Genomic DNA, 57,216 nt, shown 5'->3' on the forward strand with positions numbered 1-57,216 from the left:
GCGCAGCGAGGCTGCGATCGACCCCGCAGGGGGCGCAGGGATCCTGAAGTCGCTGGAGGACCTTCGGTCCTGTCGCAGCCTCGCTGCGCTCGGCAGCGGCTACAGGGATGAGCGTGTTCGTTGGTGCTGCCGAAATTCCCCCGGCGTCATCCCGGTCCGGCCCTTGAACGTGCGGTGAAACGAGCGTGGTTCGGTAAAGCCCAGGTAATAGGAAATGTCCTGGATCGGCAGGTCGCTGTGCAGCAGGTAATGCTCGGCCAGTTCCTGGCGCAGGTCGTCGAGGATCTGCTGGTAGGAGGTGCCGGCCTGTTGCAGTTGGCGCTGCAGGGTGCGCGGCGACATCGCCAGCAGATCGGCCACCTGTTCCTTGCGCGGCAAACCTTCCTTGAGCAACTGGCGCAGGGCGTTTTTCACCTGCAGCGCCAACGGTGCTTCCTCCAGCGACGCCATCAGGCTCATGGCGTGTTCTTCCAGGGTTCGCAGCAGTTGGGCATCGGCCTGGCGCAACGGCAGTTGCAGGTAACTCAGCGGCGCCAGCAAGGCCGAGCAGCTCTGTTCGAACAGCACCGGGCAAGCAAAAAACGCTTCGTATTGTTCCAGCGTGGTGCCGACCGGCAGCGGGTGTTCGAACCACACGGCGCTCGGTGAGAGCTGGGTGTCGGCGATCCAGCGGGCGTAGAGCAGCCAGGAGGCGAGCACGTTTTCCACCAGCTGGCGGCGGGTGTCGGAGGTCGGCAGGCGGCAGTTCCAGATCAGGCGGACCTGGTCCTCGATCATCTCGATGCGACTCACCCCCATGTCGCCCACCAGTTTTTCGAACGGCATGATCCGGCTCATGGCTTCGCCCAGTGTGGCGCAGTTCATGGTGATGTAGCCGAGCACGCTCCAGGAATTGGGCAGCACATAGCGGGCGGCGTTGAGGCCGAACAGCGGGTCGCCGGAGTGTTGGCAGAAATACCCCAGCAGGCGTTCGTGGGCCTCGACGGGCAGGCGAAGGCTGTTGTCGTTCAGTTGTTCGGCGGCAAGGCCCGCGGCGTGCAGCGCGGGGGCGGTGGGCAGGCCGAGGTGTTCGGCGTGGCGCAGGTATTTGAGCAGCGGTGGGACCGAGGTGTAACCAAGGGGCTGCATGGTGGGGTTCCTGGCGGTGGGCGCGCTTTTTGAGGGTAAAGGTAAATGCCTATGATCCCGGGTGCAACGCTGGTCTTGTAGGAGCGAGGCTTGCCCGCGATGACGGTGGTGGCCTCGCAGGGAATGTTGGGCGGTGTACACGGTAACTCAAGACTGTGGGGTGCCGGCCGATCTGCGAGAGGTAGGAAAATTTACGGGGGGCCTGAAAAGTGCTCCCCAACAACCCCAGGAACGGAATCCAAAGATGAATACGACACCTGTATGGCCGGAGGTTTTTCTCGGGGCTTTTGATGCGATCAGCGAGCGCCTGGGGCAAGTCCTGCAACTGAGCGATTGCCGGGAGCACTGGATTCAGGCGGAGCTCAGCCTGTATGCCTGGCAGCATGGTTATCCGGATATCTGGACCAGCGGTAAGGCCGGTGGACGCACGAAAGTCGACTTGTACACGGAAGATCTCGACATGGCGGCCGAGGTGAAATGCCTGGGGGATGTGTCTTTTGCCAAGTGCCTGATGGGCAAGGGGATGGGCGAGACCCGATCCGTTCTTCGAGAGGATGGGGATGGGCGACTCTGGTTTCCGCAGGTTGACCGGGGTGAGTCTTTGGTCTGGTCGGTGTTTGCGGATCTGCGTCGGCTGCAACGGATGGAGATGGCTCGGAACAAGTTTCTCATTCTGGTGATTGCCAAGGACTACGTGGCTGAGACGGAGATGGGGGAGGTGCTGCGGCGGCTTCGTTTGTCGGAAGAGGAGTGGTCCTTGGAGTTGAAGAGCGCCACGGTGCGGATCTGGCGGATCGAGTAGCGCGGGCTTCTGTAGGAGCGAGGCTTGCCCGCGATTGCGGTTCTGGCCTCGCCGGGGATGTTGGACGGTGTACATATCCGTTTCTGCGGTAACGGCTGCTTATGGTTCCGCCCTTACGGCCATCCCTTTCAAGGTCTTTTCGTTTTGGCAGCCTTGATGACCCTGTCTGTTGAAACGTGGGCATGTACCGCCGTCCCTTGAACCCATGTCCTGGGCTTGGGTACCTTGGGGCCTCGTTGGCTTTTGGCGACTTGCTTGGGTTGAATGTTCTTGGCTAATTCCAACAAGCGCTGGGCCAGTTTTTCCATTGAGACGATCGGTAGATATTCGACGGGCAGAGCGATCTGCATGCCCTCATATCCAGCTCTGACCTGGATCGCCAAGTGATAGATCGAAGCCTCCCAGCCCTCAGGCTGAGTCTCTCGATGAGCGTGTTCGACGCTGCGCTTGAGCAAGGCCAGTACGTTGTACGCCAGCACGGCAGTGGTGAATCCAAGCAAGGCAGCTCGTGGACTGCCGAGGGATTCAATTTCACTTTCCAGAATGGCTTCCAGTCGCTGGAACATCCCTTCAATACTCCAACGACGGCGATAGAAGTCCGCGATCTGCGGTGCGCTGATGCTCTCGGGCAGGTTGCTCCAGAACATCAAACTGCGGTCACCTGAGTCGTTTGGTGAATGGAGCGTCAACTCGATGCGTCGCCACTGATGCCCCCCTCTTACCTCAATGCTTTGTTCACGCACCGTACCTGTTGCAACAGGCAAAGATGCTTGCCACTCGCCCTCTTGAATCAGGCGCGGGTGCTTGGCCTGCTGGCGAATGACAAATGACGTTTTCACTTGTTCACAGGCCTCCATTACAGGAAGCGTGCAGTAGAGCCGATCAGCGATCCAAACCTGGTTCGTCTTGGCATCGGACAGTAGCGGCAACACGCAGACTCGCTCGCTTGCGTAGGCGTCTTCGCAGGGTTGCAGGTCAATGACCTGATCCAGGTCGGGATCGTAGACCACGACCGAGAATCCGGGACGAGCCGCTCCGCGCTCGTGCCGTAGTGCTCCAAGGCGCTTTTCGGTGGACGCCAGGTGGCTGCCGTCTACCACCCGAACCTGCCAATCGGGCAGCATGGCTGAGCCCCCCAACTCCTTGATCGTCGGAGTCAGGCGCTGCGCGCAACCTGTGACCAAGGCGCGCAACAGAGCCGGTTCGGTACGGCTGACCTTGTCGTAAAGGGCCGCCAGGCTAACCGGAAGATCCTCCAGCTGCTTGGCCGCGGCATGTAATGACGGCTTCAAGCCCAATGAAACAAGGGACATGAGCTTAACGATGGTTGAGAACAGCAATTCGCGGGAGTACTGCCGTTGCCGGTGTTCTTCGAAAACCTGATCGACCCACTCCGGCGCAATGGCTTGCTCCAAGGCAAGTTTGGCCATCACGCTGGCAGGTGCTTTTTTCTCGAATCGCGCTAGTACATCGGCCCACATCGTTCGGGTCTTCCTGACTGAATTTCAGCGGATTTTACCCAAGACCTTGAAAGGGATGGCCGTAAGGGCGGAACCCTAAGTCGCCGTTACCAAAAAAATGGATATGCGCACGAACCAAAAAACTTGATCACGATCAATGGCAACCCAACCCACACTCCGTAACCTCACTGCATCTTGTGTTTTAAGAATCAAAAACATCTATATGTAGTATGCGGAGGTCAAATGCACAGCACGCTGATCAGGGTGGGCAACAACCGCCTGCACAAACGCGATGGCAGCCTGGTTGCCTTCGATGCGGACAAGATCCGCCAGGCGTTGATCGCCGCCGGCAAAGCCAGCGGCGAGTACGCCGACGTCGAGGCCGAGGGTTTGCTCAAGGCGGTGCTGGCCCACCTTGAGGGGCATGCGCGGTTGCATGTGGAGCAGATCCAGGACCGGGTCGAGCGGGTACTGATGGACGCCGGGTTCTTCCTCGCCATGCGCGCCTACATCGTCTACCGCGAACAGCATGGGCGCCTGCGTCGCGACCGCAAGACCCTGGTCGAGGTGGCGGCCTCGATGAACGAATACCTCGACCGCGAGGACTGGCGGGTGCAGGCCAACGCCAACCAGGGGTATTCCCTGGGCGGGCTGGTGCTCAACGTGTCCGGCAAGGTCACCGCCAACTACTGGCTGGACGAGGTCTACAGCCAGGAGATCGGCCGCGCCCACCGCGAGGCGGACCTGCATATCCACGACCTCGACATGCTCGCCGGCTACTGTGCCGGCTGGTCGCTGCGCACGCTGTTGCATGAAGGCCTCAATGGCGTGCCGGGGCGGGTCGAGGCCGGGCCGCCCCGGCACCTGAGCAGCGCCCTGGGGCAGATGGTGAATTTCCTCGGCACCTTGCAGAACGAATGGGCCGGGGCCCAGGCCTTCAGTTCCTTCGACACCTATCTGGCGCCTTATGTGCGCAAGGACCGCCTGAGCTACCCGCAGGTGCGCCAGGCGATCCAGGAGTTCATCTACAACCTCAACGTGCCGTCGCGCTGGGGCACCCAGACGCCCTTTACCAACCTGACCTTCGACTGGGTCTGCCCGGAAGATCTGCGCGAGCAGGTCCCGGTGATCGGCGGCGAGGAAATGCCCTTTGCCTACGGCGAGCTGCAAACGGAAATGGACCTGCTCAACCGCGCCTATATCGAAGTGATGCAGGCCGGCGACGCCAAGGGCCGGGTGTTCACCTTTCCGATCCCGACCTACAACATCACCCATGACTTTCCCTGGGACAGCGAGAACGCCGACCGCCTGTTCGAGATGACCGCCCGCTACGGGTTGCCGTATTTCCAGAACTTCCTCAATTCGGACATGCAGCCCAACCAGGTGCGCTCCATGTGCTGCCGCTTGCAACTGGACGTGCGCGAGCTGCTCAAGCGCGGCGGCGGGCTGTTCGGCTCGGCGGAGCAGACCGGTTCCCTGGGCGTGGTGACGATCAACTGCGCGCGCCTGGGCCATGTGTTCAAGGGCAATACCAGCGGCCTGCTGCAACGCCTGGACGCGCTGATGGAGCTGGCGATGGAGAGCCTGGAGGTCAAGCGCAAGGTGATCCAGCACCATATGGACGCCGGCCTGTATCCCTACACCCAGCGTTACCTGGGCACGCTGCGCAATCACTTCTCGACCATCGGCCTCAACGGCCTGCACGAAATGCTGCGCAATTTCAGCGGCGACGAGCAGGGCATGCACACCGAGCAGGGCCGCCAGTTCGCCCTCAGGCTGCTGGACCATGTGCGTGCGACCCTGGTGCGCTTCCAGGAAGAAACCGGCCACCTCTACAACCTCGAGGCGACCCCGGCCGAAGGCACCACCTATCGCTTCGCCAAGGAAGACCTCAAGCGTTACCCCGGCATTCTCCAGGCCGGCAGCCGCGAGGCGCCGTACTACACCAACTCCTCGCAGTTGCCGGTGGGCCACACCGACGATCCGTTCGAGGCCCTGGAGCTGCAGGACGAACTGCAATGCAAATACACCGGCGGCACCGTGCTGCACCTGTACATGGCCGAGCGGATTTCCTCGACCGCGGCTTGCAAGCAGCTGGTGCGCAAGGCCCTGGGACGCTTCCGCCTGCCGTACCTGACGGTGACCCCGACCTTTTCCATCTGCCCGGTGCATGGCTACCTCGACGGCGAACACGAGTTCTGCCCCAAGTGCGACGAAGCCCTGCTGCAGGCCCAGGCCTCGGGCGCTGTGCACTGACCTGTCTTCCCCCAACCGCAAGGAGTTCCACCATGAACCCACAGCACACACTGCCCCAGGCGCAACGCCAGCGCTGCGAAGTCTGGACCCGGGTGATGGGTTATCACCGTCCGGTCTCGGCGTTCAACCCGGGTAAACAGTCCGAGCACCGCGAGCGCGTGCACTTCACCGAACAGGCGACCGCGGCAGGGCGCCAATGAGCCGAAAGATGCGGGTCGGGGGCATGGTGCCCCTGACCACTCTCGACTACCCGGGCCTGCTCGCCTGCGTGCTGTTCTGCCAGGGCTGCGCCTGGCGTTGCCGCTACTGCCACAACCCGCAACTGATCCCGCCGCGCGGCAGCGAGGAGCTGGACTGGTGCCGGGTCCTGAGCTTCCTGCAACGCCGCCAGGACCTGCTGGACGCGGTGGTGTTCAGTGGCGGCGAGCCGACCCTGCAGGACGGTTTGCCGGGGGCGATGGAGGAAGTGCGCGCCATGGGTTTTCGCATCGGCCTGCACAGCGCTGGCATCAAGCCGGCGGCCTTTGCCCGGGCGGTGGCCGGCGCCGACTGGGTCGGCTTCGACGTCAAGGCCCTGGCCGAAGACGCGCCGATGCTCACCGGCGTCCCGGGCAGCGGCAAGGCCAACTGGCGCAGCCTGGAGCTGCTGCTGGACAGCGGCGTCGACTACGAATGCCGCACCACCGTGCACTGGCACCTGTTGCAGCCGGCGCGCCTGCTGCTGCTCGGCCAGCGCCTGCAAGCCCTGGGGGTCAAGCGCTTCGCCGTGCAGATGGTGCGCACCGCGCGCATGCTCGACCCGCAATTGCCCTGCACGCCGCAACAGGTGCTGGTGCCCGACCTGTGGCAGCACCTGCGCGAGATGTTTCCGGTGTTTGTGTTGAGGGGGTAGGGCAGGGCGCGTGGCTAGCCGTCCAGAACCGATGTCGATTCGACTGTTGCATTAACCTTGGCGCCCTCCGGGCATCAAGGTTGCTCAACATCGCGGTCGGTGTTCGATGCCTCCGTACCCCTCAGTTGGCCCCACCGTGCGGTACGAGCAAATCTGCTTTGCCCGACCGGATTTCAGAAACCTCCCACATACACCCCCCAGCGCAAATTGCTAGCTTCGCTGCAACAAAAACCCAGCAGTCTTTCCAAAGACTTGCCAGGGGCACTGCTGTTCAGCTTGAGGAAAAGCAACATGTTTGCGCCTGCCCATACTGCGCATTTCACGCTCTCGATCCCCTCTGTTCGCCATGACTTCAGGGTGCTGGCTTTCGACGGCACCGAAGCCCTCAGCACCCTTTATGGGATCCGCGTTGAACTGGTCAGCGAGAACCCTGACTTCGACCTGGAGAGCCTGCTCAATCAGCCGGCCTTTCTCCGGTTTGGTCTCAATGGCGAAGGCCTTCATGGGCAGATCGAAGATCTGTATGTGGGAGAGGTGGGCAAGCGCCTGACGCGCTATCACCTGACCCTGGTGCCGGTATTGCACTACCTGCAGTTCAGCTTCAACCAGCGGATCTTCCAGCACTTGACGGTGCCGCAAGTTGTCGCCCAGGTGCTGGGTGGCCATGGCATCCAGCCCGACGCCTATACCTTCAATGTCAGTACCAGTCCGGAGCGCGAATACTGCACCCAGTACGGGGAAAGCGATTTCGAGTTCGTCCAGCGCTTGTGCGCCGAGGACGGCATCGCCTGGCACCATCAGCATTCGGCCGAGGGCCATCTGCTGGTGTTCAGCGATGACCAGACTTTTTTCCCCCTGTTGGGGGATGTGCCGTACCAACAGGATACGGGCACGGTAGCGGACCATCCGGTGGTCAATCGGTTCTCTCAGCGCTTCAGTACCCGTACCAGCACCGTAACGCGTCGCGACTACGATCTGAAACGACCCAGCCTGCTGCTCGAAAACCAGTTCACCGCGGAGTTTCAGCCGGCGCTCGAGGACTATCGCTACCCCGCACCTATCACCACGCTGGAGCGCGGCAAGGTGTTGGCCAGGCAGGCCCTGGAGCGGCACCGCGTCGACTATCAGTTGGCTGAAGGCCAAAGCGATCAGCCGATGCTGCGTAGCGGGCACTTCTTCAGCCTGACCGGACACCCGCGCAAGCGCTGCAATGACCTGTGGTTGCTGTTGAGCGTCACGCATTGCGGCCGACAACCGCAGTCGCTGGAAGAATCCGTCACCCGTGATATTCGACCCGAAGACGGCTTCACCCAGGGTTACCGCAACAGCTTCACCGCGATTCCGTGGGACGTGTTTTTCCGTCCTCCGCTGCTGACACGCAGGCCACTGCTGGGCTGCCAGACCGCCCGGGTCACCGGCCCGGCCGGCGAGGAAATATTCTGCGATGAGTTTGGTCGGGTGAAGGTCGAGCTGCACTGGGACCGCCTGGAGCTGGGTAGCGACAAGAGCAGCTGTTGGCTACGGGTAGCGTCAAGCTGGGCGGGGGAAAACTTCGGCGCGGTGACCGTTCCGCGGATTGGAATGGAAGTGGTGGTGAGCTTCCTCGAAGGCAACCCTGACAGTCCGTTGATTACCGGCGTTGTGGCCAACAAGAGCACACCCGTGCCGTACCCTCTGCCGGCGAACAAAAGCAGAACCGTATTGCGCAGTCGCAGCACGCCAGACAGTGGCGGCTACAACGAACTGTCGATCGAGGACCGTGCCGGACAGGAAAAAGTCTACCTGCGCGCGCAACGTGATCTCGAGCAACTGATCCTCAACGACAGCGACACCACGATCGGCAACGACCGGCGCGAGCAGATCACCCGGAACAGCCACAGCCTGATCGGCAATGATCGCTTTGATCAGGTGGACAGCAACAGCTCCAGCCTGGTCAAGGGTGACGAACTGCACACTACCCAAGGCGTGCGGAACACCCAGATCGGTGGCAATGAGCTGCTCTCCATCTCGGGCAATGGCAGCATCACCGTAGGCGGAACCTGGGTCGTGCAGGCGGGGCCACAGGCCCGCGTCACTGCCACTGATGTGGTGGTTGATGCGAGCACAAGCCTGACGCTTAAAGCGGGTGGGCAGCACATTGTCATTACCCCTGGGGGGATCTTCAGCAGCGTGCCTATCGTCCTGGGCGGAGCGCCTGTGGCAGGCATTGCGCCACAGCAGGCCCTACAGGCACTGGCCGAGGAGCCGCAGACCATCGTTGCCAATTCGTTGGCGCTCGTTGCTGCCGCCAAGCAGCGTGCTGCGGACTTCTGCCCACTCTGCGAAGCCTGCCGCGACGGGCAGTGCGCTATTGGAGAAGTTGCATGAGTACGCCCGAACAATGGATGCGCGTCCAGGGTGAGCTCGGCCAGCGCCTCTACCTGATACTGGACTCCGTTGGTCAACTGGAGGAGCGCAATGCGCTGCTCAACGAGTGGGACAACGACCAGTACCGCAATCTGTATATCGGTACGCCCGCCAGCTCGCTGGCGGCGGTGGCGCCATACCTGTTTCAACTCGATACCCTTGATCATCCGATCATCCAGGCACTGCTCAAGTCGCCTGAGCGGCACTGGGGGTGGCTGGCCAGCAGTGCAAGCGGCGATCTGGATCTGTTGACCCAGCATTGGCGCGCTCGCCTGGTGACGGGCGAGCGGCCGAATCAGGCCCTCTATCGTTTTCATGATAATCGCGTCCTGGGGCGAGCCTTGGCACACCTGCGCCCTGAACAACGCAGCGAATTCCTCGGGCCGATAGCCAGCGTGTGTTACTGGCAGGATGGACAATGGGCTGCCGCCTACAATCCCGCACCGGGCGAGTACTCGGTACCGCCCGACCCGGCGTGGCTTGCTATCCCCTCGGCCCCGGACACGGCGGCAGGCATTCAGATCGACAACGCCCGGCGCTACCTGATGGTTGAACAGATAGAGCGGCTGGCCAAGCTGGCCGAGCAACAGAGTGCGGATGCCTGGTTGCAGGCTCAGTTAGAGTTGGCCCGCGCATGGGGCTGGCAGGCGCCTGATCAGGTCAGGTTTCTGCTCGTGCAATGTTTGCAGGCTCCAGGCCATGTCCTGCCCAGTTTCTGGTTACCCCAGGACAACGAAACACCGATGGCGCACTTTGCGCGCGTTTATCAGGAAGCACAGTTCTGGCAAGGAGACGCCGTCGTATGAAACGCACCATTCAAAACCTGATGCTCTGCAGCGGGCTGGCACTGATGCAAGGCTGCGTCGCCAAGCCCAACAGCTTTACCTTTACAGCCGACTTGCCACCGGATTTTGCCTATGTCGCAGCGGTGTTCTATGTGCCTGCCAAAGGACAGACCTGCACGGTGGCCAGGGCAGACAACCTGGCGCCGCAGTTCAACCCTGAGTGGCGGACCGAATACAAGCCGGACGCGCAAATCGAGATACGCCGAACCCGCAATGGTTGCCCGTTGGTGGTAGACCGCGTCGAGCTGGATATCAAAGCGGTGTACGGCAAGAGCTGGAGCACGGTTGGTGTCGATACCGCCAGGATTACGGTGCGCGAAGAACTGCCCGAAGCGGCCAAAGGCACATTCAACGCCGTTGGGGAAAGTGAATTCTCTGGCCAGTGCCAATGGCTGTTTCGCACGATTGGTCCTAATCGCTATATCACCAAGATCCTCGATTGCAAAAAGATGGATACGTCCGGCGAGCTACTGAAGAACCGACCTTTCGCGGCTTACACCCTGGATCAACTACCGGGTAAGACCGTGAGGCTGAAGATCAAGCTGGCCGCTGAGGAAAGGCCGGCTATCGGTGACACCTGGGTCAAGGTGCCGGGTGGTTGGAAGCGCTGCATGGGTGATGATTTTGCTGACCAATACGCGTTTTGCTACGGCAACTACAAGGATTTCAGCACCTTCAGAATGCCGGATGGCCGTAGTTGCAGCATTTATCCGGGATGTACTGAAGCCAAGGAGGTGACCCCATGAGCCTTAAGCCAATGGAGGAATGGGAACTGCCTTTCTTCGATACTCGCATGCATGCTTGCCCTGAGCAGACTCACTCGACCAGTTTTCAGTTGGTGGATGAACGGGGAGATGGCAAACCCTATGCTGGCTTGGCCTATGAGGTCACCGATTATGAGGGCGCTACCTACCTGGGCGTCCTAGATGAAACCGGATCTGGAAAGGTCAATCGACACTATTGCGGGCCGGTGGTGCTTGAGTTGGATCAGGCCTATCAAGGGAATGAGAAGAGCTATACGTTTTTAAAAGAGAGGCCGCACTACCCGCTCCCTATCACCGAACTGCAAGTTCGTGCCGAAAAGACCCGCTTTTTGAACCCAAGCGGCGCCCGTACTCAGTCCAACCCCGCGCAAGAGCAGGCCGACTTCTTCTGTCAGGTTGAGGTGAGCGAACTGGTGGGGCATCGTGCCCACCTACCGCCCCTGGCACCCCGAAACTTTCCACCCCAGCACCATGTGCACTCGTTGATGCGCCAGCCGGAATCGGAGGGTTCTAAATCTCCCCGGACTCGAGGCATCGCGCTGTTGCCGAACAAGCATCATGTGCTGGAGGTTCGTCCGCTGCGGGCGTTGAGCCCCTTATTCTCCACGGACAAGGAGTTCTGCTCGCTCAATCTGTACCAACTGGCATTGATGGCGACCCTGAGCTACAGCCCGTTTGGCCAAGTCCCTGACACACAGCCGGTGGTGAGCGATAGCGTGAGTTTCCCGACTCAGCCCAGCGTCGGTAACTGGTTTGGCGATGGGCTGGCCAGGTTCGATGAGCTTTGGCGGGTCGAAGCGAGCCAGGCACCCAAGGAAACCTACTACCCCCTATATGCAGACGTGGCGTATTCCAAGCGTCTGGAAGTCATCCCTTTCGACCCTGAACTGTACCCAGAGGTGAACAGTCCTGATTTGGGGACGGAGCAGGAGCATCCCGCCAAGCTCCACTTTTTTGATGATGCGGGCAAGCAGGGTGGTACCGACTCTCAGGTGTTTATCACCCATAACGATGAGCTGGTTTTGCTGGCGATACGGGGGACCGCCGGGGGGGCTGACATGCTGCGTGATATAGACGCTGCACAGGTACCTTTCGAGGAGGGCGTGGGCAAGGTACATAACGGCTTCTATGGTTCTGCAAAGGCCGTTCGGACCTTCGTCGCAACTTACCTGGATAAATTCTACAGCGGGCAAAAGCTGGTGATTACCGGTCACAGCCTGGGCGGTGCCGTGGCCTTGCTGGTCGCGGAGATGCTGCGGCGTGAGGAACGCTATGCAGCGGACATCCTGCTCTACACCTACGGCAGCCCACGCGCAGGCGACAAGACCTTTGTGGACAACGCCTCGACTTTGATGCACTACCGCATGGTCAACCAGAACGACCCGGTGCCGAGTGTCCCGGCTCCCTGGATGAAGACCTCCTGGGGCATGACTGGCCTGGGTGCCATTCTTACATTCGTCAACGTCCCCGCAGGATTGGCGGTGTTGGCCTTGAGCCCGGTGAACATGACCGGCGAGCCTTATACGCACCACGGCGAGCTACGCCACTTCATGCCGCTCTCGCTAAAGGGCGGTGACCGGTCTGCGATCCTCTGGACGCCGGGTTGTGAAACCGTCACCGAGCATGCAGGGGCGGTATGTGCCAAAGCGCTGAAGGCGGAAGGCGGTTTACCCGATCGTGGTGGACTGATACGCCAAATACTGGACAACGCCGATCACAAAATGGTGGCCAGCTACATCCCCCACTGCTGGGCTTCCTTACGTCGCTGGCAAGAGGCGCTGAAGCAGAAACGCGCCTCGGTGACGGGTACAGAGCTTTTCGAGGTAGACAAGGCCCTGGAGGAAATCACCAGGCAAATGATGAAGGAGATCTCCAATTCCACCCCAGCGGGAACGTTCAAGGCATCCCAGCTACAAGACGAAATCGCCAAGGTACGGGAGACCCGGCTTCGTCTGCTGGAATTAAGCAAAGACCCTGTCACTGAGGCGAAGGTCTACGGCTTGATCGCCAACCAGCCCGAGGTACTGGTAATGAGCTTGGAACGCTGGTTAGCGCACCCCTTCAATCGCACGCCTGAACAATTCGCGATGGCACCGCCGGATGCCGACAGCAATGATCGTGCGATTGCCGCCTTGGTGGGCGGCCACGTCCCGGGTGCTGCCTTCGATCTGAATATTGATGCGATTGGCTGACGCCGATCACAAGACACGGGTCAGCCATCGTCCGGATCAATCCGCCTCCTGCCCAGCGGCGATAACAATCTTCTGGTCCCCCAGCCAGCGCCGGGCGCCGCAGCCGTTGCGCGAGTAGATGTCCTCGGGGTTGTTGAGCCCGCAGTGTTCCAGCGACATGCAGCCGCAGCCTATGCATTCCTCCAGGTTCATGTTCAGCCGTTCCAGTTCGGCGATGCGTTGCTGCACCCGGGTTTTCCAGGTGGCGGTCAGGCGTCGCCAGTCCGCGCCCGCCGGTGCCGTGTTGATGGGCAGGCCGGTCAGTTGCTGGATGATTTCGTCGAGGGAGAAACCGATGCGCTGGGCGAACACGATGTAGGCGATCCGCCTGAGGACCGAGCGCGGGTAGCGGCGGTGGCCGCTGCCGACGCGGAGCGAGTGGAGCAGCCCGCGGGACTCGTAGAAACGCAGCGCCGAGGCCATGACGCCGCTGCGCCGGGCGACTTCGGTGATGGTCAGCAGCGGCTCGCTTGATTTGTTCATGGGGCCTCCGAAGGGGCTTTACTTAAAGTTAGCTTTAACTTTTATATTCCGCCTGCCTATAAATCAACAGTGCAGTGACAGCGGAGTCCACTTTCATGAATCGAATTCGCCGGGTGCTCGGTCGAAGCAGTTCTTCAACCCATCGACTCGGAGCGCTGTGCCTCCTGTTGGCGCTGGGCGGTTGTAACGAGAAGACCGAGCCGGTCGCCGCCGCGGCGCCGGTGGTCGAGGTGACGACCGTGAGCGTGCAGGCGGTGCGTGAGTGGGACCTGTTCAATGGCCGCATCAGCGCGATCGATGCCGTCGACCTGCGGCCGCGGGTCAGCGGTTATGTCGACCGGGTGGCGTTCCGCGAGGGCGACGAGGTGGAAAAGGGCCAGACCCTGTTCGTCATCGACCCGCGCCCGTACCGCGAGGCGCTGGCCAGTGCCCAGGCCCGGCTGGCCCGGGCTCGCGCCACGGTGCGCCTGGCCACCGAGCAGGACCGCCGCGGCCAGGCGCTGGTCAAGCAGTCGGCGCTGTCGCGGGAGGAGGGCGACATTCGCAGCGCCTCCCTGGCCCAGGGCGTGGCGGATGTCAACGCGGCCGTCGCCGAGGTGGCCACGGCCCAGCTCAACCTCGACTTCACCCAGGTCCGCGCACCGTTTTCCGGGCGCGTCGGGCGGGCCATGCTGACCCTCGGCAACCTGGCCCAGGCCGACCAGAGCATATTGACCAGCATCGTTTCCCAGGACCCGATGTACGTCTATTTCGACGCCGACGAGCAGAGCCTGCTGCGCTACACCGAGCTGCTGGGCAAGGGCCAGCGCCCGGGGGTGAGCAATACCGTGCGGGTGGGTCTTGCCAACGATGTCGGGACCTTCCCCCTGACCGGCACCGTGGACTTCCTGGATAACCAGGTCGACCCGGCCACCGGCACCATCCGCGTGCGCGCGGTGCTGCCCAACCCCGAGCGCCGGCTGACCGCGGGCCTGTTCGCCCGGGTGCGCCTTGAAGGCGGCAGCGAGACCCGCGCCGTGCTGATCGACGACCGTGCGGTGCAAACCGACCAGGACCGCAAATACGTGTACGTCATCGGCCCGCAAAACCAGGCCCTGCGCAAGGACGTCACCCTCGGCCGCCAGCTGGATGGCCTGCGGGTGATCAGCGCCGGGCTGGCGGCCGGCGACCGGGTGGTGCTGAACGGGGCGCAGAAGATCTTTTACCCGGGCATGGCGGTGGAGCCCAAGGAAATCGCCGCGCCGACGCAGCAGGCCTCGACCGCCGCGCCCCAGACGCCAGTGGCGAAATAAGGGAGAGCGGCCATGGATTTTTCCAAGTTCTTCATCGACCGACCGATCTTCGCCATCGTCCTGTCGATCATCATTTTCGCCCTCGGCCTGATCGCCATCCCGGTGCTGCCGTCGGGGGAATACCCCGAGGTGGTGCCGACCAGCGTGGTGGTGCGCGCCACCTACCCGGGGGCGAACCCCAAGGAGATCGCCGAGTCGGTCGCCGTGCCCCTGGAAGAGGCGATCAACGGCGTCGAAGGGATCATGTACATGAAGTCGGTCGCCGGCTCCAACGGCAGCCTGGCGGTGAGCATCACCTTCGTCCCCGGTGTCGATCCGGACACCGCCGCGGTGCGCGTGCAGAACCGCGTGAGCCAGGCGCTGTTGCGGCTGCCGGAGGAGGTGCGGCAGTATGGCGTGACCACCCAGAAACAATCGCCGACGCCGCTGATGTACGTCAGCCTGCTGTCCCCGGACAACAGCTACGACTCGCTGTACCTGCGCAACTACCTGACCCTGCACGTCAAGGACGAGCTGTCGCGGCTGTCCGGGATCGGCGATGTCGGGGTCTACGGTTCCGGCGACTACGCGATGCGCATCTGGATGGACCCCAACAGCCTGTCCGCCCGCGGCCTCACCGCGGCCGACGTGGTCAATGCGATCCGCGAGCAGAACGTGCAGGTCTCGGCCGGCCAGTTGGGCGCCGAGCCTTCGCCGCAAGGCGCCGATTTCCTGGTGTCGATCAGCGTGCGCGGGCGTCTGCGCAGCGAGCAGGAGTTTGCCGATATCGTCCTCAAGAGCGGGGCGGACGGGCAGTTGGTGAAGCTGTCGGACGTGGCCCGGGTCGAACTCGGCGCGGGCGACTACACCCTGCGCGCGCGCCTGGATGACCGTAACCAGGCAACGGTGGGGATTTTCCTCTCGCCGGGGGCCAACGCCTTGCAGGTCGCCGAGGCGGTCTACGGCAAGCTCGACGAGTTGTCCCAGCGTTTCCCCGAAGGCGTGGCCTACAAGGCGGTGTGGGACCCGACGGTGTTCGTCCGCGAATCCATCAGCGCGGTGCAGCACACCCTGATGGAGGCGGTGGTGCTGGTGGTGCTGGTGGTGATCCTGTTCCTGCAGACCTGGCGCGCCTCGATCATCCCGCTGATCGCGGTGCCGGTGTCGGTGATCGGCACCTTCGCCTGGCTGTATTTGCTGGGCTATTCGATCAACACCCTGACCCTGTTCGGCCTGGTGCTGGCCATCGGCATCGTGGTCGACGATGCGATTGTGGTGGTGGAGAACGTCGAGCGTTTCATCGAGAAGGGCTATGACCCGCGGGAGGCGGCGCACCGGGCGATGAAGGAAGTGTCCGGGCCGATCATCGCCATCGCCCTGGTGCTCTGCGCGGTGTTCATTCCCATGGCCTTTCTCTCCGGCGTCACCGGCCAGTTCTACAAGCAGTTCGCGGTGACCATCGCGATTTCCACGGTGATCTCGGCGATCAACTCCCTGACCCTGTCGCCGGCCCTGGCGGCCAAGCTGTTCAGGCCCCACGGCGCGCCGCAGGACTGGCTGGAGCGCGGCATCCAGAAGGTCTTCGGGGGCTTTTTCCGCGCCTTCAACCGGATGTTCAAACGCCGCTCCGACGGTTATCACGGCCTGGTGTCCTACTCCCTGGGGCGGCGCGGCTCGGTGTTCTTCCTCTACGCCTTGCTGCTGGTCGGCACGGCCTGGCTGTTCAACCTGGTGCCGGGCGGTTTTATCCCGACCCAGGACAAGCTCTACCTGTTCGCCGGCGCCAAGCTGCCGGAAGGCGCGTCGCTGGCCCGCACCGATGCGGTGACCAGCGAGCTGATCGAGAAGGCACTCTCGGTGGAGGGGGTGGATACCGTGCCGGCCTTCAGCGGCCTGAATGCCTTGCAATCGGTCAACACGCCGAATGTCATGGCCGCCTACGTGATCCTCAAGCCGTTCGACCAGCGTCAGCGCGGCGCGGTGGAGATCAGTGCCGAACTCAACGCCAAGCTGTCCCAGGTCCACGAAGGGTTTGCCTATGCGCTGTTGCCGCCGCCGATCCAGGGGCTGGGCAACGGTTCGGGCTATTCGCTGTACCTCGAAGACCGCGCCGGCCTCGGCTACGGCGCCTTGCAGAATGCCTTGAGCGCCTTCCAGGCCGCGGTGGCGCAGACCCCGGGCATGACTTACCCGGTCAGCTCCTACCAGGCCAACATCCCGCAGCTGGAGGTGCAGGTGGACCGGGTCAAGGTCAAGGCGCAAGGGGTGTCGTTGAGCGATGTGTTCAATACCTTGCAGACCTACCTGGGCTCGGTCTACGTCAATGACTTCAACCTGTTCGGCCGGGTCTACCGGGTCATGGCCCAGGCCGACAGTTCCTACCGGCAGACCGCCGAGGACATCGCCAACCTGCGGGTGCGCAACGACCGGGGCGAGATGGTGCCGCTCGGCGCGATGATCACCGTGACGCCCAGCTACGGCCCCGATCCGGTGGTGCGCTACAACGGCTACCCGGCCGCCGACCTGATCGGCGACTCCGATCCCAAGCAGCTGTCGTCGGGCCAGGTGATCGCCAAGCTGGAAGAAATCGCCGCCCGGGTATTGCCCCGCGGCATCACCCTGGAATGGACCGACCTGAGCTACCAGCAGGTCACCCAAAGCCACGCCGCGGCGGTGGTGTTCCCGCTGGCGGTGATGCTGGTGTTCCTGGTCCTCGCGGCCCTGTACGAGAGCTGGACGCTGCCCCTGGCGGTGATCCTGATCGTGCCGGTGTGCATGCTCGCGGCCTTGTCGGGGGTGTGGCTCAGCGGTGGCGACAACAACGTCTTCGTCCAGGTGGGGCTGGTGGTGCTGATGGGCCTGGCCTGCAAGAACGCGATCCTGATCGTCGAGTTCGCCCGGGAGCTGGAGCTCCAGGGCAAGGGCATCATCGAGGCGGCGCTGGAGGCCTGCCGCCTGCGCCTGCGGCCGATCGTCATGACCTCGGTGGCGTTTATCGCCGGTTCCGTACCGCTGCTGATCGGCAGCGGCGCGGGCAGCGAGATTCGCCGCGCCACCGGGGTCGCGGTGTTCTCCGGCATGCTCGGGGTGACCCTGTTCGGCCTGTTCCTGACCCCGGTGTTCTACGTCGCCTTGCGCAAGCTGGCGGTGCGCTACGCGCCGGCGGTCACGGCGTAGCAGGCAGCCCGGGGTGCAGAGGCGGGCGCCCCGGGCCTGTCATTCTTGACCCCGATCAAGGGCATTTCCCCGCGGGCGTCGTAGCCTGGGAGCCACTCCCACCCGTATCCGGGGAACGCCATGGCCAAGAATTTTCCCATCAGCCCCAAGCACCCCGAACGCATCTGCTGGGGTTGCGACCGCTACTGCGCGGCCAATGCCCTGGCCTGCGGCAATGGCTCGGACCGCACCATGCACCCCGCCGAGATGCTCGGCGACGACTGGTACCTGCACGGCGACTGGGGCATCGAGCCGCCGATCGTGTCGGACAAGGCGCTGGACGAGGGGCGGTCCTGAGCCGGGAGCGCGGTTTTTCCCAGAATCCCTGGTCAAGGGATTGCCCCTACAGCGTCACAACGCTGTTCTTGGTTGAACCTGTGAAGCCGTATTGGTTTGCGCTGTTTGAAGCCGGTGCGTGAACTACAGCGGTAACGCCGTAGCCCTCAATCCCTGGTCAACCCCGGTGTCTGGGGCGGCACGTCGCCGCGCAGGTCCGGGTGGTCGCGTTCGCGAAAGCGGCGCAGTCCTTCCTGGGTTTCCGGCTGATGGATGGAGCGGTTGAAGCACTCGGCTTCGATGCGCAGGCCCTCGGCCAGGGGCTGGCCGTAGCCGCGGATGAGTGCTTCCTTGTCCGAGCGCATGGCGGGCTGGGGCAGGGTGCAGAGCAGGTGCGCCAGTTCCAGCGCGCGCTCCAGCGAGCGGCCCTTGGCGACGACCTCGTTGACCAGACCGATAGCCAGCGCCTCGCTGGCGCAGATGACCTTGCCGGTGAGGATCAACTCCAGCGCCCGGCCCATGCCGACGATGCGTGGCAGGCGCTGGGTGCCGCCATCGCCCAGGCCGATGTTCCAGCGGCGGCAGGTCACGCCGAAGGTGGCGTGTTCCTCGGCGATGCGCATATCGGCGAAGCAGGCCCACTCCAGGCCGCCGGCGTAGGCCACGCCGTTCACCGCGGCGATCACCGGTTTGTAGATATCCGTCCAGCGGCTCGGACCGATGATCCCGGGGCGCTCGCCGCGGTTGTGCGCGGCGATCTCGTCCGCGGTGGTGGGCACCAGATCGAGCGCCGCCTTGAGGTCGCCGCCGGCACAGAAGGCCTGGTCGCCGGCGCCGGTGATGATGGCCACGAGGGCGTGCGGATCGTCGCGAAAACGGCTCCAGGCCTCGATCAGTTCCAGGTGGGTGGTGGGGCCGATGCAATTGCGTTTCTGCGGCCGGTTGAAGCGGATGATCCTGATCGGTCCCTGGGTTTCGTAGTCGATTTCGGTGAAGACCATGGCCGCCGCACCTCCTGTGGTTGGCGAGGGATATCCATTGCCGGGCCAGGCTTTCGGGCGCGGGCAAGGCACAACCTGCGAGTGTAGCTCCCGGGTTTTTCCGGCCTTCCCGGTCGCTCGATGGTTACCGATCGGAAGTCTGCAGCCCGCCTTTCACCAGGGCGGATGGAAGGACCTCGGTCCTGGCCAGGCGCCGGAGCAGCGGGGTGGTCATCAGGGTGGTGGCGATGGCCACCATCAGCAACAGGAAGAACGCGCTCTGGGAGATCAGCCCCATGTCCAGGCCCACGGAGAGCACGATGATCTCGATCAGGCCACGGGTGTTCATCAACACCGCGACGCTGCGCGAGACCTCCACGGACAGGCCGGCCAGGCGTCCGGCGAGGTAGCAGCCGGCGGTTTTGCCCAGCACCGCGGCGGCGAAGAAGGCCAGCAGCCACAGCCAGCTGTCGAGCGGTGCCAGGGCGCCGAGGTCCATCTTCAGTCCGGTGGCGGCGAAGTAGAAGGGCACCAGCCCGATGTTGACGAAGCCTTCCATATGGCGGTGCCAGTGCTGGCGCTGCTCGCGCAGCAGCCAGCCGGCGATCAGCCCGCCCAGGGCGCTGTGCAGGCCGATCAGGGTGGTGATCCAGCCGAACAGCAGGGCTGTCGCCAGCATCAGCGCCATGCTCATGTCGGCGGCGGGGGCCGCGCCGCGGGTCGCGAGCAGCCGTGTCAGGGCGTGCAGCAGCGGGCGCAGGCCCCAGCGGGCGAGGACCAGGAACAGGGTGATGAAGGTCAGTTGGCGCAACACTCCGAACAGCGAGCTGTCGCTACTGGACAGGGCGACGATGAGGGTCAGCAGCACCCAGCCAATGATGTCGGTGATGGCGGCGGCCGCGATGCCCACCGTCCCGGCCAGCGAGTGCTCCAGCCCCAGGTCGCTGATGATTCGCACCAGCACCGGCAGGGCGGTGATCGACAGCGCGATGCCACAGAACAGCACGTAGCCGAGCCGGGGCTGGGCGGGCGCCAGGGCGCCGTGGGAGAGCAGCCCGACCATGGCCCCGAGGGCGAAGGCCAGGATCACCCCGCCGGCGGCCACCGAGAGGGCGCTGAAACCGATCTTCTGGTTGCTCAAGTGACTGTTGTCGAAACGCAGGCCGATCTGGAACATCAGCAGGACCAGGCCGATATTGCCCAGGGTCTCGATGCCCAGGCGGATGGCCGCCGGAAAGACCGCCGCATGCCACTGCGCACCGAGGGCCAGCAGCAGGCAGGGGCCGAGCAGGATGCCCACGCAGATTTCGCCGATCACCCGCGACTGCCCCCAGCGGGCCAGCAGCGCGCCACACAGCTGGCTGGCGACGATGATCACCGCCAGCTGGAAAAACGGCAGGGCCGAGAACAGTTGCTGTAGCGTCGACATGGCGTCCTCCGCCTATTTCACCGCGAACGAGTCCGCGGTCGTGGTCAGGGCGCTCAAGCGGCGCCGTGCCTCTTCGCCAAAGGGTTTCGAGCGCCGGCTCTGGGCATCGATCTGCACGATCACGGTGGTGGCCAGGGCCGCGCAGCGTCCGTCCTGGAACAGCGCCTGCTCCAGGGTCATCGAGCTTTTACCGAGGGTGGCGACCCGGGTGCCGATCTGCACCGTGCCGGGCCAGCGCAGTTCGGCGCGCAGGTCGAGCTCCAGGCGCGCGATGACAAATTCGCTGCCGGGTTCGGCGAGCGGCGCATGCGGGTCGTAGATGATCTCCACCCGCCCGGTTTCCAGGAAGGTGGCAAACACCGCGTTGTTCACATGGCCCTGGCGGTCGGTGTCGGCATAGCGGATCTTGTCCGAGGAACGGACGGCGAAGTCGTGCAGGGCGGGATCATTGGACATGGCGTGCTCCAGTCTCGAGAGGGGTGGCCAGGGTCGCGGCGCGCGCCAGCCCGCCAAAGGCGTCCAGCAGGCGTTCGCGCCAGGCATGCAGGGCGTCGTTGGGCGCCAGCAGTTCTTCGCCACTGGTGCAGCGCGCCCACATGAACATGCCGAACACACAATAGTCGGCATAGGCCGGGGCCTCGCCGGCCAGGAAGGGTTGGCCCTTGAGGGTCTGGCGAAGCGGGGTCAGGACCTGGCGCAACTGCTCCAGGTGCCTGGCTTGCGGGGCTACCAGCTGTTCCAGCGAGGTGCCGAAATGCGCTTCCCGGGAGCTGCGGAAATACTCCCGGTCCTCGTCGGCCAGTTGTTCGTAGACATCCAGCAGGATCACCCGGGCCACGGCGGGCAGCAGCATGCTGTCGGCCCAACGGTTGACGAAGCCCGCCAGCGCGATGGCGTCGCGACCGCCGAACAGGGACGGGCGCTCGGGGTAACGCTGCTCCAGGTGCAGGGCGATGCGCCAGGAGTCGCTGATGTTCTGGTCGCCGTCCACCAGCACCGGGACCGCGCCCTGCCGGGAAAAGGCGATGCGCGCCTTGTCGCTGAAGCGCCAGGCGATGCGCTGGCTTTCCAGGCCTTTGTGGGCCAGGGCCATGCGGGTTTTCCAGCAGTGCGGGCTGAAGCGCAGCTCCGGGTCGGCGCCGGCCAGTTCGTAGAGGGTCAGGGATGCGCTGCTCATGCTTGGTTTTCCTTCGCTATGGACTGTGGTTGCGCTCCGCTCATGCAGGTCGCTCATGGCGTGGGCCCTGGTGGCCTGGGTGTCGGCTGGCCGATGGCGCCCGGCAGCGGGCGCGGGCGTTGCGGCAGCAGGGTCAGGAGCATGCCGGCGGTCACCACCAGCAAGCCGGCGATGGCAGTGCTGTTGGCGCGCTCACCGAGCAACAGGGCGGCCAGCACCATGGCCGTGCCCGGCACCAGCGCGGCGAAGGTGGAGCCGAGTGAAGCGCCGAGCAGCTGGACCGAGCGGCTGTAGAAGAACAACGCCACCGTCGACACCAGCAGGCCCTGGTAGACCACCTGGATGCCGATATCCCAGAGCGGCGCCTGGAGGATCCGCAGCCCGCGGCTGGCCAGGTAGACCGGCAGGTACAGGGCCATCGAGCACACCGAGACGATCGCCGTGGCGTGCAGCGCGTCGCTGCCGGACCATTTCGACACCAGGGTGTAGATCGCCCACAGCAGGCCGCCGAGCAGGAACATCAGGTAGGCGTAGGGCGAGGCCTGGGCCCCGGCGAAACTGTGCCAGCCGGCCAGCAGCACGCCGCCGATGATCAGCGCGGTGCCGGCGTTCGCCCGGGCGCCGAGGCGGGTGCCGAACAGCCGTGCGCTGATCAGGATCGACAACAGGATCATGCTGCCGGGGGTCACCACCGCGAACAGTTCCACCGGGGCCAGGGCCAGCCCCTGGGCCACCACCAGCATGTACGGCGCGCCGATGCCGACGACCATCAGGCCGATGCTTGTCCAGCTCAGGCCCCGGCGGCCATGGCGGAGCAGGTACGGCAGCAGGATCAGCCCGGAAACGCCGTAGCGGATGCAGGTGATGTCGTAGGCATCCAGCGGCGTGCGGGTCAGCCCCAGCCGGGTGACCACCGGGAACGCGCCCCAGATCAAGGCCGCGGCGAGGCCGCACAGAATGCCGGCCCAACGCTGTTCGGGACTGACGGTGAGCGTCATGAGCGGGTCCTCGCTGCGGCGCCTGGGGGCTAGCGGTGGCCGATCTTCACCGAGCCGGCGTTGCCGCGCTTGCGCAGGTAGGCGTACTCGAGGTCGTTGAGCAGCATCTGCGCCCGGTTGATGTGGCGCGAGGCGTAGTTGAGGCTGGTGAGGAAGTGCGCCAGCTCCTCGGTCTCGGCGAAGCTGCCGTTGTCATGGGCAACCTTGGAGAGGTCCAGGTTGCGGCGGTTCTCCAGCTTGTCCAGGTAGTCGATGTCGATCACCCGGAACGCCGCGCCGATGCTCAGGCCGCGGGCATTGAGCACCTTGTGCCATTCGAAGGGCGGGTTGATCAGCACGTCGCCCGGCTCGACATAGACGGTGTCGGCCTCGTAGTCGCCGCCTGGCGCTTCGCGGCCGCTGCTGGTTTCGAACATCAGGTCGTAGTCGCGGAACTGGTCGCCCAGCTGCGGTGGGCGGGTGCTCCACTTCTTGGTGCCGGCGATCATCACGAAGATGTTGAGGGTGGGGAAAATGTGCCAGTCGCTGCCCACCGCGCCGCGGGCCGGCTCGCCGTATTCCTGGGTGCTGTAGCCGAGGAACATGTGGCCGGTGACTTTCCAGGCGTCGATGCTGAACCAGGGTTTGCTGAAGACGTGCTGCTTGACCAGGTTGAAGGCGTCCTTGCCCCACTCGTAGGGGTCGTTGTAGCTCGAGGAAATCGTGCCCAGGTGCGAGTAGACGTCGAGGTTATGGGTGAAGATGTCGTCGAGGAATTCCTGCCCGGTGCCGACGCGGCCGGTGACGTAGTTGTAGTCCGAGGCGCCGTTCTCGTCGCGCATCGACACCGGCTGGTCGCCGGACTTGACCCGCCATTGCAGGTTTTTCCCTGAGCCGACCTGGTCGAAGAACGACCGTTGCGCGAACTCCTCGCCGATGGGTGCGAGTTTGCGTAGCAGGGCGGGTTTGGTGAAGCCCTCGGTGAAGCGCTCGACCTTGTCGCGGGTGAGCTCGCCCTTGTGCTCGGCGGGCTCGATGACATTGATGTAGCCATACTGGATACGACTGTTCGAAACCATTTCGTAGACTCCTTTTTCCTGACGTAAAAAGAGAAAACCGCTCGCGCCCACGCCCGCTGTTAGCGGGCGTGGCTGCGCAGGTGAAGCCGACTTCCTTGCGTGGCGCGCAGCGGAAGTCGTGGACCAGTACATCAAGCATGCTTACCGCACAGCACCTATCGGGTATGATTGACAGGTGTGTCAAAGATCGCAGTGTTGGTATCTTTGACAAGGTTGTCAACAATTATGTGAGCAGTGATTTTTATGGCGGGTGTCAGGCAGTTTGACGAAGAAAAGGTGTTGTCGGCGGTCCTTGATGTGTTCTGGCGCAAGGGCTGGCAGTCCACCTCCATGGCCGACCTGGCCGAGGCGGCCGAGGTCCAGCGCGGCTCGCTGTACCACGCCTACGGCGGTAAGGAGGCGTTGTTCCTGCTGGCGTTCGAAGCCTACGCCACGCGCTTTTTGGGCAACGCCGCCAAGGCCCTCGAGGCCGCGGACGCTGAGACCGCGCTGCGGCAGTTTTTCCAGGTGGCGATCAGCAACATGACCAGCGGCACGCCAGCCAAAGGTTGCCTGACCACCAAGACGGCCACCGACGCCGACACCATCGGCCCACGCATCCAGCAACGCTTGCGCGACCTGTTGGACGCCCTGCAACTGACCATCAGCACCGCGTTGTCGGCCGAGCCGATCCAGGGCGACCTGGCCCTGGCGCCGGATGAAGTGGCGCAGGTCATGGTCACCTTCACCCGCGGGCTGGCGGTGATGGAACGCATCTACCAGGAGCCGGAACGTTTGCGCACGACTGCCGATTCCCTGGTGCGGCTGCTGGTGCCGAGCGTCCGGGCGCGGGCCTAGTCCTTACCTCGGGGCCGTTTTACCGGCTGTCGCGCCCGAGCGACTGCTTCCAGTCCCGCAACACCTCGATCAGGGCGCGCAGCTTGGGCGGGACGTGCCGGCGGTTGGCGTAGTACAGCCACATGGCCGGCAGCGGCTGGCAGGTGCCGGGCAGGACTTCCACCAACCGGCCGCTGGCGAGGTCGGCGGCGATCCGTTCGCGAATGAACACATGGGCAATGCCGACGCCGGCGCGGGCGGCTTCGATCACCGCCTGGGTGTCGGTGCTGATGAAGCGCCCGGGCACATCCAGCTTCACCTCGTGCTGGCCGTCGTGCAGCTGCCATTTGTGCATCTGCCCGCTGCTGGGAAAACGAAAACGGACACAGGAATGCTGGTGCAGCTCGTTGATGCTGCGCGGCGCCGGGTGGTGCGCCAGGTACCGCGGGCTGGCCACCAGGGCGCATTGCAGCGGCGGGGTGATCTGCACCGCGTGCATGCCCGGGTGCAGGGCGTCGGCCAGGCGGATGCCGGCGTCGAGCTGCTCCTTGACGATGTCCACCAGTTGATCTTCGTAGCGTATTTCCAGGGTGACCCTGGGGTAGCGCTGGAAGAAGTCCTCGAGCAGCGGGGCGACGATCAGGTGCTTGGCCATGTGCAAGGCACTGATGCGCAGATGCCCCGACGGCTCGCCCTGGGTTTCCCCCAACTCGTCCCGGGCCTGCAGCAGGCTGCGGTAGCCGGCTTCGCTGCCTTCGTGAAAACGCTGGCCGCTTTCCGTCAGGCTGACGCCGCGGGTGGTGCGGTGGAACAGCCTGGTCTGCAGTTCGCTTTCCAGCTGGGTGATGGCCAGGCTCACGGCCGCCGGGGTCACGCCCAGCACGGCGGCGGCGCGGGTGAAGTTGCCGGTCTCGACCACCGCCATGAAGAGGTGCAGCCCGGCCAGTGGATCGCGTCGGCTCATTGTTAGAAATACTTAATAGTCTTGTAGGGAGAATGCGGATTCTCTTAAAGCTACGAGCTTCATAGACTCTTTTCAACCGCAAAGGAGTCCTGCCATGCACTGGCCCGTCACCCTCAAACCCGCCCGGCAGATGCTCGACAAGGGCATCGCCAAAGCCATGCAGATGCAGCTGTCGGTGTGCATCGCCATCGTCGATTCGGGCAGCAACCTGCTGGCGTTCGTGCGCATGGACGACGCCGTGCCGGGGGCGATCGACCTGGCCCAGCGCAAGGCCCGGACTTCGGCGCTGTTCCGTACCGCCAGCGCCGAACTCGGCGCCTTGTCCGGGCCGGGGCAGTCGTTGTGGTCGATCGAGCAGAGCAACGGCGGCTTGACCAGCTTTGCCGGCGGCCTGCCCATCGTCGATCAGGCGGGGCATTGCCTGGGCGCCATCGGCGTCTCCGGCGGCACCGCGGTTGAAGACGAAATCATCGCCCGGGCTTGCCTCTGAGCCCTGGCCTGCGACATTTTCCTGGAGAAACCACAATGAGCAAAAAACGTATTCTGGTCACCGGCGCCGGTTCGGGCTTTGGTCGCGCGGTGGCGCTGCGCCTGGCGGCCAACGGCCATGAAGTGATCGCCGGGGTGCAGATCACCCCGCAGGTCACCGAACTGCGCGAACTCGCCGACAGCCTGGACCTCAAACTGCGGGTGGAGAAACTCGACATCACCTCGGCCCGCGACCGGGCCCATGCCTGGCAATGGGACATCGATGTGCTGTTGAACAACGCCGGCGATGCCGAGACCGGCGCCATTGCGGAAATCCCGGTGGATATCCTGCGCTCCCAGTTCGAGACCAACGTGTTCGCCAACCTGGAGCTGACCCAGGGCTTCGTGCGGCAGATGGTCGAGCGGCGCAAGGGCAAGATCGTCTTCGTCTCGTCGATCGCCGGCCTGCTCACCGGGCCCTTCACCGGTGCCTACTGCGCCTCCAAGCACGCCCTGGAGTCCATCGCCGAGGCCCTGCACATGGAGCTGGCGGAGTTCGGCATCCAGGTCGCGACCATCAACCCCGGGCCCTATTCCACCGGTTTCAACGACCGGATGATGGAGACCTGGAAAAGCTGGTACGACCCGCAGAAGCACTTCACCGATCACTCCGGGCTGAAGTTCCCCTTCGAGCAATACGACCCCGAGGAAATGGTGGCGAAGATGGTCGAGGTGGTGGAGGGCGACGGCGGGCCGTTCCGCAACCTGCTGCCGGCGCACTTCGTCGACATCGTCAAGCAGGACCAGCAGGATGCCTGGACGCGCCAGCAGTCGTAGGTGAATGCCGGCGCCTGCATTTCTACAGCCAGCCAGTACGCGGCTGGCTGAGCAGTGAGCCCAAGGTCTACACCAGATGGGCCGCAAAACCCTGGCGGTCGGCGGCGATCTCCGGGTGCAGGGTGAGTTCGGGGATCCGGTAGGCGCCGGCGTTCTGTGGGCGGAAGGCGATGGGCGCGGTCTGTTGCAGTTGGTCGAGACGTTGTCCAAGTTCTTCACAGATCCTTGCGAAGCGCGCCTCGTCGATGCGCCCGGTGCGGTAGACCACGAACGGCGGCAGCACGTCGAAGCCGGGGTAATAAAGGATGCCGTGGTGGATCGGGAACAGCAGGTCGTCCATCGGCCCGTTGATGCCCCGCGGGCCATAGTGGGATTCCCAGCCGCCGGCGCTGACGATCAGCATCGCCCGCTTGCCGGCCAGGGTGCCTTCGCCGTAGCGATCGCCCCAGCGCGCGTCCGAATGCTCGCCCACGCCATAGGCGAAACCGTAGGCGTAGACCCGTTCCACCCAGCCCTTGAGAATCGCCGGCATGGAGAACCACCACAGGGGAAATTGCAGCAGCACGGTGTCGGCCCAGAGCAGTTTTTCCTGCTCGCGGGCGATGTCCGCCGATTGCCGGCCTTCTTCGAACGCGCGCTTGGAGTCCAGGGACGGATCGAAGCGGCTGTTGTCCGGCCGGCCCAGGCTGTCGTCGGCATCCAGCGGCGCCTTCCAGTTCATCGCATACAGGTCCGAGACCTGGACCGCGTGGCCGGCGGCCTGCAGGCGCTTGATCGTGAAGTCCTTGAGCGAGCCGTTCAAGGAGCGGGGTTCGGGGTGGGCATACACCAGCAGTACATTCATCACAGGGTCTCCAATGTCGGGAGACAGCAGGATCGATCGTCGCCAGGTATATTGGAAATGAATATCCAATATCCCAGGTATTGTCGTGAATAATTTGAGGCGCTTGGACATCAACCTGCTGCTGACCCTGGATGTGCTGCTGGCGGAGCACAACGTGACCCGCGCGGCGCAACGCCTGAACCTGTCGCAACCTTCGGTCAGCGTGCATTTGGCCAAGCTGCGGGAGATCTTCGGCGACCCGTTGTTGCTGCCGGGCCCGCGGGGCATGCGGCCCACCGCCAGGGCCGACGAATTGCGCGAGCCGTTGCGCCGGGCGCTGGAAGCACTGGAGCTGGCGGTGTCGCCGGCCAGCCCGTTCGACCCGGGCGCGGCGGCCAATACCTGGAGCGTGTCGGCGTCCGACTACGGCGAGTCGACGGTGATCCTCCCGGCGCTGGCCGGCTTGCGCGCGGCGGCCCCCGGCACCCGGCTGGCGGTGCTCGAACTGGAGCCCGGACGCCTGGTCCGGCAGGCCGAGCAGGGCAGCATCGACCTGGCCCTGCACACCAGCGAGGACTCACCCCCCGGGCTGCGCCGCCGGGTGCTGTTCAGCGAGCGGTATGTGCTGGTGGGCCGCGCGGGCCATCCACGGCTGCAACGACGCCCGAGCCTGGCGCAGTTCGGCAAGCTGGAGCACGTTGTGGTGTCGCCCGATGGCGGGGGTTTTCATGGCGTCACCGACAGCGCGCTGGGGGAGGTGGGCCTGACGCGCCGGGTGGTGCTGTCGGTGCCGCACTTCCTGTTTGTCCTCTCCGTGCTGGCGAGCACCGACCTGGTGGCGATGCTGCCGTCGCGCCTGGTGCGCGACAACCCGGCGCTGAAGGTGGTCGAGCCGCCGCTGGAAGTCCCGGGTTATGAAATGGCCATGCTCTGGCACGAGCGCTGCCACCGCGACCCGGCCCACCAATGGCTGCGGGAGTTCATCGTCGCTTCGCTGTGAACGCTGCTACGCCTCGTCCCTGGCCGGCGTTTCCCACGGCGCGCCCTGGGCAAAAAACGCCTCGATCCACTGCTTGAAGGCCTGGGTGGTGGCGCTGCTGAAGCGCGCGGAGGGGCGCAGCAGGTAGATTCCCGAGTCGCTGTCCAGCTGCCACTGCGGCAGCACCCGGACCAGATGCCCCGACGCCAGGTCCTGGTGCATCAGCCAGTCGCCGCCGGCGAGGATGCCGACCCCGGCCCGGGCCGCGGACAACAGCGCCTCGTTGTCATTGCTGTGCAGGGTGCCGTGGATGCGCACGGTTTCCTGCCGGCCCTGGCGGGTCAGGCGCCAGTCGGGGTAGGAGCGCAGGCCGGTAAAGCCCAGGCAGTTGTGGCTGGCAAGGTCGGCAGGCACCTGCGGTTCGCCATGGCGTTGCAGATAGGCGGGCGCGGCACAGAGGATGCGCCGGTGCGCACAAAGCTTGCGGGCCACCAGTTGGCTGTCGGCCAGCTCGCCGATGCGGATCGCCGCGTCGAAACCCTCACCGACAATGTCGACGAAGCGGTCCGAATACTCGGTCTCCAGCACCACCCCGGGATGGGCCAGGGCGAACTGGGCGAGGATCGGGCTGAGCCAGCGCCGGCCCATGGCGGCCGGCAGGGCCAGGCGCAGGCGCCCACGGATCTGCGCAGCGCCCTGGGAAGCTTCGTGTTCGGCTTCGCTGATCAGGCTCGCCGCCTGCCGCAGGCGTTCGACCAGGCGCGCGCCTTCGTCGGTGAAGCGCAATTGCCGGGTGGTGCGCTGCACCAGGCGAATGCCCAGGCGGCTTTCCAGGGCCGCCAGGCGCTTGGACAGCACCGAAGGGTGGCGCTGCAAGGCGCGGCCGGCGGCGGCGAAAGAACCATGCTCGAAGAGCGCCATCAGGGTGGCGAGTTCATCGGCCTGTCGACTGTCGAACAGATCCATGTGCCGGGATACCTCGCTATGCGGCCAGAAGGGAAGGAAACGGCTTCAAGGTATCAATACGATGGCTCCTTGCGCGCGTCCGTCGTGCAGATCGGCGTGGGCCTGGGCCACCTCGGCCAGGGGATAACGCTGCCAGATCCGCGGCTGGATGATACCCGCGGCGAAGGCGTCCAGCACATCGGCGGCGCGTGCCTGGTACTCGCTGGCGCTGGCGGTGTGGGCGGCGAGGGACGGGCGGGTGAGGAACAGCGAGCCCTTGGCGTTGAGCGTGCCGACCTGCACCGCGTCCGGAGCACCCGACGCCGCGCCGAAGGACACCAGTAGGCCGCGCGGGCGCAGGCTGTCGAGGGAGGCTTCGAAGGACATCCGGCCGATCGGGTCGTACACCACATCGACCTTGTGCCCTTGAGTGGCCTCGACGACCTGTTGGGCGAGGGTCGCGGTATCGAACACCAGCACTTCGTCGCAGCCGCCCGCCCGGGCCCGCTCGACACTTTGCGCCTTGGATACGACGCCGATGACGCTGGCCCCCAGATGCTTGGCCCAGGGCACCATCAACTGCCCCAGGGCACCGGCGGCGCCATAGATCAGCACCCGGCTGCCAGGCCCGACGGGGTAGGTGGACTTGAGCAGGTACTGGGCGGTGATGCCCTTGAACAGCAGCGCCGCGGCGGCGTCCGAGGCCAGCAGCGGCGGCAGCTTGACCAGGCGCTCGGCCGGGTACAGGCGGGCGCTGGCATAGGCGCCGAGGGGCCCGGTGGCATAGGCGACGCGGTCGCCCACCTGGACCTGGGTGACCCCGGGACCGATCGCCTTGACCAGCCCCGCGCCTTCCAGCCCGAGCCCGCAGGGCAGGGCAACCGGCACGGCGCCGCTGCGTTGGCTGAGGTCCAGCGGGTTGACGCCGATGGCCGTCTGCTCCAGCCAGACCTCGCCGGCACCGGGTGCCTGGGCTGGCACCTGCTCGAACTGCAGGACCTGGGGGGCGCCGACTTGGTGAAGCTGTATGCGGGTGACCATGCTCGATCTCCTTGGAATGTTCGTAAAGGAGGCGAGGATAGAAGTGAGCTGTTGGGGCAACAATCCAGGTTGGCTGCATTACACTGCTGCGCGCTGTGCAGGAGTCCGAGAAGAAATCTGGAATTGGATTGGCCTTGGGGCACAGATGGACCCGCGTAATTCGGGTTCATTGAGCAGGGCCTGCCTGACGCTTTATTTTGGTTCTTCACGGAATTCCGGGAAACACAGAAACAAGAACGCCGATTTGATTGATGATGTTCGTGCGAGCAAACACATCTAAAAAACCGGCGTTCTTATGCACGATATTAATACTTTCCTTCCTTTTTGGGAGGGCTTTTCTGTCGTCACGATCAAGCCTGATGGCGATGCCCTACAGATCGATCTGACGCCCCACACCACCCGACTCCCTTCCTGTGGTGGATGCCAAAAGCCCTGTTCAACCACTCACGAGTATTGCGAGCGAGTCGTTCGTGATTTGCCCATTCTCGGCCGTGCAGTGCGCCTCAGCGTTTTGCTCAGACGTGTTGGCTGTCGTGACTGCGGCAAACGCATGGAGACTGTCAGTTGGCTGGATCGCTATGCCCGTATGACGCGCCGCTTGGCCGATGCGGTGATTCAAGCCTGCGAACGCCTTCCCACGTTACACGTGGCTCAACTGTTTGGGTTGCATTGGGACACCGTTCGGCTGCTAGAGCGTCGCGCCTTGCAAACGGCATTGAGCGATCTGCCGAAGGCGCAACCACGGCGTCTGGTGATGGACGAGTTCGCTCTGTTCAAGGGCCATCGTTACGCCAGTGTGGTGCTGGATGCGGATACACGACGAGTGCTGTGGATCGGCGAAGGCCGCAGCCGTGCGGCGGTCAGGCCGTTCTTCGAAGAGTTGGGACCAGAGGGTTGCGCCCGAATCGAAGCGGTGGCGATGGACATGAACACCGCTTTTGACCTGGAGGTTCGCCGGCACTGCCCCAAAGCGCGCGTGGTCTACGACCTCTTCCATGTGGTGGCCAAATATGGCCGAGAGGTGATTGATCGGGTCCGCGTTGACGAGGCTAATCGACTACGCCACGACAAGCCTGCTCGTAAGGTCATCAAGCAAGCGCGATGGCTACTGCTACGCAATCCACAGAATCTGAAAACGCCGGAACAACAGGTTCACTTGCAGGATTTACTGGCGGCCAACCAAGCGTTGATGACGGTCTACTTGATGAAGGCTGAACTCAAAACGCTCTGGACGCCGAATACCGCTTGGAGCTGGAGATCGGCCTGGAAGCAATGGTTGCGCCATGCTCATGAAAGCGAAATACCGGCACTGATCCAGTTCGCCAAACGGCTAAAGAGTTACTGGCGGGGCATCGTCAGCCGCGTTCGCTGGCCGATGCACACCGGTCAGCTGGAAGGAATAAACAATCGCATAAAGGTCATCAAACGAATGGCGTACGGTTACCGGGATAGCGAATTCTTTTTCATGAAGATCAAGAGCGTCTTTCCCGGTATTCCGTGAAGAACCTTTTTTTTGCCTTGGATTCGGCTCAGAGCTGGCCGTCGCGATCGCGAAAGCCCAGCAGATAAAGCACGCCATCAAGGCCCAGGGTGGAGATCGCCTGCTTGGCCGACTGCTTGACCAGCGGCTTGGCGCGGAAGGCCACGCCCAGGCCGGCGATCGCCAGCATCGGCAGATCGTTGGCGCCGTCGCCGACCGCGATGGTCTGCTCCAGGCGCAACCCTTCCTTGGCGGCCAGCTCACGCAGCAGATCGGCCTTGCGCTGGGCATCGACAATCGGCTCGACCGCGACACCGGTCACCTTGCCGTCGACCACTTCCAGCTCGTTGGCGAATACGTAGTCGATCCCCAGCTTGGCCTGCAATTGCTTGGCGAAGTAAGTGAAGCCACCCGAGAGGATCGCGGTCTTGTAGCCCAGGCGCTTGAGTTCGGCGAACAGGGTCTCGGCGCCTTCGGTCAGGCGCAGCGATGCGCCGATGGAGTCCAGCACCTTGATGTCCAGGCCCTGGAGCAAGGCCAGGCGTTCCTTGAAGCTGGCCCGGAAATCCAGCTCGCCGGCCATGGCCCGCTCGGTGATTTCCGCCACCCGGTCACCCACGCCGGCCGCCTTGGCCAGCTCGTCGATGACTTCCGCCTCGATCAGCGTCGAGTCCATGTCGAACACCGCCAGGCGGCGGTTACGACGGAACAGCGAGTCTTCCTGGAAGGCGATATCGACGTTCAGTTCCTGTGCGACGCTCAGGAACTCGGCGCGCAACGCTTGCGGATCGGCTGCTTCGCCACGCACGGAGAACTCGATGCAACCCTTGCCCTTGTCGGCCGGGGTGTCCAGCGGCATGCGCCCGGAGAGGCGATCGATATGGTCGATATTCAAGCCGTACTTGGCGGTGATCGAACTGACGCGCTGCAACTGCTCGGCGGTGACCTTGCGGGTCAGCAAGGTAACGATATGGCGCTTCTTGCCCTGGCCGCCGACCCACTGCTGGTAATCCTCTTCGGAAACCGGCGTGAAACGGACCTGCTGGTCCAGCTCATAGGCGGTGAACAGAATGTCCTTGAGCACCGACGAGCTCTGCTCGTTGTCCGGAATTTCAACCAGGATGCCGAACGACAGAGTGTCGTGAATCACCGCCTGACCGATGTCGAGAATGTTCACACCACCCTGGGCCAGAACGCCGGTAATGGCCGCAGTGAGGCCCGGACGGTCCTCACCAGTGATGTTTATCAGGACGATTTCGCGCAAGGCGCACCCCCGCAGGTGGAAAAAAACCGCATTCTACCCACTTTCAGTGACCATCGGGCACAGCCAGCGCTTTGCCGGTCTAGGGCCTGTCGCTATACTGCGCCTCAACTTCACGGACAAAAGAGCCGAGCTCAGTGAACCGGCCCACGCCAGTTAAAACCGATAACTTCTTCCTGCTGATCTTCCGTGCACTGCGTCATCGCCGTGTACCGATTGCATTGCGCATTGCCAGCCATAACGTGATCCTGGTCGCCCTGGCCCTGGTGATCTATGCCTGCGTGATGGGGCTGCAATTCAAGCAGGCCATGCACGAACAAGCCGACGCCCTGGGTCAGAGCCTGACCACCCAGACCGCGACCTCGGCCACCGAACTGTTGGTGTCCAACGACATCCTCAGCCTCAACGTGCTGCTGAACAACCTGACCAAGAACCCGCTCGTGGCCCACGCGGCGATCTACAGCGTGGACAACCGCATCCTCGCCGAAGCCGGTCAGCGCCCGAAAAGCAGCCTGCTGGGTGAAACCGAAGGCGTCTACCAAACCAAGATCACCTTCCAGGACGTGACCGCGGGCAACCTGCGCATCAGCCTGGACATGGAACAATTCCAGCAGCCGATGACCATCAGCCTGCAGAGCATGGGCATTCTCAGCGCCATCCTGCTGGCTTTGGCCCTGGCCTTGAGCTTGCGCCTGGGGCGGCACATCTCCACGCCGCTGATGCAACTGCGGGTCTGGCTGCGGGATATCGACGCGCATACCCCGGCCACCCAGCGCCAGGACGAGATCGGCGACCTGGCGCGCCAGCTGCATGCCAGCTTCGCGCCGGAGAAGGTCGAGCCGGAGCCCGAACCGGAAACCGAGATCGACGATACCGACTACGACGACAGCGAAGACGCGGAACCGACCTTCGAGGTGCGCAACCTGCGTGACCCGAGCTTCGACGAAAGCGCTCCGGTGGCCGGCCTCAAGCCCGCACCACGGCACGTGGTCAGCGCCGAAGAAGATCTGGCCGACGACGAAGACCCGTTCGCCGATCTTCGCGACAGCTCGTCCACCGCGACCGCTGCCAAACCGATCGTGAAACCCATGGTACCGGCACAACCGCAGCACAGCGCGGTACTGGCCGTGCAACTGGGCGCCCAGGAGCAACTGCGCCGCCTGCCCCGCGCCCGCCTGACGGAATTGCTGGAACGTTACCGCGACTGCCTCGACCAGGCTGCCTCGCTGTACCAGAGCGAACTGCACACCCTGAACGACGGCAGCACGCTGATGCTGTTCCACAGCGAAGACAGCGGCGACGACTACCTGACCAACGCCATCTGCTGCGGCGAACTGCTGCGCGCCCTGGGCCACGCCCTGCAAATCGAAGTGGCCGACAGCGGTATCACCCTGCAACTGCAACTGGGCCTGACCCTGGGCGACGAGCTGTTCGGCCTGAGCCAGATCGACCTGCTGCTGACCGAGACCGCCCAGGATGCCCTGGCGCTGTCCCAGCACAGCCGCAACCTGCTGCTGGTCGAGCGCAAGATCAACGATGACGCGCTGATTCGTCAGCGTGCGCGCATTCGTCCGATCGCCAGCCCGGAAGGCGCCTGCTGCGTCGAGCGCCTGATGGAGCCCTACCCATCGATGCTGGAGCGGCAACTGGCGCGGATGCACGAGAGCCGGGCCAAGCTGTAAGCCAGCCGCTCAACAAAAAAGCCCGCAGCGATGCGGGCTTTTTGTTGGGTGTTGATCGGGCTGACGCCATCGCGGGCAAGCCTCGCACCTATCTGCTTCGGTAGGCGATAGCAATCTGCAGAACACCGCAGAGCGCCCAAGCCACCGGACAACTCTCCAGAAACGACAAAGCCCGCTGATCAGCGGGCTTTGTCCTGTAACCGCAACACTCAGAAGCGGAACACTTCCATATCCGTGCGGATTGGAGTGGCCATCGGAATCTTCGGCTGCTTCTCCTGCTCGGCCGGTTTTGCCGCCGGCGCAGGCGCCGCCTTGCGTGGCACCTCGGCTACCGTCGGCTGGTTGGCCAGCGGCTTGAGAGCCCCCGACAGCTGCTCGGCCAGGCGTTGCAGCAGTACACCCTGGGCCTGGACCTGGGACGCGGTGGTACCGGCATGTTGCTCCTGCAGATGAACGATACGGTTGTCGCGCACCTGCCCACGGCGATCGATCAGGCGCCATTGCGCATCGAGAACCGCCGGTTGCGACGCGCCCGAATCCAGACGAGTGATCGACAACAATACCTGCACATCCGGAGTGAAACCGGTACTCGCCGGCGCCAGTACGACGCGCTGGCTATCCAGCTGGCCGGCGACCTGGCGCAACAGCAACTGATCGATATCGGAAGACAGGCTGCCCGCCCAGCGACCGTCAGTCGAAGCCTGCAGGCTGCCGTCGTTCTGGCGTTGCAGCAAGGTTTCACGTTGCAGGTAGTCGGCAACCAGTACCGGCCCCAGCAATACAGCCATGCCGGCACTTTGTGCCGGCTGAGCCGGACTTCCGCTGTCCAGCTGATACAGCGACACCGGCTGGTGTACGCTGCAACCCGCCAGGCCAAGAACGCCAGCGAGCAAGAAAACAAGAGGAAGGCGCAGAGCAGTCATCATCCCATCCAGGTGGCGGCCACAAGGCTAGCCACAGTGTAAATACTCAAAATAACCCTGAATAACGCTCAGCCACGCCGGCGCTTGAAAGCGCATATCATCCGTGAATATGCGCCATGACTCCAGTGTTGTAGCGCCGTTCTACCGGTTAAATCGCAGATCGGACGCTCTAAGCCGCATCAATTGAGAGTTTCTACCAACAACGCATCCACTCGCTGGAAGCCTCGTGGCAGTTTGTTACCCCGGCGACCGCGTTCGCCCTTGTAGTGCTCGAGGTCATCGGCCTTGAGCGACAGGGTACGTTTTCCGGCCTGCAGCACCAGTGTCGCGCCTTCCGGCAGCACCGCGATATCGGTCACGTACTCCTCGCGGCTGGCCACCCGCTCACCCGGAATCCCGATGATCTTGTTGCCCTTGCCTTTGCCCAGTTGCGGCAGGTCGCTGATCTTGAACACCAGCAAACGCCCTTCGGTGGTCACCGAAGCCAGCCAGTTCTGCTCACGATCGCTCACCGGCCGAGGCAACAGCACCTTGGCGTTGTTCGGCAGGCTCAACAGTGCCTTGCCGGCCTTGTTCTTGGCTTGCAGATCCTCGCCCTTGACCACGAAGCCGTAACCCGCGTCGGATGCGATCACGTACAGCGCCTCGTCGTCCGGCAGCAGCACGCATTCGAAACTGGCGCCAGGCGGCGGCGTCAGGCGTCCGGTCAGCGGCTCACCCTGGCCACGGGCCGATGGCAGCGTATGTGCCGCCACCGAATAACTGCGCCCAGTGGAGTCGATAAACACCGCGAACTGGTTGGAGCGCCCGATGGCCGAGGTCTTGAAGCCGTCACCGGCCTTGTAGGACAGGCCCGTGGCGTCGATATCATGCCCTTTGGCGCAACGTACCCAACCTTTTTCCGACAGAACGATGGTGACCGGCTCGGTCGGCATCAGCTCGTTTTCCGACAAGGCCTTGGCCTCGGCACGCTCAACGATCGGCGAACGACGATCGTCGCCGTAGGTTTCAGCGTCCTGCAGCAATTCGGTGCGCACCAGCTTCTTCAGCTTGGCTTCACTGTTGAGCAAGGCTTGCAGCTTGGCCTGCTCCTTGAGCAGTTCGTCCTGCTCGGCGCGCAGCTTCATCTCTTCCAGACGCGCCAACTGACGCAGGCGGGTATCGAGGATGTAGTCAGCCTGCACTTCACTCAGGGCGAAACGCTCGATCAGCTTGGCCCGCGGCTGATCCTCGGTACGAATGATGTGGATCACTTCATCCAGGTTGAGGTAGGCGATCAGCAAACCGTCCAACAGGTGCAGGCGGCGCTCGACCTTGTCCAGGCGGAACTGCAGGCGGCGGCGCACCGTCAGTACGCGAAACTCCAGCCATTCCACCAGCAGGGCGCGCAGGTTCTTCAACTGCGGCTTGCCGTCCAGGCCGATGATGTTGACGTTGACCCGGTAGCTGGATTCCAGCTCGGTGGTCGCAAACAGGTGCTGCATCAGCTCGTCGGGATCGACCCGGTTGGAGCGCGGAATGATCACGATCCGGCACGGGTGCTCATGGTCCGACTCGTCACGCAGGTCGGCGACCATCGGCAGCTTCTTGGCCTGCATCTGCGCGGCGATCTGTTCCAGCACCTTGGCGCCGGACACCTGGTGCGGCAGCGCGGTGACGATGATGTCGCCATCCTCGATGCGATAGACGGCACGCATGCGCACCGAACCGCGACCGGTTTCGTAGATTTTCAGCAGGTCCGCGCGTGGCGTGATGATTTCCGCTTCGGTCGGGTAGTCCGGGCCCTGAATATGCTCGCAGAGCTGTTCGACCGTGGCCTTGGGCTCGTCCAGCAGGCGCACGCAGGCCGTGGCGACTTCGCGCAAGTTGTGCGGCGGCACGTCAGTGGCCATGCCCACGGCGATGCCAGTGGTGCCATTGAGCAGGATATTCGGCAAACGTGCCGGCAATACCAGGGGTTCCTGCAGGGTGCCGTCGAAGTTCGGCCCCCAGTCCGCGGTGCCCTGGCCCAGCTCGCTGAGCAGGACTTCGGAGTAACGCGACAGACGCGCTTCGGTGTAACGCATGGCGGCGAAGGACTTGGGATCGTCCGGCGCACCCCAGTTACCCTGGCCGTCCACCAGCGTGTAGCGGTAGCTGAAAGGCTGCGCCATCAGCACCATGGCTTCGTAGCAGGCCGAGTCGCCGTGGGGGTGGAACTTACCCAGCACGTCACCGACCGTACGGGCGGACTTCTTGTGCTTGGAATCGGCATCCAGCCCCAGCTCACTCATGGCGTAGACAATACGCCGCTGTACCGGTTTCAGGCCGTCGCCGATATGCGGCAAAGCACGGTCCATGATCACGTACATGGAGTAGTTGAGGTAGGCATTTTCGGTGAAGTCAGCCAGCGATCGGCGTTCTACGCCATCCAGGCTGAGATCCAGGGAGTCGCTCATGCGGGCCTCATCAGTTCGTTGTCTGGCGCAGCAGCAAGGTGCCGCCGCGCTGGGTAAATTCAAGTTTTTTCAAAGCGCTCATGCCCAGCAATACCTGCTCGTCGCCCAGGCCCGGCGCGACCAGCGCACGGACATCCCGCAGGACGATATCGCCCAGTTGCAGGCGGTCGAGGCGGGTTCGATAACCCTCGCTACGACCGTTGGCGGTACTCAGGGTCACCGGTGCGCCCTTCTCCAGGCCAAGACGCTCGGCCAGCCCGGACGGGATCGACACATCGGTCGCTCCGGTATCGAGCATGAAATTCACCGGCTGGCCGTTGATCTGGCCGCTGGCGACGAAATGCCCCTGGCCGTTGCCGACCAGTTTCACTTCGATGTAACCCTCATGTTGTTGCGAAGTGACGACAGCATTGGGGTTCTCCTGATGCTGTTCCCACTCGCCGAAAAACCGTGTCGCCAGGAACAGCCCGGCGCCCCAGGCCAGCACCAGCAGCACGCGCCCGGCACGTTTACCCGGTGGCTGCAGGCTCACGGCTTGGCACTCCAACCGCCCTCGGGCGCGGCGAAGCGCCAGATGATCGGGCGTTTTTCACCGTCGGCACGGGCACCGGTGTTGTTATCCACACCGATCCAGGCGCCATCGGCATCCACCACCAGCGCCTCGGTCAGGCCATAGTCCTGTGGATAACGCCGGTTTTCCTGCAACGCCTCGGCGGCAAACGACCAGCAACGCTCGACCTTGGCCGTCGACGCATCACGACGACAGACCTGAAACGCATTGCGCTCGAGGGTGAACAACTTGCCCTCGAACAGCGACAGGTCGGCGAAATCCCGGGACACCGCCTTGGCCTTGGGCATCTGCGGCGGCTGCATTTCCAGCCCGGCCTCGCTGAGCAGCACACAGCCGCCATCGCAGTCCCAGACACTCTGCTGGCGCTTGATCAACAGCAGCCCGCGGCGCTCGCGCTCGGCAGCCAGCCAGATCTTGTCGCCGGCCGGGTTGACCGCCAGGCCCTCGAACAGGGCATTGAAGTGCAGCAACATACCGCTGGCCCGCGCCTCGCGCACCATGATCGGTGAAATCTTCAGCCAGGCGGCCGACCCCGTCGGCGCCAGCTGCAATACCGCCGCGTGGGATTCGCTGACCACATACTTGTTGCCGGCGCTGTCGCAGGTGATGCCCTCGAAATCCAGGTCGCCGCCGCGCACGAACGAAGCGACCCAGGTGCGCGAACTCAAGCCCCAGGGCAAACCGCTGTCCGGCACCGGCGGTATGTCGATGCGCACGGTCTCGGCCTGCCAGACTCGATCGCTGGTATCGAGCCGATAGATCTGGTCATCGTCGCGGTCGGAGACCGTCCACAGCTCCTTGCCGCACAACGCCAGCCCCGACAGGTTGCCGCCACGCATACCGTCCACCGGATGCTCGGCCAGCAGCCTCAACTCGGGCAAGGGGTCGGCCATTGCCGAGGTTGCCAATAGCAGTAACGCCAGGGCAAAGCCTCTGCGCATCAGGCCAGAACCTCGGCCAGGTTGCCCTTGGACTCCAGCCAGCTCTTGCGATCGCCGGCGCGTTTCTTCGCCAGCAGCATGTCCATCATTTCCGAAGTCGCGGCGAAGTCCTCACCGAGGGTCAATTGCACCAGGCGCCGGGTGTTCGGGTCCATGGTGGTTTCGCGCAGTTGCGGTGGGTTCATTTCACCCAGGCCCTTGAATCGGGTGACTTGCGGCTTGCCACGCTTCTTCTCGGCCACCAGGCGATCGAGGATGCCATCGCGCTCGGCTTCGTCGAGGGCGTAGTAGATTTCCTTGCCCAGGTCGATGCGGTACAGCGGCGGCATCGCCACGTAGACGTGGCCGGCATCCACCAGCGGACGGAAATGCTGGACGAACAGCGCGCAGAGCAGTGTCGCGATGTGCAAGCCGTCGGAGTCGGCGTCGGCGAGGATGCAGATCTTGCCGTAGCGCAGCTGGCTCATGTCCTCGGCGCCCGGGTCGACCCCGATGGCCACGGCGATGTTGTGCACTTCCTGGCTGGCCAGGACTTCGCTGCCGTCGACTTCCCAGGTGTTGAGGATCTTGCCGCGCAGCGGCAGGATCGCCTGGAACTCCTTGTCCCGCGCCTGCTTGGCCGAACCACCGGCGGAATCACCTTCCACCAGGAACAGCTCGGAACGCATCGGGTCCTGGCCGGCGCAGTCCGCCAGCTTGCCAGGCAGCGCCGGGCCCTGGGTGATGCGCTTGCGCTCGACCTTCTTGCTGGCCTTGAGGCGACGGCCGGCGTTGCTGATGGCCAGCTCCGCCAGTTGCATGCCCAGCTCAGGGTTGGCATTGAGCCACAGGCTGAATGCGTCCTTGACCACACCCGAAACGAAGGCGGCCGCCTCGCGGGATGACAGGCGCTCCTTGGTCTGGCCGGAGAACTGCGCGTCCTGCATCTTCATCGACAGCACGAAGGCGATGCGTTCCCAGACATCTTCCGGCGCCAGCTTCAGGCCGCGCGGCAGCAGGTTGCGGAATTCGCAGAACTCGCGCATGGCGTCCAGCAGGCCCTGGCGCAAACCGTTGACGTGAGTACCGCCCTGGGCGGTCGGGATCAGGTTGACATAGCTTTCCTGCACACTGTCGCCGCCTTCCGGCAACCACAGCAGGGCCCAGTCCACCGCTTCCTTGTTACCCGACAGGCTGCCGCAGAAAGGTTCGGCCGGCAGGCGTTCGAATTCGCTGACCGCGTCCACCAGGTAGGAGCGCAGGCCGTCTTCGTAATGCCACTCGACCTTCTCGCCGGTGCCTTTGTCTTCGAAGCTGACCAGCAGCCCTGGGCACAACACGGCCTTAGCCTTGAGCACATGCTTGAGGCGGCTGACGGAGAACTTCGGCGAATCGAAGTATTTCGGATCCGGAGCGAAGTACACGCTGGTCCCGGTATTGCGCTTGCCGACGCTGCCGACCACTTCCAGCTCGGTGGCCTTGAAGCCGTCGGCGAAGGTCATCTGGTATTCGTTACCGTCACGCTTGACCCGCACCCGCACCTGGGTCGACAGGGCGTTGACCACGGAAATACCCACCCCGTGCAGACCGCCGGAGAACTGGTAGTTCTTGTTGGAAAACTTGCCGCCCGCATGGAGCTTGGTGAGGATCAGCTCGACGCCGGACACACCCTCTTCCGGGTGAATGTCCACCGGCATGCCGCGTCCGTCATCGGACACTTCCAGGGAGTGGTCGGCATGCAGGATGACCTGGATCGACTTCGCGTGCCCCGCCAGGGCTTCGTCGACGCTGTTGTCGATGACTTCCTGGGCGAGGTGGTTCGGCCGGGTGGTATCGGTGTACATGCCCGGGCGTTTGCGCACCGGGTCGAGGCCCGAGAGGACTTCGATGGCGTCTGCGTTATAAGAGCTAGCGCTGGGAGTGGCCATGGGGTCTCGTCGTTAGTCGTTCAATGAAATAGAAGCGAGGTTTCACAGCGAGGTGAAATCGATCGCCTGGTACTGATCCGGGCCGATGCCGGCAAAATTCAACAACGCCGGCAATTGTCCGGCAAAACCCTGGAAACTATGGTCGCCGCCGGCCTGGATGCGCAAGGCACAGGCTCGGTAATACAGCTGGGCGCTGCGATAGTCCAGCGTCTCGTCACCTGTCTGCAGCCAGACCTGGAACCGCTGCGGGTCCTGGGGCGCCGGCACTTCCAGCTCGGCCAGGGCCGTCACGTGGTCGTGGGTCAGTTCCCAGGTTTCCCCGGTATAGAGGTTGGTCTGCGTGCCCAGAAAGCCGTCGAACATCCGGTGCGGACTGACCGCGGGGTTGATCAGCAGGGCTTTCAGGCCGTGGCGCTCGGCAAGGTGAGTCGCATAGTAGCCGCCGAGAGAGCTGCCGACCAGCAGCGGCCGTCCGAGTTCGGCAATCGCCTGCTCCAACTGGCCAATGGCCTCGCGCGGATGATGATGCAGGGCTGGCACGCGCAGCTGTTCACCGTGGCCGATCGCCTCCATGACAGCGATCAGCTGGCTGGCTTTCTTCGACGCCGGCGCGCTGTTGAAGCCGTGGATATACAGGATCGAACCGGACATGCGCACTCCCTTTGCATCGTGCAAAAAGGCGCAGTTTACAGGGTGTATCGCCGCTTGACTTGTGTTCAGGTGTATCCCTTTGTCCTGCCGCCTCGGACGGCGGCTCCGGGGCGGAATCAGTAGCCGTCGCTACCATAATCAACCTGGAAATCGAAGCCGGTGACCCGCTCGACACCGGTTTCCAGGCGCCCATCGGGCAGCAGGCGCAGCCAGCGATAGCCCGGCGCGGTTTCGCCGACCTTGAAATCCTCGCTGCCCGGCTCGAACTGAATGCAGGTCGAGGGCGATGCCAGCAGGCGTAGCGATCCCTGCTGACGGTCGATTTCCTGATGCACATGGCCCCAGAGCACCGCGCGCGCCTGCGGAAAACGCTCCAGCACGGCGAACAGCGCGTGCGGATTGCGCAGCCCGATGGGCTCCATCCAGGCACAACCGATGGAGACCGGGTGATGGTGCAGGCACACCAGGTGATGACGCTCGGGGGCTTCGCTCAGGGCGCTGGCGAGCAACTGCAACTGTTCGTCCTGCAGGTAACCCGGTACCGAACCCGGTACGGCCGAGTCGAGCAGGGTGATCCGCCAGTTGCCGATGTCCACCACCGGCGCCAGCAACGAACTCTCGGTCGCCGCCTGCGCCATGAGTTGCGGCTCGTCGTGGTTGCCGGGAATCCAGCGCGCCGGCGCCGGAATCTGCCGGGTCATGTCACGAAACAGCTGATAGGACTCCAGCGTACCGTCCTGGGACAGGTCGCCCGTGGCCAGCATCAGGTCGATCCGCGGTTGCTGCTCCAGCACCAGTTCGATCACCCGCTGCAGGCTGTCGCGGGTATTCATGCCCAGCAGCGTGCCGTCCGCTTCGGCGAACAGATGGCTGTCGGACAACTGCACCAGCAACACGGGATCGTCGGTGGTCAGAGTGGATACGCTCGGCAAGGCGGCCTCCCAGGGCGTGTCACGGGAAGTGAGGAATGGGGGCAATTATGCTGGGGGAAATTCAAAAGAGGAAACCGGCGAACCGGACGCAGTTCACATCTACCGCACGGCCTCGAACTCATGACCGCAAGCCAGGCAGTGGCTCAGCCATTCGCCGAGAAACACATTGAGCTGGGCCTTCTCGTCCGGCTGGTGCATGAAGGCGTTCGGATACGGATAGATGCCACGAAAGCGCCGGGCGTGCTCGGCACTGATGACCTCGGCCATGCGCGCGTCGTGGTAGACCTGCACTTCCAGCTGTGGCACCGGCAGCCAGGGCAGGCTGTGTTCCTGGCGCACCTGCAAGGTGGTGGTGTAAGGACAGGCCAGCAGCACCTCCAGCGCCAGCACGCCGAGCATCTGGTCGCCCTGGGTCACCGCGATCCGCCGCGCCACCGGCTGGTTGCGCATGTCGGGCAACAGGCGCATCAGCCGGGCATAGTTGGCCTCGCAGGACGCTTGCAGCCCCACGAGATCGACCCGGTAGCGATCGCGCACTTTGTTTACGACCATAACCCCCTCACTTCAACGCGGTTCAAAGCCAGCCATTGCAAGGCAATAATGCTCGCCGCGTTGGAAATCCGCCCATCCCTTACCGCCTGCAGTGCGTCTTCGAAAGCCCAGACCGACACGCGGATATCCTCCGCCTCTTCCACCAGCCCGTGCAGGCCACCGGCACCGCTGCTGTCGCAACGCCCCAGGTACAGATGCACGAACTCGGTACTGCCCCCCGGCGACGGGAAATACTGGGTCATCGGCCACAGCGCGGAGAATGTCAGTCCAGCTTCCTCCTGCGCTTCGCGGTGAGCAACTTCTTCCGGCTGCTCGTCCTTGTCGATCAGACCGGCGACCAGTTCGATCAACCAGGGGGTCGCGGTTTTCCCCATGGCGCCGACGCGAAACTGCTCGACCAAGACCACTTCATCGCGTTGCGGATCGTACGGCAGGACGCAGACAGCATCGTGACGCACAAAGATTTCACGACTGATCTCGCGCCCCATGCCACCGGCAAACAGCTCGTGGCGCAGGTGCACACGGTCGAGCTGATAAAAACCCTGGAAGCATTTCTCGCGCCGAACGATATCGACAGTGGTCGGCGTGGTGTTGGCAAAGTCCGTCATAGCAATCCTCGTTTCCTGCGGTCAGATCCGAGGCTCCCCCTCGACATCGCGCCATCCTAACGCGCCGGTGACCGATGATGCAGCCCCTTTGCCATCAGCGGGATAGACGGCAAGGGGGCAAACCTAATCTAATTGCCTCTATTGAGCTTAGTGGCGAACTGATTGCCCCGCAGGCAGTCGAAGCCGGTAACTTTTGCCTACCTCTGGTTTATCAAGGACGCACATGTCGCTTCTTAAAATCGCCTCCGTGGCTTGCCTGGCCCTGACCCTGGGCGCCTGCCAAAGCCTGTTTCAACCCAGCTATCAAAAGCCCCTGCAAAGCACCAGCGACAAGTCGGAACAGATCAAGCCCGGCTGCAGCAATCAGGATTGCCCGCTGGTGAACATCGACACCGTGCACTTCGCCGACGAGCCGCAGCTGGATGCGCTGATTGAAAAGCGCCTGCTGCAGATGACCCGCACCACTGCGGACCAGGCCGTGCCAGCAACACTGAGCGCCTATCGGGAGAAATTCCTGCGCGAGGCCGACAGCCGCAACAGCATGTACCTGCAAGCCAAGGTACGCGAACAGCATGACGGCCTGGTGATCATCGAACTGGCCAGCTACCTGGACACCGGCGGCGCCCACGGCACGCCCGGCCGCGGCTTCATCAACTACTCGCGCGAGCTGCACAAGGAACTGACCCTGTCCGACATGCTGCGCCCGGGCCAGGAAGCCGCGTTCTGGAAGGCCGCCCAGGTGGCCCACAACAGCTGGCTGATCAGCACCAAGCTGGACCAGGAGCCAGAGTTCATCAAGAGCTGGCCGTTCCAGAAAACCCCGAACGTGGCGCTGACCTACGGCGGCGTGATCCTCAAGTACAACGTGTCGGTGATCGCGCCTTACGCGCTGGGCCACATCGAACTGAAGATCCCTTACAACCGCCTGAACGGCATTCTCAAGCCCGAGCTGTTTCCTGGCCGTAGCTGAAGGCCCGCCCCAGCAGCCCTTGCAGCAGCCCTGCCAGCACCAGTGACGGCAGGGTTGCGCCAACGTCCGGATAGAGGTTGGCCAGCAGGTGGTAGGTGCTGACCCCACCCAGCCAGGCCAGCAACGCCGGCCAGCGCAAACCTACCGACGACACCTGGGCACTGCGCTTGCGCAGGATGAAGTGATCCACCAGCACCACGCCGAACAGCGGCGCGAACACCGAGCCGATCAGCAGCAGGAAGTTCTGATACTGGGCCAACGGCGCCAGGCAGGCGATCAGGGTGCAGAGCACACCAATGGCCAGGGCCAGGTGCTCGACTTTCAGGCGCAGCAGAATGCCGCTGGAGACCGCGGCCGAATGGATATCGGCAAAGGCATTTTCCGACTCGTCCAGCAGGATCAGCAACAGCGGAATCCCCAGGCCAGCGCCGGCCAAAGCCAGCAGCAGCGCATTGACTTCGCCGCTCGGCGCAAAGGCCAGGGTGTAGGCCACGCCCAGGCTCATCAGCCACAGGTTGCCGATAAAGAACCCCAGCGCCGTACCGCCAAACACATTGCGCGCACGCTTGCCGAACCTTGAGTAGTCGGCGATCAGCGGCAGCCACGACAACGGCATGGCGATCGCGATATCGAACCCCACGCCGAGCGGCATGGAGCCGTCGCCGGCCTGGGCCCAGAGCGCGGCAAGGTCGGCCTTGGCGAACAGGTTCCAGGTCAGCCACAGGCAGGCCGCCAACAGCAGCCAGATGCCCCATTTGCGCAGGACCTTGCGCACGAAAGTCAGCGGCCCGCTGACCGCGAGCACGGTCGCCAGCGCGCCGAAAAACAGAGTCCAGAGCAAAGGGCTGGCCAGCAGGCTGCCTTCGCTGAACGCACGAGTACCCAACAAGCTGGCGGCATCGCGCATGACGATGATCTCGAACGAACCCCAGCCCACCAGTTGCAGCAGGTTGAGCAACGCCGGCAGGCTCGCGCCGCGAGTGCCGAGGCTGAGCTTGAGCGCCGCCATGGACGACAGGCCGGTATCGCTGCCGATCACCCCGACCGCCGCGAGCAGCAAGACGCCGACCGCCGTGCCGAGAAAAATCGCCAGCAAGGCACCGGACAGGCCCAGGCCAGGCGCGAGCAGCGCGCCGGTCTGCAACACCATCAGGCCGATGCCGAGGGAAAACCACAGGGAAAACAGATCGCGCGCGCCGAATACACGCCTGTCGGCGGGGACCGCAGTGTCTGGTGAATAAGTGTTCAAGACGGTTATCTCGGGGGGAGGGAAAGGGGCGCTAGCTGCAAGCCTCAAGCTGCAAGAAAAAGCAGGACCGCTGTGCCTTTAACTTACAGCTTGAAGCTTGCAACTTGTCGCTTAAACCTTCTTGTACAACTGGCTACCTTCCTGCTTGAAGCGCTCGGCCTGCTCCGCCAGGCCCTTGGCGACCTCCACGTCCACCGCCTCGATGCGCTGGTTGGCCGCGTACTCGCGGACCTCCTGGGTGATCTTCATCGAGCAGAACTTCGGCCCGCACATGGAGCAGAAGTGCGCGACCTTGGCCGAATCCTTGGGCAGGGTCTCGTCGTGGTAGGCGCGTGCGGTGTCCGGGTCGAGGCCGAGGTTGAACTGGTCTTCCCAGCGGAACTCGAAGCGCGCCTTGGACAGTGCGTTGTCACGGATCTGCGCGCCCGGGTGACCCTTGGCAAGGTCGGCGGCATGCGCGGCGATCTTGTAGGTGATGATCCCGGTCTTCACGTCATCCTTGTTCGGCAGGCCCAGGTGCTCCTTCGGCGTCACGTAGCAGAGCATGGCGCAGCCGAACCAGCCGATCATCGCCGCACCGATACCGGAGGTGATGTGGTCGTAGCCCGGCGCGATGTCGGTGGTCAGCGGGCCGAGGGTGTAGAACGGCGCCTCGTCGCAGCATTCCAGCTGCTTGTCCATGTTCTCCTTGATCAGCTGCATCGGCACGTGGCCCGGGCCTTCGATCATGCACTGCACGTCATGCTTCCAGGCGATCTTGGTCAGCTCGCCGAGGGTCTCCAGTTCGCCGAACTGCGCTTCGTCGTTGGCGTCGGCGATCGAGCCCGGACGCAGGCCGTCGCCCAGCGAGAAGCTGACGTCGTAGGCCTTCATGATTTCGCAGATTTCGTCGAAGTGGGTGTAGAGGAAGTTTTCCTTGTGGTGCGCCAGACACCACTTGGCCATGATCGAACCGCCGCGGGAGACGATGCCGGTCACGCGCTTGGCGGTCAGCGGCACATAACGCAGCAGCACACCGGCGTGGATGGTGAAGTAGTCGACGCCCTGCTCCGCCTGCTCGATCAGGGTGTCGCGGAACAGCTCCCAGGTCAGGTCTTCGGCCACGCCGTTGACCTTCTCCAGCGCCTGGTAGATCGGCACGGTACCGATCGGCACCGGCGAGTTGCGGATGATCCACTCGCGGGTTTCGTGGATGTGCTTGCCCGTGGACAGGTCCATGACGGTGTCCGAACCCCAGCGGATGCCCCAGGTCAGCTTCGCCACTTCTTCTTCGATGGACGAACCCAGGGCGCTGTTGCCGATGTTGCCGTTGATCTTCACCAGGAAGTTGCGGCCGATGATCATCGGTTCCAGTTCGACGTGGTTGATGTTGGCCGGAATGATCGCGCGACCGCGGGCGATTTCCTCACGGACGAACTCGGGGGTGATTTCTTTCGGGATGCTGGCGCCGAAGCTGTGGCCGGCGTGCTGCTGATCGAGCAGACCCGCGGCGCGAGCCTCTTGCAGCTTCATGTTTTCGCGGATGGCGACGTATTCCATCTCGGCGGTGATGATGCCCTTGCGCGCATAGTGCATCTGGCTGACGTTGGCCCCGGCCTTGGCCCGACGCGGGTTGTTGACGTGGGCGAAGCGCAGCTTGGTCAGCTCGGGATCGGCGAGGCGCTGCTGGCCGAAGTTGGAGCTCAGGCCGGGCAGGCGCTCGGTGTCGCCACGGTCGTCGATCCAGGCCGAGCGCACATCGCCCAGGCCTTTGCGCACGTCGATCACCACGTTGGGGTCGGTGTAGGGGCCGGAGGTGTCATAGACGGTGACGGGCGCGTTGATCTCGCCGCCGAAGTCGGTCGGGGTCACGTCGAGGCTGATCTCGCGCATCGGCACGCGGATGTCCGGGCGCGAACCCTGGACATAGATTTTTTGCGAGCGGGTAAAGGGCTGAACCGACTGCTCATCGACCTTGGCCGATTCACTCAGGTGCGTAGCGTTTTTTAATTTTGTAGTCATCACAGGCTCTCCAGACAGCATCCAGGCAGTGGATTTTTGTCGGAGCGAACCTGTAACGAACGGACGCAGCCATAGCTGGAGCCAGGGGCGAAAACCAGCTGGTGCAGTGCTTGGTGCTCGAGGGGTGTTCGATTGTCGAACAACATCCCGGACGAAGCACAAGAGGACTCGCCGGGTGACGAGAAATCTTGTTCCCTACGCAGGCGCTAACCTGATCAGGTTCAACGGGATCCGGATTATCCGATCTCAGCCTCATAGCAAGGCACCCCGACAAGAACCCGGCCAGTCTAGACAAAGCCGGCACAGAACGCCAACACCACGGCAAACAGCGTGATGAATGGCGTAAATGCAGGATTGTTGCCCTTCGCAGGCGCATCTACACTCGCTGGGTTGCGTCGAACCTTGACGCTGCACAGGCCGAGACTTAGCCTTGGCGCCAGAATTATCCTCGTAATATCAACTCTAGGGATCGCCGAATGCTGCGCAAACTCTCACTGGCCATCGCCGTGTCTTGTGCGTCCAATGGAATGGCCTGGGCAGCAGAAGCGCCCTTGACCACGAAAACCGATCTGGTCAGCGTCTACCAGGAAGCCGTGGACAACAACGCCGACCTCGCCGCCGCCCGCGCCGATTACGACGCACGCAAGGAAGTGGTGCCACAGGCTCGCGCCGGTTTGCTGCCCAACCTCTCGGCCGGTGCCGACCTGAACAACACCCGGACCAAGTTCGACGAACCCTCGATGACCGCCACCCGCAGCGGCACCGTGTATCAGGCGACCCTGGCCCAGCCGATTTTCCGCGCCGACCGCTGGTTCCAGCTGCAAGCGGCCAAGGACGTCAACGAGCAAGCCGCGCTGGAGCTCTCGGCCACCGAACAGAACCTGATCCTGCAAAGCGCTGAGAGTTATTTCTCGGTGCTGCGCGCCCAGGACAACCTGGCCTCGACCAAGGCCGAGGAAGCCGCCTTCAAGCGTCAGTTGGACCAGTCCAACGAGCGTTTCGACGTCGGCCTGTCGGACAAGACCGACGTCCTGCAATCCCAGGCCAGCTACGACACCGCGCGGGCCAACCGGATCCTCGCCCAGCGCCAGGTGGATGACGCGTTCGAAGCCCTGATCACCCTGACCAACCGTCAGTACAACTCGATCCAGGGCATCGTCCACAGCCTACCGGTGCTGGCGCCGACCCCGAATGACGCCAAGGCCTGGGTCGATACCGCGGCCAAGCAGAACCTCAACCTGCTGGCCAGCAACTACGCGGTCAGCGCCGCCGAGGAAACCCTCAAGCAGCGCAAGGCCGGCCACGCCCCGACCCTCGACGCGGTGGCGCAGTACAAGAAAGGCGACAACGACGCCCTCGGCTTCAGCAACCCGGCCCCACTGGGCCAGCGTTACGGCAGTGACGTCGAACAACGCAGCATCGGCCTGCAACTGAGCATTCCGATCTACAGCGGCGGCCTGACCAGCTCCCAGGTCCGCGAGTCCTACTCGCGCCTGAACCAGAGCGAACAGCGCCGTGAGGCCCTGCGCCGCCAGGTGGTGGAGAACACCCGCAACCTGCACCGCGCGGTGAACACCGATGTCGAGCAGGTCCAGGCCCGGCGCCAGTCGATCATCTCCAACCAGAGCGCCGTGGAAGCCACGGAAATCGGTTATCAGGTCGGTACGCGCAATATCGTCGACGTGCTCGATGCCCAGCGCCAGCTGTACACCTCGGTGCGCAACTACAACAACAGCCGCTACGACTACATCCTCGACAACCTGCGCCTCAAGCAAGCCGCCGGCACCCTCAACCCGGGCGACCTGCAGGACCTGTCGCGCTACCTGAAAGCCGACTACAACCCGGACCGCGACTTCCTGCCGCCGGACCTGGCCAAGGCCGCGGCGGAACAGCTCAAGGCCCGGCCGAGCCAGTAATTTGTAGCCACTGCCGCAGGCTGCGATCGACCGGAACGGTCGTAAAAAAGGCCACCGCCATTCAACTGAATCGCGGTGGCCTTTTTGCCTGTCCTTCGGACAGGATCGCAGCCTGCGGCAGCGGCTACAGCAAACGGCCCAACCCGTCGAGCAGACGCTGCAGGGCGCCCTGATTGCTGCGCATCACCCGCAGCCCGGCATCGGCCATCTTCTGCGCATCCCGGGGCAACTCGAACAGGCGCTGCACCGCCACCGCCAGGCCATGGGCATCGTCCACTTCCTGCAGGGCGCCCGCCTCGCGCAGCATTGTCGCGATCTCCAGGAAGTTGAACAGGTGCGGCCCGCTCAGCACCGGCTTGGCCAGGGCCGCCGGCTCCAGCAGGTTGTGGCCGCCATTGGGCACCAGGCTGCCGCCGACAAAGGCGCTGTCCGCCAGGGCATAAAGAAACAGCAGCTCGCCCATGGTGTCGCCCAGCAGCACCGAGGTTCTGGCGCTGACCGGCTCGGCGCTGGAGCGGCGAATAGTCGCGAAGCCCTGCTGCCGGCATAGCTCGAACACCGAATTGAACCGCTCCGGATGACGCGGCACCAGGATCAGCAAGGCATCCGGGTGGCTGGCCAGCAGTTGGCGATGGGCATCCAGCACCACGGCGTCTTCGCCTTCATGGGTACTGGCGGCGATCCACACCGGGCGTTCGCTGGCTTGCCATTGCTGGCGCAGCTCGCTGGCGCGCTCCAGCAGTTGCGGGTCGATGCTCAGGTCGAATTTGATCGAACCCGTCACCTCGACTGTTTCCGGCCGCGCCCCCAGCTGGCGAAAACGCTCGGCCTCGGCTTCGGTCTGCACCGCGAACAGGCTCATTTGCGCGAGCATCGGCGCGGTCAGTTTGTTGAATCGGCCATAACCTCGGGCCGAACGCTCCGACAACCGCCCGTTGGCCAGCGCCACGGGAATCCCGCGCTTGGCGCACTGGTGAATGTGATTGGGCCACAGCTCGGTTTCCATGATCACCGCCAGCTTCGGCCGGACCCGATCGAGAAAACGCGCGGCGGCGCAAGGCAGGTCGTAAGGCAGGTAGCAGTGCTGGATGCGTGGCTCGTTGGCGAACAGCGCCTGGATACGCTCCGAACCGGTGGGGGTCATGCAGGTGACCGTGATCGGCAGCTGTGGATAACGCGCCAGCAAGGCACGGATCATCGGCGCGGCGGCAATGCTTTCGCCCACCGACACCGCGTGCACCCAGATCCCGCCCGGCTGCATCGCCGGCAGCCCCCAGGAAAAACGTTCGCCAACCCGCCTGGCATAAGCCGGCGCCTTGCGCGCCCGCAGCCACAGACGAATCGCCACCAATGGCAGCCCCAGGTAAAACAGCGCGGTGTAGAGAGTTCTATTCATGGCGGCGGAGTTTATCGGCTTTTTCAGCCAATCGCCCGCAAGTGCACGGCAAAACGCTCCGCCAGCCAATGCGCCGCCGGCCCCAGGGGTTCATCGCGGCGCCAGACCAGTTCCACCACCAGCGCCGGCGGGGTCCACTCGCTGGCCAACTCGACCATCTGGTTCTGATAGGCCGGGTACTGCACCACATGCCTTGGCAGCCAGGCCCAGCCCAGGCCGCGCATCAGCAATTCGGCCATCGCATAGAAGCTGTCGGCGCGCCAGACTTGCGGGCTGAGCTGCTCGCCACTGGGGTAAGTGCTCAACTGCGGGGAAATCAGCAACTGCCGATGACGCCCCAGTTGCTGACGATCCACCTGTTTCTCGCCGGCCAGCGGATGCCCGACCGCGCACACCGTGACCATCTCGACGCTGCCCAGGGCCCGCCGTTCGAGGGCCTCGGACATCTGTTCATGGTGGAACAGCAAACCGAGGTCGGCCCGACGCTCCAGCAGTTTGCGCGCCACGTCACCCTGGGCGCTGCTGGCCAGCTGGACCTCAAGACTGGGAAAGCGCTCGGACAACGCCTCAAGGCTATCGAGCACCGGCTGGAAAGGCATCGCCTCGTCCAGCGCCAGCCGCAAGCGCGCCTCCTCACCCCGCATCAACGCCAGCGCCCGTCCGTTCAAGCGTTCGCACTGGCGCAGCACTTCCCGCGCCTCCGCGAGCAAGGCACGCCCCGCCTCGGTGAGTTTGGGCTGGCGACCGCTGCTGCGCTCGAACAAGAGCACGCCGAGATCGGCCTCGAGCAGCGCAATCGCGCTGCTGACCGCCGATTGCGCCTTGTGTTGGTCACGGGCCACCGCGGAAAACGAACGCTGCTCGGCGACGCTGACGAACAGCCGCATCTGCTCCAGATTCCACTGCACATTCATGAGCCAACCCATCTTCAAAACAGATAGGTAATGACTTTACCCCATCTGCACAATCTCTAGAATGCCGACCTCATCAAGCAAGCCCAAACACGAGGACTCTCCCATGAACGCTTACACCTACCTGGCCATCGCCATCTGCGCCGAAGTGATCGCCACTGTTTCGATGAAAGCGGTCAAAGGCCTGAGCACTCCCCTGCCGCTGCTGCTGATCATCGTCGGTTACGGCGTGGCCTTCTGGATGCTGACCCTGGTGGTGCGCACCGTGCCGGTGGGCGTGGCTTACGCAGTCTGGGCCGGCATGGGCATTGTCATGGTCAGCGTGGCTGCGCTGTTTCTCTACGGGCAGAAACTGGATATCCCGGCGATGCTCGGCATGGCCCTGATCGTCCTGGGCGTGGTGGTGATCCAGCTGTTTTCGAAGACTGCCGGGCATTAAAAAAGCAGCGGCAAGCGGCAAGCTTCAAGCGGCAAGAGAGCGTCACGCTTGCAGCTTGAAGCTTGAGGCTTGAAACTTGCGCCTTCGATTTGTTCTCCGAGGTCGCTGCATGCCATCCGTTATTTCCACCGACGTGCTGATTGTCGGCGCCGGAGTCGCCGGCCTCTGGCTGAACGCCCGCCTGCGTCGCCAGGGCTTTTCCACTGTGCTGGTGGAGAGCGCCAGCCTCGGCGGCGGACAAAGCGTCAAGTCTCAGGGAATCATTCACGGCGGCGCCAAATATGCCCTGCACGGCGCCCTGACCGGCGCCTCGGAAGCCATCGCCGACATGCCGCGCCGCTGGCGCGAGGCCCTGGCCGGCAACGGCGAGCTGGACCTGTCCGGCGTGCGCCTGCTGTCCGAAGCCCACTATCTGTGGTCCCCCGGCACCCTGGCCGGCAACCTCACCAGCTTTTTCGCCAGCAAGGCGGTGCGTGGCCGCGTCGATCAGGTCAAGGGCGACCAGTTGCCGCCGGCCCTGCAGGACCGTCGTTTCAAGGGCAAGGTCTATCGCCTGGCCGAGCTGGTGGTGGACGTGCCGAGCCTGATCGGGCGCCTGGCCGAACTGGGCGGCGATAGCCTGCTGGCCGGGCAGAAGATCGAACCGGTGTTGGAGAACGGGCAATTGCTGGGCCTGCGGGTCGATGACCGGGAAATCCGCGCGCAACGCATCGTCCTCAGCGCCGGTGCCGGCAATGCCGAACTGCTGAGCAGCCTCGGCCTGAGCCAGCCGGCCATGCAACGCCGGCCGCTGCACATGGTGATCGTCAAAGGCCCGAGCCTGAAACCGCTGTACGCCCACTGCCTGGGCGGCGGGCCAAAACCGCGCATCACCGTGACCACCCACCCGGCGGCCGACGGCCAATGGGTCTGGTACCTCGGCGGCGATATCGCCGAAGCCGAAGGCGTTGCGCGCGAGCCCGCGGCGCAGATTGCCGCTGCCCAGAAAGAACTTGGCAACCTGTTGCCATGGGTCGACCTCAGCCAGGCGCAATGGGCCACCCTGCGAGTGGATCGGGCCGAACCCGCACAATCGGGCCTGACTCGCCCGGACAACGCCTTCCTCGCCGAGCAGGACCGCCTGCTGGTCGGCTGGCCGACCAAGCTGGCCCTGGCCCCGGATTTCGCCGACCGGGTGTTCGCCGCCCTCGAGCGCGACGGCATCAAGCCAGGCCCCGCAACCCCGTTGCCGGAGCTGCCGAAACCCGCCATCGCCCAACCGGCCTGGGAGCAACTGCTGCCATGAGCCAAGCGACCCTGCACGACCTGCATCGCCCCTTCGGCAACACCGGGCTGCTGGTCTCCCCACTGGGCCTGGGCACCGTGAAACTCGGGCGCGACCAAGGGGTGAAATACCCCAGCGGCTTCCAGATTCCGGATGACAGCGAAGCCCGCATGCTGCTCAATCTGACCCGCGACCTGGGCATCAACCTGATCGATACCGCGCCAGCCTATGGCCGTAGCGAAGAACGCCTGGGCCCGCTGTTGCGCGGGCAACGCCAGGACTGGGTGATTGTCAGCAAGGTCGGCGAAGAGTTCGAAAACGGCCTGTCGCGCCACGACTTCAGTGCCGCGCATACCCGCCTGTCGGTGGAGCGCAGCCTGCAGCGTCTGGAAACCGACTTCATCGACCTGGTGCTGGTGCATTCCGACGGCAATGATCTGCACATCCTCGAGCAGTGCGAGGCGTATCAGACGCTGGCCGAGCTCAAGCAGGAAGGCAAGATCCGTGGCTTCGGCTTCTCCGGGAAAACCGTCGAAGGGGGCCTCAAGGCCCTGGAACAAGGCGACTGCGCCATGGTCACCTACAATCTGAACGAACAGAACGAGAGAGCCGTCATCGATTACGCCGCCGCCCACGGCAAGGGCATTCTGGTGAAAAAAGCCCTAGCCAGTGGCCATGTGTGCCTGAGCCCGGGGGTCGACCCGGTTCGCGCCAGCTTCGAACTGCTGTTCGATCAACCGGGCGTCGCCAGTGCTATTGTCGGGACCATCAATCCGCTGCACCTGGCCCATAATGTCGCCACTGTCGCGCAGGTGTTGCGCAAAAACTGATGCCGCCCACGCGGCCGACCCCGACGCAAGAAGGAGCCGACATGCCGCGTACGCTCATAAGAAAGAACCCCAGCAACTTCAAGACCCTGCCGCTGTTCGTCGAAGCGACGCCCGAAGGCCTCAGCTACCAGAGCGTCGGCATGCCGCTAAACTTTGCGCAGACCCTGCAGCGGCGGCGTCCGGTCACGGTGGCCGACGCCGAACGCTTCGCCCTGGAGCTGGCCAACCTCGGCGTCTCGGTCCGCCTGACCCTGCATTGGCAGAACCGCGACTATTGGGTGCTGGTCCGCCAGCGCCGACAGGACCGCGGCGATGTGGTGCTCAAGCTGATTTCCGGCTACGTCCCGGCCCATGAACTGAATCTGCCGCTGCATACCGCCATCCAGGAAATCGCCGAGGAATGCCTGCTGGAAACCCCGGAAGGCTGGCTCAGCGGACGCTTCAACGATACCTGGCTACCAGCGCCCTACTCGGCGGCCCTGCATTATCGCGAAGCCCTGCCCTTTCGCCTGACGCCGCTGTCGGGCGCGGCACGCCCGGTACGTTGCGCCAACCTGCATCTGCTGGAACGGCCGCGAGCTTATGTGCATCTGCCCACCGCGTCGCTGCAGCTGATTTATGACCTGCGCCTGGACGTGCCGAAAGAAGCCAAGTCCCTGAGCCTGTTCCATGTCGACGAACGCCTGGAGGGCGATCAACTGGTGGCGCGCCTGGATCGCAAGCGCCCGGACCTGTACCTGATGCCGCTCAAGGACGGGCAGCCGTGCGCCGAGCTCTATACGTTGAAGAAGGATCAGTTGCACCCGGCGAGTACCCGCGGCCTGTACCTGGCCGAAAGCTTCGCCCAGCAGCAGGGCTGGCTGGTGCGTGACGAGCGGATTCGCTGGAAAGACTGGCTGAAGCAGCAGGGATTGAGCGCGCCGGAGAAGGACTCCAAGCTCCAGCGCCTTACCGGCAAGGCACGGCAGATATTGCGCAAGATCGTCCCGGCCAAGGCCAGCCGGCAACGTTGATTGCCAATCCGCCCACTCCAACTTTCGCAGGAGTCGGCGGCTTGGTAGCAAGCCTTATTCGGTCTTGCGGATCTTCTCGACTATGGCCGTGGTGGAACTGTTCTCCACCAGCCCCAGCACCTTCACCGTGCCGCCATAAGCCTTGACGATATCGGCGCCGACCACCTGGTCGACCGAGTAATCCCCGCCTTTGACCAGCACATCCGGCTTGACCTGGGCCAGCAGGTTTTCCGGCGTGCCCTCGGGAAAGCTGATGACCCAATCCACCGCGCCCAGGCCGGCCAGTACCGCCATGCGCCGGTCGACGCTGTTGATCGGACGGCCAGGGCCTTTCAGGCGGCTGACCGAGGCATCGTCGTTGATCGCCACGATCAGGCGATCGCCTTGGGCCCGCGCCTGTTCGAGGTAGGTCACATGCCCGGCATGGAGGATATCGAAGCAGCCGTTGGTGAAGACGATCTTCTCTTTGTGCGCACGCGCATCGTCGATCGCCAGCAGCAGCTGGTCGAGGCTCAGCACACCACGCTCGGAACCTTCTTCACGCTGGATCGCGCGACGCAGTTCCGGTGCGCTGATGGCCGCGGTACCCAGCTTGCCGACCACGATGCCGGCAGCCAGGTTGGCCAGGGCCACCGCGTGCGGCAGCTCTTCGCCCGCCGCGATTGCCGCCGCCAGGGTGGAAATCACCGTATCGCCGGCACCGGTCACATCGAACACTTCACGGGCCCGGGCTGGC

At 63.9% G+C, this 57,216-nt stretch carries 51 protein-coding genes and 1 riboswitch (1 of these 52 cut by a window edge); of the genes, 23 read left to right on the forward strand and 28 right to left on the reverse strand.

The window, feature by feature from the left end:
• Positions 1–99 precede the first annotated feature (99 nt).
• Positions 100–1,128 (reverse strand): AraC family transcriptional regulator, encoded by a 1,029-nt coding sequence (locus DK261_RS05400; protein ID WP_110175363.1) that lies wholly within the window; start codon positions 1,126–1,128, stop codon positions 100–102.
• Positions 1,129–1,372: 244 nt separating this feature from the next.
• Between DK261_RS05400 and DK261_RS05405 the strand changes: the two genes are divergently transcribed.
• Positions 1,373–1,930, forward strand: coding sequence for a hypothetical protein (locus DK261_RS05405; protein ID WP_110175364.1), 558 nt, complete (start codon positions 1,373–1,375; stop codon positions 1,928–1,930).
• Between the two features lie 128 nt (positions 1,931–2,058).
• Here DK261_RS05405 and DK261_RS05410 read toward each other — a convergent pair whose 3' ends face one another.
• Positions 2,059–3,360: an IS4 family transposase gene (locus DK261_RS05410; RefSeq protein ID WP_080710636.1), complete on the reverse strand. Its 1,302-nt coding sequence runs from the start codon at positions 3,358–3,360 to the stop codon at positions 2,059–2,061.
• A gap of 273 nt (positions 3,361–3,633) precedes the next feature.
• Between DK261_RS05410 and DK261_RS05415 the strand changes: the two genes are divergently transcribed.
• The 7 genes from DK261_RS05415 (at position 3,634) to DK261_RS05445 (ending at position 12,745) form a co-directional block, all read left to right on the forward strand.
• On the forward strand, positions 3,634–5,646 hold the full coding sequence (locus DK261_RS05415) for a ribonucleoside triphosphate reductase (protein WP_009049442.1): 2,013 nt from the start codon (positions 3,634–3,636) through the stop codon (positions 5,644–5,646).
• 32 nt (positions 5,647–5,678) lie between these two features.
• The gene (gene nrdD, locus DK261_RS05420) at positions 5,679–5,846 is read left to right on the forward strand and encodes an anaerobic ribonucleoside-triphosphate reductase (RefSeq protein WP_016703255.1); all 168 of its coding nucleotides are present in this window, start codon (positions 5,679–5,681) and stop codon (positions 5,844–5,846) included.
• On the forward strand, positions 5,843–6,538 hold the full coding sequence (locus DK261_RS05425) for an anaerobic ribonucleoside-triphosphate reductase activating protein (RefSeq protein ID WP_177411703.1): 696 nt from the start codon (positions 5,843–5,845) through the stop codon (positions 6,536–6,538). Before nrdD ends, DK261_RS05425 begins: the two co-directional genes overlap by 4 nt.
• Before the next feature lie 291 nt (positions 6,539–6,829).
• The gene (locus DK261_RS05430) at positions 6,830–8,905 is read left to right on the forward strand and encodes a type VI secretion system tip protein VgrG (RefSeq protein ID WP_110175366.1); all 2,076 of its coding nucleotides are present in this window, start codon (positions 6,830–6,832) and stop codon (positions 8,903–8,905) included.
• Positions 8,902–9,750, forward strand: coding sequence for a DUF4123 domain-containing protein (locus DK261_RS05435; RefSeq protein WP_110175367.1), 849 nt, complete (start codon positions 8,902–8,904; stop codon positions 9,748–9,750). The genes DK261_RS05430 and DK261_RS05435 overlap by 4 nt, the downstream gene beginning before the upstream one ends.
• Positions 9,747–10,535, forward strand: coding sequence for a hypothetical protein (locus DK261_RS05440; protein ID WP_110175368.1), 789 nt, complete (start codon positions 9,747–9,749; stop codon positions 10,533–10,535). Before DK261_RS05435 ends, DK261_RS05440 begins: the two co-directional genes overlap by 4 nt.
• Positions 10,532–12,745, forward strand: coding sequence for a lipase family protein (locus DK261_RS05445; RefSeq protein WP_110175369.1), 2,214 nt, complete (start codon positions 10,532–10,534; stop codon positions 12,743–12,745). Before DK261_RS05440 ends, DK261_RS05445 begins: the two co-directional genes overlap by 4 nt.
• Positions 12,746–12,781: 36 nt before the next feature.
• Here DK261_RS05445 and soxR read toward each other — a convergent pair whose 3' ends face one another.
• Entirely contained in the window at positions 12,782–13,267 is a 486-nt protein-coding gene (gene soxR / locus DK261_RS05450; RefSeq protein WP_009049439.1) for a redox-sensitive transcriptional activator SoxR, read from the reverse strand.
• 95 nt (positions 13,268–13,362) lie between these two features.
• Here soxR and DK261_RS05455 point away from each other — a divergent pair, with 95 nt between their 5' ends.
• From DK261_RS05455 to DK261_RS05465, 3 genes are all read left to right on the forward strand, one after another.
• On the forward strand, positions 13,363–14,559 hold the full coding sequence (locus DK261_RS05455; protein ID WP_096374565.1) for an efflux RND transporter periplasmic adaptor subunit: 1,197 nt from the start codon (positions 13,363–13,365) through the stop codon (positions 14,557–14,559).
• A 12-nt stretch (positions 14,560–14,571) separates the two neighbouring features.
• Positions 14,572–17,715, forward strand: coding sequence for an efflux RND transporter permease subunit (locus tag DK261_RS05460; RefSeq protein ID WP_110175370.1), 3,144 nt, complete (start codon positions 14,572–14,574; stop codon positions 17,713–17,715).
• A gap of 120 nt (positions 17,716–17,835) precedes the next feature.
• Positions 17,836–18,051 (forward strand): DUF3079 domain-containing protein, encoded by a 216-nt coding sequence (locus tag DK261_RS05465; RefSeq protein WP_110175371.1) that lies wholly within the window; start codon positions 17,836–17,838, stop codon positions 18,049–18,051.
• Between the two features lie 146 nt (positions 18,052–18,197).
• Here DK261_RS05465 and DK261_RS05470 read toward each other — a convergent pair whose 3' ends face one another.
• From DK261_RS05470 to DK261_RS05495, 6 genes are all read right to left on the reverse strand, one after another.
• Positions 18,198–19,031, reverse strand: a complete 834-nt coding sequence (locus DK261_RS05470; RefSeq protein WP_009049435.1) for an enoyl-CoA hydratase/isomerase family protein — start codon at positions 19,029–19,031, stop codon at positions 18,198–18,200.
• 124 nt (positions 19,032–19,155) lie between these two features.
• Positions 19,156–20,439, reverse strand: coding sequence for a cation:proton antiporter (locus DK261_RS05475; protein ID WP_110175372.1), 1,284 nt, complete (start codon positions 20,437–20,439; stop codon positions 19,156–19,158).
• A 12-nt stretch (positions 20,440–20,451) separates the two neighbouring features.
• Positions 20,452–20,895 carry a thioesterase family protein gene (locus tag DK261_RS05480; RefSeq protein ID WP_016703260.1) on the reverse strand — a complete coding sequence of 148 codons (444 nt, stop codon included), beginning with the start codon at positions 20,893–20,895 and terminating at the stop codon, positions 20,452–20,454.
• Positions 20,885–21,673 (reverse strand): glutathione S-transferase family protein, encoded by a 789-nt coding sequence (locus DK261_RS05485; RefSeq protein ID WP_110175373.1) that lies wholly within the window; start codon positions 21,671–21,673, stop codon positions 20,885–20,887. Before DK261_RS05485 ends, DK261_RS05480 begins: the two co-directional genes overlap by 11 nt.
• Entirely contained in the window at positions 21,670–22,614 is a 945-nt protein-coding gene (locus DK261_RS05490; RefSeq protein ID WP_110175374.1) for a DMT family transporter, read from the reverse strand. Before DK261_RS05490 ends, DK261_RS05485 begins: the two co-directional genes overlap by 4 nt.
• A 29-nt stretch (positions 22,615–22,643) precedes the next feature.
• Positions 22,644–23,672, reverse strand: a complete 1,029-nt coding sequence (locus tag DK261_RS05495; protein WP_038633114.1) for a class 1 isoprenoid biosynthesis enzyme — start codon at positions 23,670–23,672, stop codon at positions 22,644–22,646.
• Positions 23,673–23,948: 276 nt separating this feature from the next.
• On the opposite strand from DK261_RS05495, the gene DK261_RS05500 reads away from it, so the two are divergent.
• Positions 23,949–24,509 (forward strand): TetR/AcrR family transcriptional regulator, encoded by a 561-nt coding sequence (locus DK261_RS05500; protein WP_223815595.1) that lies wholly within the window; start codon positions 23,949–23,951, stop codon positions 24,507–24,509.
• Between the two features lie 19 nt (positions 24,510–24,528).
• Here DK261_RS05500 and DK261_RS05505 read toward each other — a convergent pair whose 3' ends face one another.
• Positions 24,529–25,452 carry a LysR family transcriptional regulator gene (locus DK261_RS05505; protein ID WP_110175375.1) on the reverse strand — a complete coding sequence of 308 codons (924 nt, stop codon included), beginning with the start codon at positions 25,450–25,452 and terminating at the stop codon, positions 24,529–24,531.
• A gap of 94 nt (positions 25,453–25,546) precedes the next feature.
• Here DK261_RS05505 and DK261_RS05510 point away from each other — a divergent pair, with 94 nt between their 5' ends.
• Entirely contained in the window at positions 25,547–25,942 is a 396-nt protein-coding gene (locus tag DK261_RS05510; protein ID WP_110175376.1) for a heme-binding protein, read from the forward strand.
• A gap of 35 nt (positions 25,943–25,977) precedes the next feature.
• Positions 25,978–26,757, forward strand: coding sequence for an SDR family oxidoreductase (locus DK261_RS05515; protein WP_110175377.1), 780 nt, complete (start codon positions 25,978–25,980; stop codon positions 26,755–26,757).
• A gap of 67 nt (positions 26,758–26,824) precedes the next feature.
• On the opposite strand, the gene DK261_RS05520 is transcribed toward DK261_RS05515, so the two are convergent.
• On the reverse strand, positions 26,825–27,601 hold the full coding sequence (locus tag DK261_RS05520; RefSeq protein WP_110175378.1) for an NAD(P)H-dependent oxidoreductase: 777 nt from the start codon (positions 27,599–27,601) through the stop codon (positions 26,825–26,827).
• Positions 27,602–27,686: 85 nt separating this feature from the next.
• Between DK261_RS05520 and DK261_RS05525 the strand changes: the two genes are divergently transcribed.
• Entirely contained in the window at positions 27,687–28,580 is an 894-nt protein-coding gene (locus DK261_RS05525) for a LysR family transcriptional regulator (RefSeq protein ID WP_110175379.1), read from the forward strand.
• A 6-nt stretch (positions 28,581–28,586) separates the two neighbouring features.
• Here DK261_RS05525 and DK261_RS05530 read toward each other — a convergent pair whose 3' ends face one another.
• Together DK261_RS05530 and DK261_RS05535 are read right to left on the reverse strand one after the other, a co-directional pair.
• A complete protein-coding gene (locus tag DK261_RS05530) occupies positions 28,587–29,525 on the reverse strand; it encodes a LysR family transcriptional regulator (protein WP_110175380.1) in 939 nt (312 codons plus the stop codon).
• A 45-nt stretch (positions 29,526–29,570) separates the two neighbouring features.
• Positions 29,571–30,545 (reverse strand): quinone oxidoreductase, encoded by a 975-nt coding sequence (locus DK261_RS05535; RefSeq protein ID WP_110175381.1) that lies wholly within the window; start codon positions 30,543–30,545, stop codon positions 29,571–29,573.
• A gap of 295 nt (positions 30,546–30,840) precedes the next feature.
• Here DK261_RS05535 and DK261_RS05540 point away from each other — a divergent pair, with 295 nt between their 5' ends.
• Positions 30,841–32,046, forward strand: a complete 1,206-nt coding sequence (locus DK261_RS05540; RefSeq protein ID WP_038575043.1) for an ISL3 family transposase — start codon at positions 30,841–30,843, stop codon at positions 32,044–32,046.
• A 28-nt stretch (positions 32,047–32,074) separates the two neighbouring features.
• On the opposite strand, the gene serB is transcribed toward DK261_RS05540, so the two are convergent.
• Positions 32,075–33,289, reverse strand: coding sequence for a phosphoserine phosphatase SerB (serB, locus tag DK261_RS05545; protein ID WP_009041895.1), 1,215 nt, complete (start codon positions 33,287–33,289; stop codon positions 32,075–32,077).
• Positions 33,290–33,423: 134 nt separating this feature from the next.
• Here serB and DK261_RS05550 point away from each other — a divergent pair, with 134 nt between their 5' ends.
• Complete coding sequence (locus DK261_RS05550; protein WP_009046679.1) at positions 33,424–34,968, forward strand: AhpA/YtjB family protein; 1,545 nt, start codon at positions 33,424–33,426, stop codon at positions 34,966–34,968.
• 209 nt (positions 34,969–35,177) lie between these two features.
• Here DK261_RS05550 and DK261_RS05555 read toward each other — a convergent pair whose 3' ends face one another.
• From DK261_RS05555 to DK261_RS05595, 9 genes are all read right to left on the reverse strand, one after another.
• A complete protein-coding gene (locus DK261_RS05555; protein ID WP_007921414.1) occupies positions 35,178–35,891 on the reverse strand; it encodes a membrane integrity-associated transporter subunit PqiC in 714 nt (237 codons plus the stop codon).
• A gap of 179 nt (positions 35,892–36,070) precedes the next feature.
• Positions 36,071–38,329, reverse strand: coding sequence for a DNA topoisomerase IV subunit A (gene parC, locus DK261_RS05560; protein WP_009041892.1), 2,259 nt, complete (start codon positions 38,327–38,329; stop codon positions 36,071–36,073).
• A 10-nt stretch (positions 38,330–38,339) separates the two neighbouring features.
• Positions 38,340–38,861, reverse strand: a complete 522-nt coding sequence (locus DK261_RS05565) for a TIGR02281 family clan AA aspartic protease (protein ID WP_038630454.1) — start codon at positions 38,859–38,861, stop codon at positions 38,340–38,342.
• A complete protein-coding gene (locus tag DK261_RS05570; RefSeq protein WP_038630453.1) occupies positions 38,858–39,841 on the reverse strand; it encodes an esterase-like activity of phytase family protein in 984 nt (327 codons plus the stop codon). The genes DK261_RS05565 and DK261_RS05570 overlap by 4 nt, the downstream gene beginning before the upstream one ends.
• Positions 39,841–41,748: a DNA topoisomerase IV subunit B gene (parE, locus tag DK261_RS05575; protein ID WP_110175382.1), complete on the reverse strand. Its 1,908-nt coding sequence runs from the start codon at positions 41,746–41,748 to the stop codon at positions 39,841–39,843. The genes DK261_RS05570 and parE overlap by 1 nt, the downstream gene beginning before the upstream one ends.
• Before the next feature lie 42 nt (positions 41,749–41,790).
• Positions 41,791–42,399, reverse strand: a complete 609-nt coding sequence (locus DK261_RS05580; protein WP_053268091.1) for a YqiA/YcfP family alpha/beta fold hydrolase — start codon at positions 42,397–42,399, stop codon at positions 41,791–41,793.
• 116 nt (positions 42,400–42,515) lie between these two features.
• Positions 42,516–43,331, reverse strand: a complete 816-nt coding sequence (gene cpdA, locus DK261_RS05585) for a 3',5'-cyclic-AMP phosphodiesterase (RefSeq protein WP_028683741.1) — start codon at positions 43,329–43,331, stop codon at positions 42,516–42,518.
• A 99-nt stretch (positions 43,332–43,430) separates the two neighbouring features.
• Complete coding sequence (locus DK261_RS05590; protein WP_007921426.1) at positions 43,431–43,883, reverse strand: DUF1249 domain-containing protein; 453 nt, start codon at positions 43,881–43,883, stop codon at positions 43,431–43,433.
• Positions 43,874–44,491, reverse strand: coding sequence for an NUDIX domain-containing protein (locus tag DK261_RS05595; RefSeq protein ID WP_009046673.1), 618 nt, complete (start codon positions 44,489–44,491; stop codon positions 43,874–43,876). The genes DK261_RS05590 and DK261_RS05595 overlap by 10 nt, the downstream gene beginning before the upstream one ends.
• A gap of 223 nt (positions 44,492–44,714) precedes the next feature.
• On the opposite strand from DK261_RS05595, the gene DK261_RS05600 reads away from it, so the two are divergent.
• Entirely contained in the window at positions 44,715–45,461 is a 747-nt protein-coding gene (locus DK261_RS05600; RefSeq protein WP_028683742.1) for an RsiV family protein, read from the forward strand.
• On the opposite strand, the gene cytX is transcribed toward DK261_RS05600, so the two are convergent.
• Positions 45,430–46,719: a putative hydroxymethylpyrimidine transporter CytX gene (gene cytX / locus DK261_RS05605; protein WP_110175485.1), complete on the reverse strand. Its 1,290-nt coding sequence runs from the start codon at positions 46,717–46,719 to the stop codon at positions 45,430–45,432. The genes DK261_RS05600 and cytX overlap by 32 nt on opposite strands.
• A gap of 102 nt (positions 46,720–46,821) precedes the next feature.
• A complete protein-coding gene (thiC, locus tag DK261_RS05610; protein WP_023970195.1) occupies positions 46,822–48,711 on the reverse strand; it encodes a phosphomethylpyrimidine synthase ThiC in 1,890 nt (629 codons plus the stop codon).
• A gap of 175 nt (positions 48,712–48,886) precedes the next feature.
• Positions 48,887–48,991: riboswitch (TPP riboswitch) on the reverse strand.
• 196 nt (positions 48,992–49,187) lie between these two features.
• Here thiC and DK261_RS05615 point away from each other — a divergent pair.
• Positions 49,188–50,627: a TolC family outer membrane protein gene (locus DK261_RS05615; RefSeq protein ID WP_038630449.1), complete on the forward strand. Its 1,440-nt coding sequence runs from the start codon at positions 49,188–49,190 to the stop codon at positions 50,625–50,627.
• Positions 50,628–50,751: 124 nt separating this feature from the next.
• Here DK261_RS05615 and waaA read toward each other — a convergent pair whose 3' ends face one another.
• Complete coding sequence (waaA, locus tag DK261_RS05620; RefSeq protein WP_110175383.1) at positions 50,752–52,023, reverse strand: lipid IV(A) 3-deoxy-D-manno-octulosonic acid transferase; 1,272 nt, start codon at positions 52,021–52,023, stop codon at positions 50,752–50,754.
• A 23-nt stretch (positions 52,024–52,046) separates the two neighbouring features.
• Positions 52,047–52,931, reverse strand: a complete 885-nt coding sequence (locus DK261_RS05625; protein WP_162096366.1) for a LysR family transcriptional regulator — start codon at positions 52,929–52,931, stop codon at positions 52,047–52,049.
• 109 nt (positions 52,932–53,040) lie between these two features.
• On the opposite strand from DK261_RS05625, the gene DK261_RS05630 reads away from it, so the two are divergent.
• From DK261_RS05630 to DK261_RS05645, 4 genes are all read left to right on the forward strand, one after another.
• On the forward strand, positions 53,041–53,373 hold the full coding sequence (locus DK261_RS05630; protein WP_007921448.1) for a multidrug efflux SMR transporter: 333 nt from the start codon (positions 53,041–53,043) through the stop codon (positions 53,371–53,373).
• Between the two features lie 109 nt (positions 53,374–53,482).
• Positions 53,483–54,658, forward strand: coding sequence for an FAD-binding oxidoreductase (locus DK261_RS05635; protein WP_101281711.1), 1,176 nt, complete (start codon positions 53,483–53,485; stop codon positions 54,656–54,658).
• Positions 54,655–55,467 (forward strand): aldo/keto reductase, encoded by an 813-nt coding sequence (locus DK261_RS05640; RefSeq protein WP_110175384.1) that lies wholly within the window; start codon positions 54,655–54,657, stop codon positions 55,465–55,467. Before DK261_RS05635 ends, DK261_RS05640 begins: the two co-directional genes overlap by 4 nt.
• A 41-nt stretch (positions 55,468–55,508) precedes the next feature.
• Positions 55,509–56,480: a hypothetical protein gene (locus tag DK261_RS05645; protein ID WP_009046664.1), complete on the forward strand. Its 972-nt coding sequence runs from the start codon at positions 55,509–55,511 to the stop codon at positions 56,478–56,480.
• 54 nt (positions 56,481–56,534) lie between these two features.
• On the opposite strand, the gene hldE is transcribed toward DK261_RS05645, so the two are convergent.
• Positions 56,535–57,216: the 3' end of a bifunctional D-glycero-beta-D-manno-heptose-7-phosphate kinase/D-glycero-beta-D-manno-heptose 1-phosphate adenylyltransferase HldE gene (gene hldE / locus DK261_RS05650; RefSeq protein ID WP_009046663.1), read on the reverse strand. 743 nt of this gene lie beyond the right edge of the window; 682 of the gene's 1,425 nt are visible here — the last part of the coding sequence; the start codon falls outside the window, past its right edge; the stop codon is at positions 56,535–56,537.

This window comes from Pseudomonas sp. RW409 (assembly GCF_003184125.1).
GTDB lineage: Bacteria > Pseudomonadota > Gammaproteobacteria > Pseudomonadales > Pseudomonadaceae > Aquipseudomonas > Aquipseudomonas chlororaphis_I.

Excerpts from the sequence above, each read along its gene's own strand:
- DK261_RS05400 (WP_110175363.1), bottom strand. The coding sequence starts at position 1,128 with ATGCAGCCCCTTGGTTACACCTCGGTCCCACCGCTGCTCAAATACCTG.
- DK261_RS05405 (WP_110175364.1), top strand. The coding sequence starts at position 1,373 with ATGAATACGACACCTGTATGGCCGGAGGTTTTTCTCGGGGCTTTTGAT.
- DK261_RS05410 (WP_080710636.1), bottom strand. The coding sequence starts at position 3,360 with ATGGCCAAACTTGCCTTGGAGCAAGCCATTGCGCCGGAGTGGGTCGAT.
- DK261_RS05415 (WP_009049442.1), top strand. The coding sequence starts at position 3,634 with ATGCACAGCACGCTGATCAGGGTGGGCAACAACCGCCTGCACAAACGC.
- nrdD (WP_016703255.1), top strand. The coding sequence starts at position 5,679 with ATGAACCCACAGCACACACTGCCCCAGGCGCAACGCCAGCGCTGCGAA.
- DK261_RS05425 (WP_177411703.1), top strand. The coding sequence starts at position 5,843 with ATGAGCCGAAAGATGCGGGTCGGGGGCATGGTGCCCCTGACCACTCTC.
- DK261_RS05430 (WP_110175366.1), top strand. The coding sequence starts at position 6,830 with ATGTTTGCGCCTGCCCATACTGCGCATTTCACGCTCTCGATCCCCTCT.
- DK261_RS05435 (WP_110175367.1), top strand. The coding sequence starts at position 8,902 with ATGAGTACGCCCGAACAATGGATGCGCGTCCAGGGTGAGCTCGGCCAG.
- DK261_RS05440 (WP_110175368.1), top strand. The coding sequence starts at position 9,747 with ATGAAACGCACCATTCAAAACCTGATGCTCTGCAGCGGGCTGGCACTG.
- DK261_RS05445 (WP_110175369.1), top strand. The coding sequence starts at position 10,532 with ATGAGCCTTAAGCCAATGGAGGAATGGGAACTGCCTTTCTTCGATACT.
- soxR (WP_009049439.1), bottom strand. The coding sequence starts at position 13,267 with ATGAACAAATCAAGCGAGCCGCTGCTGACCATCACCGAAGTCGCCCGG.
- DK261_RS05455 (WP_096374565.1), top strand. The coding sequence starts at position 13,363 with ATGAATCGAATTCGCCGGGTGCTCGGTCGAAGCAGTTCTTCAACCCAT.
- DK261_RS05460 (WP_110175370.1), top strand. The coding sequence starts at position 14,572 with ATGGATTTTTCCAAGTTCTTCATCGACCGACCGATCTTCGCCATCGTC.
- DK261_RS05465 (WP_110175371.1), top strand. The coding sequence starts at position 17,836 with ATGGCCAAGAATTTTCCCATCAGCCCCAAGCACCCCGAACGCATCTGC.
- DK261_RS05470 (WP_009049435.1), bottom strand. The coding sequence starts at position 19,031 with ATGGTCTTCACCGAAATCGACTACGAAACCCAGGGACCGATCAGGATC.
- DK261_RS05475 (WP_110175372.1), bottom strand. The coding sequence starts at position 20,439 with ATGTCGACGCTACAGCAACTGTTCTCGGCCCTGCCGTTTTTCCAGCTG.
- DK261_RS05480 (WP_016703260.1), bottom strand. The coding sequence starts at position 20,895 with ATGTCCAATGATCCCGCCCTGCACGACTTCGCCGTCCGTTCCTCGGAC.
- DK261_RS05485 (WP_110175373.1), bottom strand. The coding sequence starts at position 21,673 with ATGAGCGACCTGCATGAGCGGAGCGCAACCACAGTCCATAGCGAAGGA.
- DK261_RS05490 (WP_110175374.1), bottom strand. The coding sequence starts at position 22,614 with ATGACGCTCACCGTCAGTCCCGAACAGCGTTGGGCCGGCATTCTGTGC.
- DK261_RS05495 (WP_038633114.1), bottom strand. The coding sequence starts at position 23,672 with ATGGTTTCGAACAGTCGTATCCAGTATGGCTACATCAATGTCATCGAG.
- DK261_RS05505 (WP_110175375.1), bottom strand. The coding sequence starts at position 25,452 with ATGAGCCGACGCGATCCACTGGCCGGGCTGCACCTCTTCATGGCGGTG.
- DK261_RS05510 (WP_110175376.1), top strand. The coding sequence starts at position 25,547 with ATGCACTGGCCCGTCACCCTCAAACCCGCCCGGCAGATGCTCGACAAG.
- DK261_RS05515 (WP_110175377.1), top strand. The coding sequence starts at position 25,978 with ATGAGCAAAAAACGTATTCTGGTCACCGGCGCCGGTTCGGGCTTTGGT.
- DK261_RS05520 (WP_110175378.1), bottom strand. The coding sequence starts at position 27,601 with ATGAATGTACTGCTGGTGTATGCCCACCCCGAACCCCGCTCCTTGAAC.
- DK261_RS05530 (WP_110175380.1), bottom strand. The coding sequence starts at position 29,525 with ATGGATCTGTTCGACAGTCGACAGGCCGATGAACTCGCCACCCTGATG.
- DK261_RS05535 (WP_110175381.1), bottom strand. The coding sequence starts at position 30,545 with ATGGTCACCCGCATACAGCTTCACCAAGTCGGCGCCCCCCAGGTCCTG.
- DK261_RS05540 (WP_038575043.1), top strand. The coding sequence starts at position 30,841 with ATGCACGATATTAATACTTTCCTTCCTTTTTGGGAGGGCTTTTCTGTC.
- DK261_RS05555 (WP_007921414.1), bottom strand. The coding sequence starts at position 35,891 with ATGACTGCTCTGCGCCTTCCTCTTGTTTTCTTGCTCGCTGGCGTTCTT.
- parC (WP_009041892.1), bottom strand. The coding sequence starts at position 38,329 with ATGAGCGACTCCCTGGATCTCAGCCTGGATGGCGTAGAACGCCGATCG.
- DK261_RS05570 (WP_038630453.1), bottom strand. The coding sequence starts at position 39,841 with ATGCGCAGAGGCTTTGCCCTGGCGTTACTGCTATTGGCAACCTCGGCA.
- parE (WP_110175382.1), bottom strand. The coding sequence starts at position 41,748 with ATGGCCACTCCCAGCGCTAGCTCTTATAACGCAGACGCCATCGAAGTC.
- DK261_RS05580 (WP_053268091.1), bottom strand. The coding sequence starts at position 42,399 with ATGTCCGGTTCGATCCTGTATATCCACGGCTTCAACAGCGCGCCGGCG.
- DK261_RS05590 (WP_007921426.1), bottom strand. The coding sequence starts at position 43,883 with ATGGTCGTAAACAAAGTGCGCGATCGCTACCGGGTCGATCTCGTGGGG.
- DK261_RS05595 (WP_009046673.1), bottom strand. The coding sequence starts at position 44,491 with ATGACGGACTTTGCCAACACCACGCCGACCACTGTCGATATCGTTCGG.
- DK261_RS05600 (WP_028683742.1), top strand. The coding sequence starts at position 44,715 with ATGTCGCTTCTTAAAATCGCCTCCGTGGCTTGCCTGGCCCTGACCCTG.
- thiC (WP_023970195.1), bottom strand. The coding sequence starts at position 48,711 with ATGACTACAAAATTAAAAAACGCTACGCACCTGAGTGAATCGGCCAAG.
- DK261_RS05615 (WP_038630449.1), top strand. The coding sequence starts at position 49,188 with ATGCTGCGCAAACTCTCACTGGCCATCGCCGTGTCTTGTGCGTCCAAT.
- waaA (WP_110175383.1), bottom strand. The coding sequence starts at position 52,023 with ATGAATAGAACTCTCTACACCGCGCTGTTTTACCTGGGGCTGCCATTG.
- DK261_RS05630 (WP_007921448.1), top strand. The coding sequence starts at position 53,041 with ATGAACGCTTACACCTACCTGGCCATCGCCATCTGCGCCGAAGTGATC.
- DK261_RS05635 (WP_101281711.1), top strand. The coding sequence starts at position 53,483 with ATGCCATCCGTTATTTCCACCGACGTGCTGATTGTCGGCGCCGGAGTC.
- DK261_RS05640 (WP_110175384.1), top strand. The coding sequence starts at position 54,655 with ATGAGCCAAGCGACCCTGCACGACCTGCATCGCCCCTTCGGCAACACC.
- DK261_RS05645 (WP_009046664.1), top strand. The coding sequence starts at position 55,509 with ATGCCGCGTACGCTCATAAGAAAGAACCCCAGCAACTTCAAGACCCTG.